Source organism: Paenibacillus sp. EKM10P (assembly GCF_011800655.1).
In the GTDB taxonomy this organism is placed as follows: Bacteria; Bacillota; Bacilli; order Paenibacillales; family Paenibacillaceae; genus Paenibacillus; species Paenibacillus polymyxa.
In genome coordinates this window covers 800,320-857,990 of sequence record NZ_JAALET010000002.1, presented here as the reverse complement: position 1 = coordinate 857,990, position 57,671 = coordinate 800,320, and the positions used below count along the sequence as shown (strand labels likewise).

General features: G+C 45.5%; 53 protein-coding genes, 2 tRNA genes and 1 other annotated feature (1 of these 56 running past the window's edge). Of the genes, 38 read left to right on the top strand and 17 right to left on the bottom strand.

Translation table 11 applies throughout. From position 1 onward, the window contains the following. Together HFE01_RS09395 and HFE01_RS09390 are read right to left on the bottom strand one after the other, a co-directional pair. On the bottom strand, positions 1-1,159 hold the 5' portion of the coding sequence (locus HFE01_RS09395) for an NAD-dependent malic enzyme (protein ID WP_025365228.1). The gene continues 560 nt to the left of window position 1, outside the view; 1,159 of the gene's 1,719 nt are visible here — the first part of the coding sequence; it begins with the start codon at positions 1,157-1,159; its stop codon lies beyond the left edge, outside the window. Between the two features lie 378 nt (positions 1,160-1,537). Next, positions 1,538-2,779: a nitrate/nitrite transporter gene (locus HFE01_RS09390; protein ID WP_044785291.1), complete on the bottom strand. Its 1,242-nt coding sequence runs from the start codon at positions 2,777-2,779 to the stop codon at positions 1,538-1,540. A gap of 434 nt (positions 2,780-3,213) precedes the next feature. On the opposite strand from HFE01_RS09390, the gene nirB (HFE01_RS09385) reads away from it, so the two are divergent. After that, positions 3,214-5,388 carry a nitrite reductase large subunit NirB gene (gene nirB, locus HFE01_RS09385; RefSeq protein ID WP_107733341.1) on the top strand — a complete coding sequence of 725 codons (2,175 nt, stop codon included), beginning with the start codon at positions 3,214-3,216 and terminating at the stop codon, positions 5,386-5,388. A gap of 44 nt (positions 5,389-5,432) precedes the next feature. Then, positions 5,433-7,613 carry an assimilatory nitrate reductase catalytic subunit NasC gene (nasC, locus tag HFE01_RS09380; RefSeq protein WP_107733342.1) on the top strand — a complete coding sequence of 727 codons (2,181 nt, stop codon included), beginning with the start codon at positions 5,433-5,435 and terminating at the stop codon, positions 7,611-7,613. Positions 7,614-7,745: 132 nt separating this feature from the next. On the opposite strand, the gene HFE01_RS09375 is transcribed toward nasC, so the two are convergent. Both HFE01_RS09375 and HFE01_RS09370 read right to left on the bottom strand, forming a co-directional pair. Next, positions 7,746-8,819 (bottom strand): anthranilate phosphoribosyltransferase, encoded by a 1,074-nt coding sequence (locus tag HFE01_RS09375; protein ID WP_107733343.1) that lies wholly within the window; start codon positions 8,817-8,819, stop codon positions 7,746-7,748. 20 nt (positions 8,820-8,839) lie between these two features. After that, positions 8,840-9,442 (bottom strand): ANTAR domain-containing response regulator, encoded by a 603-nt coding sequence (locus HFE01_RS09370; RefSeq protein ID WP_016822405.1) that lies wholly within the window; start codon positions 9,440-9,442, stop codon positions 8,840-8,842. 442 nt (positions 9,443-9,884) lie between these two features. Between HFE01_RS09370 and nirB (HFE01_RS09365) the strand changes: the two genes are divergently transcribed. The 6 genes from nirB (HFE01_RS09365) to HFE01_RS09335 all read left to right on the top strand — a co-directional run bounded on the left by nirB (HFE01_RS09365) (position 9,885) and on the right by HFE01_RS09335 (position 15,864). Beyond that, the gene (gene nirB / locus HFE01_RS09365) at positions 9,885-12,317 is read left to right on the top strand and encodes a nitrite reductase large subunit NirB (protein ID WP_167437953.1); all 2,433 of its coding nucleotides are present in this window, start codon (positions 9,885-9,887) and stop codon (positions 12,315-12,317) included. 12 nt (positions 12,318-12,329) lie between these two features. After that, on the top strand, positions 12,330-12,659 hold the full coding sequence (gene nirD / locus HFE01_RS09360) for a nitrite reductase small subunit NirD (RefSeq protein WP_019687974.1): 330 nt from the start codon (positions 12,330-12,332) through the stop codon (positions 12,657-12,659). Between the two features lie 1,386 nt (positions 12,660-14,045). Next, the gene (locus tag HFE01_RS09350) at positions 14,046-14,588 is read left to right on the top strand and encodes a hypothetical protein (protein WP_025365222.1); all 543 of its coding nucleotides are present in this window, start codon (positions 14,046-14,048) and stop codon (positions 14,586-14,588) included. A 237-nt stretch (positions 14,589-14,825) separates the two neighbouring features. Continuing rightward, entirely contained in the window at positions 14,826-15,350 is a 525-nt protein-coding gene (locus HFE01_RS09345; protein ID WP_017427825.1) for a hypothetical protein, read from the top strand. Positions 15,351-15,418: 68 nt separating this feature from the next. Next, a tRNA-OTHER gene (locus HFE01_RS09340) sits at positions 15,419-15,500 on the top strand. A gap of 82 nt (positions 15,501-15,582) precedes the next feature. Then, positions 15,583-15,864, top strand: a complete 282-nt coding sequence (locus HFE01_RS09335; RefSeq protein ID WP_017427824.1) for a hypothetical protein — start codon at positions 15,583-15,585, stop codon at positions 15,862-15,864. Positions 15,865-15,946: 82 nt separating this feature from the next. Here the strand turns inward: HFE01_RS09335 and HFE01_RS09330 are convergent, their stop codons facing one another. Both HFE01_RS09330 and HFE01_RS27585 read right to left on the bottom strand, forming a co-directional pair. Beyond that, complete coding sequence (locus HFE01_RS09330) at positions 15,947-16,279, bottom strand: hypothetical protein (RefSeq protein ID WP_017427823.1); 333 nt, start codon at positions 16,277-16,279, stop codon at positions 15,947-15,949. A 12-nt stretch (positions 16,280-16,291) separates the two neighbouring features. Then, the gene (locus tag HFE01_RS27585; protein WP_017427822.1) at positions 16,292-16,420 is read right to left on the bottom strand and encodes a hypothetical protein; all 129 of its coding nucleotides are present in this window, start codon (positions 16,418-16,420) and stop codon (positions 16,292-16,294) included. Positions 16,421-16,514: 94 nt separating this feature from the next. Between HFE01_RS27585 and HFE01_RS09325 the strand changes: the two genes are divergently transcribed. The 4 genes from HFE01_RS09325 to HFE01_RS09310 all read left to right on the top strand — a co-directional run bounded on the left by HFE01_RS09325 (position 16,515) and on the right by HFE01_RS09310 (position 17,969). Further along, positions 16,515-16,766, top strand: coding sequence for a hypothetical protein (locus HFE01_RS09325; protein ID WP_107733347.1), 252 nt, complete (start codon positions 16,515-16,517; stop codon positions 16,764-16,766). Between the two features lie 48 nt (positions 16,767-16,814). Next, the gene (locus HFE01_RS09320) at positions 16,815-17,267 is read left to right on the top strand and encodes a hypothetical protein (RefSeq protein ID WP_017427820.1); all 453 of its coding nucleotides are present in this window, start codon (positions 16,815-16,817) and stop codon (positions 17,265-17,267) included. A gap of 41 nt (positions 17,268-17,308) precedes the next feature. Beyond that, positions 17,309-17,527 carry a hypothetical protein gene (locus HFE01_RS09315; RefSeq protein ID WP_017427819.1) on the top strand — a complete coding sequence of 73 codons (219 nt, stop codon included), beginning with the start codon at positions 17,309-17,311 and terminating at the stop codon, positions 17,525-17,527. Positions 17,528-17,819: 292 nt separating this feature from the next. Beyond that, a complete protein-coding gene (locus HFE01_RS09310) occupies positions 17,820-17,969 on the top strand; it encodes a hypothetical protein (protein ID WP_167437954.1) in 150 nt (49 codons plus the stop codon). A gap of 178 nt (positions 17,970-18,147) precedes the next feature. Here the strand turns inward: HFE01_RS09310 and HFE01_RS09305 are convergent. Then, positions 18,148-18,219, bottom strand: a tRNA-Val gene (locus tag HFE01_RS09305). A gap of 140 nt (positions 18,220-18,359) precedes the next feature. Here HFE01_RS09305 and HFE01_RS09300 point away from each other — a divergent pair. Together HFE01_RS09300 and HFE01_RS09295 are read left to right on the top strand one after the other, a co-directional pair. Then, a complete protein-coding gene (locus HFE01_RS09300) occupies positions 18,360-18,803 on the top strand; it encodes a GNAT family N-acetyltransferase (protein WP_017427817.1) in 444 nt (147 codons plus the stop codon). An 86-nt stretch (positions 18,804-18,889) separates the two neighbouring features. Further along, positions 18,890-19,126, top strand: a complete 237-nt coding sequence (locus HFE01_RS09295; protein ID WP_016822393.1) for a DUF3892 domain-containing protein — start codon at positions 18,890-18,892, stop codon at positions 19,124-19,126. A 127-nt stretch (positions 19,127-19,253) separates the two neighbouring features. On the opposite strand, the gene HFE01_RS09290 is transcribed toward HFE01_RS09295, so the two are convergent. Then, positions 19,254-20,012, bottom strand: coding sequence for an MBL fold metallo-hydrolase (locus HFE01_RS09290; protein ID WP_107733348.1), 759 nt, complete (start codon positions 20,010-20,012; stop codon positions 19,254-19,256). A 200-nt stretch (positions 20,013-20,212) separates the two neighbouring features. On the opposite strand from HFE01_RS09290, the gene HFE01_RS09285 reads away from it, so the two are divergent. Both HFE01_RS09285 and HFE01_RS09280 read left to right on the top strand, forming a co-directional pair. Then, complete coding sequence (locus HFE01_RS09285; RefSeq protein WP_013371897.1) at positions 20,213-20,770, top strand: hypothetical protein; 558 nt, start codon at positions 20,213-20,215, stop codon at positions 20,768-20,770. 79 nt (positions 20,771-20,849) lie between these two features. Next, complete coding sequence (locus HFE01_RS09280; protein WP_007431055.1) at positions 20,850-21,155, top strand: DUF1292 domain-containing protein; 306 nt, start codon at positions 20,850-20,852, stop codon at positions 21,153-21,155. Between the two features lie 114 nt (positions 21,156-21,269). Here the strand turns inward: HFE01_RS09280 and HFE01_RS09275 are convergent, their stop codons facing one another. Then, positions 21,270-22,745, bottom strand: a complete 1,476-nt coding sequence (locus HFE01_RS09275) for an aminotransferase class I/II-fold pyridoxal phosphate-dependent enzyme (protein ID WP_016822391.1) — start codon at positions 22,743-22,745, stop codon at positions 21,270-21,272. Between the two features lie 187 nt (positions 22,746-22,932). Between HFE01_RS09275 and HFE01_RS09270 the strand changes: the two genes are divergently transcribed. Continuing rightward, positions 22,933-24,219, top strand: coding sequence for an MFS transporter (locus HFE01_RS09270; RefSeq protein ID WP_107733349.1), 1,287 nt, complete (start codon positions 22,933-22,935; stop codon positions 24,217-24,219). A gap of 43 nt (positions 24,220-24,262) precedes the next feature. Here the strand turns inward: HFE01_RS09270 and HFE01_RS09265 are convergent, their stop codons facing one another. Beyond that, positions 24,263-24,895 (bottom strand): YktB family protein, encoded by a 633-nt coding sequence (locus tag HFE01_RS09265; RefSeq protein WP_016822389.1) that lies wholly within the window; start codon positions 24,893-24,895, stop codon positions 24,263-24,265. 279 nt (positions 24,896-25,174) lie between these two features. Between HFE01_RS09265 and HFE01_RS09255 the strand changes: the two genes are divergently transcribed. After that, positions 25,175-25,774, top strand: a complete 600-nt coding sequence (locus HFE01_RS09255) for a hypothetical protein (RefSeq protein WP_167437955.1) — start codon at positions 25,175-25,177, stop codon at positions 25,772-25,774. A gap of 173 nt (positions 25,775-25,947) precedes the next feature. Further along, the gene (gene gndA, locus HFE01_RS09250; RefSeq protein ID WP_013371891.1) at positions 25,948-27,354 is read left to right on the top strand and encodes an NADP-dependent phosphogluconate dehydrogenase; all 1,407 of its coding nucleotides are present in this window, start codon (positions 25,948-25,950) and stop codon (positions 27,352-27,354) included. 243 nt (positions 27,355-27,597) lie between these two features. Here gndA and HFE01_RS09245 read toward each other — a convergent pair whose 3' ends face one another. Continuing rightward, positions 27,598-27,903, bottom strand: a complete 306-nt coding sequence (locus HFE01_RS09245) for a rhodanese-like domain-containing protein (protein WP_013371889.1) — start codon at positions 27,901-27,903, stop codon at positions 27,598-27,600. 268 nt (positions 27,904-28,171) lie between these two features. Between HFE01_RS09245 and aroA the strand changes: the two genes are divergently transcribed. The 4 genes from aroA to ptsP all read left to right on the top strand — a co-directional run bounded on the left by aroA (position 28,172) and on the right by ptsP (position 33,857). Further along, on the top strand, positions 28,172-29,464 hold the full coding sequence (aroA, locus tag HFE01_RS09240) for a 3-phosphoshikimate 1-carboxyvinyltransferase (RefSeq protein ID WP_107733350.1): 1,293 nt from the start codon (positions 28,172-28,174) through the stop codon (positions 29,462-29,464). A 33-nt stretch (positions 29,465-29,497) separates the two neighbouring features. After that, positions 29,498-29,932, top strand: a complete 435-nt coding sequence (locus HFE01_RS09235; protein WP_107733351.1) for a CoA-binding protein — start codon at positions 29,498-29,500, stop codon at positions 29,930-29,932. 299 nt (positions 29,933-30,231) lie between these two features. Continuing rightward, entirely contained in the window at positions 30,232-32,115 is a 1,884-nt protein-coding gene (locus HFE01_RS09230) for a glucose PTS transporter subunit IIA (protein ID WP_013371886.1), read from the top strand. After that, on the top strand, positions 32,112-33,857 hold the full coding sequence (ptsP, locus tag HFE01_RS09225) for a phosphoenolpyruvate--protein phosphotransferase (protein WP_107733352.1): 1,746 nt from the start codon (positions 32,112-32,114) through the stop codon (positions 33,855-33,857). Before HFE01_RS09230 ends, ptsP begins: the two co-directional genes overlap by 4 nt. Before the next feature lie 139 nt (positions 33,858-33,996). On the opposite strand, the gene HFE01_RS09220 is transcribed toward ptsP, so the two are convergent. Further along, the gene (locus tag HFE01_RS09220) at positions 33,997-34,533 is read right to left on the bottom strand and encodes a type 1 glutamine amidotransferase domain-containing protein (RefSeq protein ID WP_107733353.1); all 537 of its coding nucleotides are present in this window, start codon (positions 34,531-34,533) and stop codon (positions 33,997-33,999) included. 337 nt (positions 34,534-34,870) lie between these two features. On the opposite strand from HFE01_RS09220, the gene HFE01_RS09215 reads away from it, so the two are divergent. The 4 genes from HFE01_RS09215 to HFE01_RS09200 all read left to right on the top strand — a co-directional run bounded on the left by HFE01_RS09215 (position 34,871) and on the right by HFE01_RS09200 (position 37,687). Beyond that, entirely contained in the window at positions 34,871-35,317 is a 447-nt protein-coding gene (locus tag HFE01_RS09215; protein ID WP_016822381.1) for a hypothetical protein, read from the top strand. 101 nt (positions 35,318-35,418) lie between these two features. Further along, positions 35,419-35,760, top strand: coding sequence for a bacillithiol system redox-active protein YtxJ (ytxJ, locus tag HFE01_RS09210; RefSeq protein WP_016822380.1), 342 nt, complete (start codon positions 35,419-35,421; stop codon positions 35,758-35,760). 107 nt (positions 35,761-35,867) lie between these two features. Continuing rightward, positions 35,868-36,875, top strand: a complete 1,008-nt coding sequence (gene ccpA / locus HFE01_RS09205) for a catabolite control protein A (RefSeq protein ID WP_013371881.1) — start codon at positions 35,868-35,870, stop codon at positions 36,873-36,875. 113 nt (positions 36,876-36,988) lie between these two features. Beyond that, positions 36,989-37,687, top strand: coding sequence for a 5'-methylthioadenosine/adenosylhomocysteine nucleosidase (locus HFE01_RS09200; protein ID WP_016822379.1), 699 nt, complete (start codon positions 36,989-36,991; stop codon positions 37,685-37,687). A 13-nt stretch (positions 37,688-37,700) separates the two neighbouring features. Here the strand turns inward: HFE01_RS09200 and HFE01_RS09195 are convergent, their stop codons facing one another. Further along, a complete protein-coding gene (locus tag HFE01_RS09195; protein WP_016822378.1) occupies positions 37,701-38,333 on the bottom strand; it encodes a GNAT family N-acetyltransferase in 633 nt (210 codons plus the stop codon). Between the two features lie 246 nt (positions 38,334-38,579). Here HFE01_RS09195 and acsA point away from each other — a divergent pair, with 246 nt between their 5' ends. Continuing rightward, positions 38,580-40,295 (top strand): acetate--CoA ligase, encoded by a 1,716-nt coding sequence (gene acsA / locus HFE01_RS09190; protein WP_016822377.1) that lies wholly within the window; start codon positions 38,580-38,582, stop codon positions 40,293-40,295. Between the two features lie 123 nt (positions 40,296-40,418). On the opposite strand, the gene HFE01_RS09185 is transcribed toward acsA, so the two are convergent. Further along, on the bottom strand, positions 40,419-43,442 hold the full coding sequence (locus HFE01_RS09185; RefSeq protein WP_107733354.1) for a transglycosylase domain-containing protein: 3,024 nt from the start codon (positions 43,440-43,442) through the stop codon (positions 40,419-40,421). Between the two features lie 135 nt (positions 43,443-43,577). Next, positions 43,578-43,845, top strand: a binding site (T-box leader). A 65-nt stretch (positions 43,846-43,910) separates the two neighbouring features. On the opposite strand from HFE01_RS09185, the gene tyrS reads away from it, so the two are divergent. Then, positions 43,911-45,164 carry a tyrosine--tRNA ligase gene (tyrS, locus tag HFE01_RS09180; protein WP_025365213.1) on the top strand — a complete coding sequence of 418 codons (1,254 nt, stop codon included), beginning with the start codon at positions 43,911-43,913 and terminating at the stop codon, positions 45,162-45,164. A 197-nt stretch (positions 45,165-45,361) separates the two neighbouring features. Further along, positions 45,362-46,228 carry an AraC family transcriptional regulator gene (locus HFE01_RS09175; RefSeq protein WP_025365212.1) on the top strand — a complete coding sequence of 289 codons (867 nt, stop codon included), beginning with the start codon at positions 45,362-45,364 and terminating at the stop codon, positions 46,226-46,228. 77 nt (positions 46,229-46,305) lie between these two features. On the opposite strand, the gene rpsD is transcribed toward HFE01_RS09175, so the two are convergent. Further along, complete coding sequence (rpsD, locus tag HFE01_RS09170) at positions 46,306-46,905, bottom strand: 30S ribosomal protein S4 (RefSeq protein ID WP_016822373.1); 600 nt, start codon at positions 46,903-46,905, stop codon at positions 46,306-46,308. A gap of 436 nt (positions 46,906-47,341) precedes the next feature. Between rpsD and HFE01_RS09165 the strand changes: the two genes are divergently transcribed. The 5 genes from HFE01_RS09165 to HFE01_RS09145 all read left to right on the top strand — a co-directional run bounded on the left by HFE01_RS09165 (position 47,342) and on the right by HFE01_RS09145 (position 52,277). After that, on the top strand, positions 47,342-49,327 hold the full coding sequence (locus HFE01_RS09165) for a sensor domain-containing diguanylate cyclase (RefSeq protein ID WP_107733355.1): 1,986 nt from the start codon (positions 47,342-47,344) through the stop codon (positions 49,325-49,327). A gap of 169 nt (positions 49,328-49,496) precedes the next feature. Beyond that, positions 49,497-50,321 carry a hypothetical protein gene (locus tag HFE01_RS09160; RefSeq protein ID WP_107733616.1) on the top strand — a complete coding sequence of 275 codons (825 nt, stop codon included), beginning with the start codon at positions 49,497-49,499 and terminating at the stop codon, positions 50,319-50,321. A gap of 75 nt (positions 50,322-50,396) precedes the next feature. Further along, entirely contained in the window at positions 50,397-51,512 is a 1,116-nt protein-coding gene (locus HFE01_RS09155; RefSeq protein WP_107733356.1) for an aminopeptidase, read from the top strand. Between the two features lie 91 nt (positions 51,513-51,603). Then, complete coding sequence (locus HFE01_RS09150) at positions 51,604-51,846, top strand: HPr family phosphocarrier protein (RefSeq protein ID WP_013371869.1); 243 nt, start codon at positions 51,604-51,606, stop codon at positions 51,844-51,846. 140 nt (positions 51,847-51,986) lie between these two features. Continuing rightward, positions 51,987-52,277 (top strand): Fpa/YlaN family protein, encoded by a 291-nt coding sequence (locus HFE01_RS09145; protein ID WP_007431028.1) that lies wholly within the window; start codon positions 51,987-51,989, stop codon positions 52,275-52,277. A gap of 228 nt (positions 52,278-52,505) precedes the next feature. Here HFE01_RS09145 and cax read toward each other — a convergent pair whose 3' ends face one another. Further along, positions 52,506-53,576, bottom strand: coding sequence for a calcium/proton exchanger (gene cax, locus HFE01_RS09140; RefSeq protein ID WP_013371868.1), 1,071 nt, complete (start codon positions 53,574-53,576; stop codon positions 52,506-52,508). A gap of 192 nt (positions 53,577-53,768) precedes the next feature. On the opposite strand from cax, the gene HFE01_RS09135 reads away from it, so the two are divergent. Continuing rightward, positions 53,769-54,134 carry an Asp23/Gls24 family envelope stress response protein gene (locus HFE01_RS09135; protein WP_013310912.1) on the top strand — a complete coding sequence of 122 codons (366 nt, stop codon included), beginning with the start codon at positions 53,769-53,771 and terminating at the stop codon, positions 54,132-54,134. A 225-nt stretch (positions 54,135-54,359) separates the two neighbouring features. On the opposite strand, the gene ftsW is transcribed toward HFE01_RS09135, so the two are convergent. Beyond that, on the bottom strand, positions 54,360-55,622 hold the full coding sequence (gene ftsW, locus HFE01_RS09130) for a putative lipid II flippase FtsW (protein WP_016822369.1): 1,263 nt from the start codon (positions 55,620-55,622) through the stop codon (positions 54,360-54,362). Positions 55,623-55,870: 248 nt separating this feature from the next. On the opposite strand from ftsW, the gene HFE01_RS09125 reads away from it, so the two are divergent. Continuing rightward, on the top strand, positions 55,871-57,076 hold the full coding sequence (locus HFE01_RS09125; protein ID WP_107733357.1) for a M20 family metallopeptidase: 1,206 nt from the start codon (positions 55,871-55,873) through the stop codon (positions 57,074-57,076). 84 nt (positions 57,077-57,160) lie between these two features. Beyond that, positions 57,161-57,589: a CBS domain-containing protein gene (locus HFE01_RS09120; RefSeq protein WP_013371865.1), complete on the top strand. Its 429-nt coding sequence runs from the start codon at positions 57,161-57,163 to the stop codon at positions 57,587-57,589. Positions 57,590-57,671: the final 82 nt, after the last annotated feature.

Sequence of the window (57,671 nt, the reverse complement as noted above, 5' to 3'; positions counted from 1 at the left end):
GTTTCACGCGGCGAATAACTTCAAGCAGAGGGATTTTGCCATCTTCAGCATGCTCCCAGTCACGGCATTCGGCAGCATCACGCACATAAGGAACCTGGAATGGCAAAAGTCCTTCCGTTTCATTGGTAAGCAGGCCACGGTAATCATATGCCCAGAAGTTACGTCTTGCTTCAGCTTCTGACAATCCTTCCAGCATCATGGCCGCACTAATTTGGTCTGCATTGCCGATTCCGGCAGCTCCTGGACCAAACACTAGAACCCGATGCTTGCTCAGAGGGATTCCGGACAATTGGACACCAGACATCACACCTGCAAGTGTAACTGCACCGGTACCTTGAATGTCATCATTAAACGTTAAGATATTATTTCCGTACTTATTAATAATATTCCGAGCATTGACGTTACCTAGATCTTCCCAGTGCAGCAGTGCGTTCGGGAAAGAAGAAAGTGCAGCTTGAACATAAGTATCAATAAATTGATCATATTGTTCTCCACGTACACGCTTATGACGATTCCCCATGTATAAAGGATCTTCTAACAGCTTTTCATTGTTTGTACCTGCATCCAGCACAACGGCCAGTACCCGGCTAGGATCAATACCAGCAGCGGCTGTATATACAGCAAGCTTACCAATAGAGATGTTAATACCGCCAACTCCCCAGTCCCCAATTCCCAAAATACTTTCAGAATCTGTGGCTACGATCAGATCGATATCATCAGGACCCAAGTTCAAATTTTTAAAAGCTTCTTTGATGCCAGCAAGATTATCAATAGATAGATACATACCGCCCGGTTTATGATATTCATGACTGTATTCCTGAATAGCCTGACCGACTGTTGGTGTATAGACAATCGGAAGCATCTCGCTCAAGTGCTCGGAAAGCAAACGATAATAAAGGACAGTATTCCGATTAAAAAGATCATTTAATGCAACGTTTTTACGTAAATTATCCGGCTGGCTTTGAAATTGCTCATACACCCGTTGAACTTGTTCCTCAATCGTGAGTATGGTAGGAGGAAGGAGGCCGTCAAGTCCGAGCTGCTGACGTTCTTCCAGTGTAAAAGCCACTCCTTTGTTCAGCAGTGGGTTGGCAAGAAGATCTTTTCCGGTTAATTTGGTTTCGATAGTTCCATCTTCCGTAACATGAAAAGCACGCATTTCCAATTCCTTCTTTCTAAAAAAATACATTCGGTTAATCCTTGAACAATTCGTGAACAAGTATACGCCTTATTTTAAACCAAGTGAACAAGTATGTTGTGTGAAAAATGGTTATATAAGTGTTTACATAAGAAAAAATATGAAAATGAAAGCGGATTTCAATGATTTTCAAATGAAAAATTCATCTAATTTTCATAATATTTTCGGTAAATATTCAATAAATGTGACTTTTTTCATAGCTTTTATAATTTGATTGAATATGTATAGAGGAATAGCTTAACTTCATTTTTTTATAAATGAAGTTAAGCTATTGTTTATTATAAGGGATAATTGAGGCTTAAAATCTAAACGTTTGGTGGCTGTCTATTTAGTGGATAGTCAGATATTTAATTCTCCGATTCGGTTAACGGCTTCATTAGCGCCTGGAGCAGAGCGTTGCATCCAGCTGTTGCGCCATTTCAATTGCATGATAATGACGAGGACAAAAGCACAGAATGTGATCAGACTTAGACAGATGAAGCCAGGCATGTAAGAACCCGTTAATTTGTACAGATGGCCCAGAATAAGAGGAAGACAGTATCCGCCTATGCCACCAGCAGCCCCGACGATGCCGGTCATAAGCCCGATTTCGTTGCCGAATCGCTGCGGCACAAGCTGGAATACGGAGCCGTTGCCAGCCCCAAGGCACATCATGCCTACGAACAGCAGAACTACGACTACGGCAAGTGGTGGCAAAAATGCAATGCTGGCGAGCATCATCCCGGCCCCGGCATACAAATACATTAACATGCGAGAACCACCAATCCGGTCAGACAAAAAGCCGCCTACAGGACGAAAGAAGCTTCCGGCAATCACACAAACGGTTGCAAAATCAGCGGCATGCACCGCAGAGAGGCCGTATTGGGTATTGAAGAAAATGGTCAAATAATTAGAAAGGCCGACGAACCCACCGAACGTCACGCAATAAAAGGCACAGAACACCCAGGCATCCCTCTGTTTGAGCACCGAAGCATATTGCGCCAGACTTTTTGGTACTGGGCGATGAGGGCTGTTGCGGGCAAAAATACTGAACAGAACAAAGACGATGAAAATTGGGATAATGGCCAATCCAAACACGACCTCCCAACTGCCAAAATGTTGGGCAATACGGTTGGCAAACAAAGTTGCGAGGACGGTCCCGCTGTTGCCGGCACCGGCAATTCCCATGGCCAGACCTTGATGCTCTTTGGGGTACCATTGGCCAGCCAACGGTAGTGCAGCTGCAAATGAGGCGCCGGCCACACCCAGAAGCAGGGCGACAGTGTACAACTGCTCCAGCGAATCAACCCACAGCCAGCCGAGCAGGAGAGGAATGATCGTGACAAGCATACCGATCTGTCCCGTGAGCTTCGGACCGATATAATCTGACATGAATCCAAGCACAAGTCGCAACAGAGAGCCGCTGAGTATCGGGAGAGCGACAAGGTTGGCTTTTTGTACAGGGTCCATTGGATAATCATTAGCAATGACAACGACCAACGGTCCAATCATCCCCCATATCATAAAGCTAATATCAAAATACAAAAAAGAGCCAAAAAGGGTGGGCTTGTGTCCGCTGTGCCAGAAACTTTTTTTCTTCATTCTCCATCTCTCCTGTTCTTATTGGGGTTTGTAGAGCTCAGGCCTTAGACTTCAGCCCTCTGCTGAACATAAAAAGCCGCAAATCGTCCCGTCATTGATATTGGGAACGTTTTGCGGCTTCATTGCCGTGTTTGACACACTTCATTGTGCATCGCTTGGGTATGATCACATGGTAGTGATTTTAATTCAAATTATAAAAAGACATTCTACTTGTGTCAATATACATAACATTAAAATTATAATAAATTAAAAAAATAGGTTTGAATACAGGTTTCATGTATTGAATATTGACATCATACTCACAATTCAGTAATCTTAAGTACATATCGGTACAACGATGTGCCGACATTTACGGCAACGGTGCCCTTTTCCATCGAATGGAGAAGGGCTTTTTCTGTCTTATTTTAGGTTCAGAGAATGGGGCTGGATTAATTATGATAAAAAGACTGGTCGTCATCGGTAATGGTATGGCAGGCATCAAATGTGTGGAGGAAATTCTCAGTCTGGAGCCGGAGCGGTTCCAAATCACAATATTTGGTGCAGAGCCACGTCCCGGATACAACCGTGTGCTCCTGTCCAAAATGCTTCAGGAGGAGAGCTCGTTCCAACATATTGTTACCCATAGCTGGGACTGGTACGAAGAAAATGGGGTAAAGTTGCAAGCCGGTGAACGTGTGTGTCGTATTGATGTAGCAACCGGTATGGTGGAAACGGAATCCGGCATTCAAGAGCCCTATGACATTCTCATACTGGCAACTGGCTCTTTGCCTTTCATACCTCCCATTCCCGGAGTCCGAAAAGAGGGAGTAATCGCTTTTCGTGATGTAAATGACTGTGAAACCATGGCCAGATATGCCAAAACGTATCGCAAGGCCACCGTCATCGGAGGAGGGCTATTGGGGCTTGAGGCTGCTCAAGGCTTGCTGAATCTAGGGATGGAAACTGACGTTGTTCATAATGCGCAGTATCTGATGAATCGTCAGCTTGACCGTACTGCGGCTGTGCTTTTACAACGGCGGTTGGAGCAGCAGGGCATGCGGTTTCATTTGGCGAAGGATACGGTCAATATTATAGGTCGCAACCGGGCACAAGGATTGATGTTTGCGGACGGGAACAGATTGGAAACAGACTTGGTCGTGCTGGCGGTTGGTATCCGGCCCAATATCGCTTTGGCTCAGGACAGTGGTCTGACAGTAAACCGTGCCATTGTCGTGGATGATTATATGCGCACGAGTATTCCTGGTATTTACGCAGTTGGCGAATGTGCTGAGCACCGTGGAATTTCATATGGGCTGGTGGCGCCGCTATATGAGCAGGGCAAAGTGCTGGCAAAGGTGATTTGTGGTCGTGAAACGGCTCCTTATGAAGGGACGGTTCCCTATGCCCAGCTCAAGGTTGCGGGAATTCATGTGTTTTCGGCAGGAGACATTCGTGAAGAGGGAAACGAGATTGCGATCATGGAATATAACGGTATGCAGGAGATGTACAAAAAAGTGATGATGCGCGCTGGCGCTATTACTGGAGCGATTTTATTCGGGGATACGGCGGAAAGCACCTCGCTGCTTGGAATGGTACGGCGCGGCGCGCCAACTACAGGGCTTACACCTCAGAATAACAGCAAAAGCAAAGCAGAGGATGCTGCGGAAGCATTGCCCGAAGGAGAGACGGTATGCGCATGTAACGGTGTGAGCAAGGGGGATATCTTGCGAGTGATTGCCACAGATAAGCTGAAAACAGTCGAAGAGGTGAAGAGCCGGACCAAAGCGTCCGGTTCCTGCGGTGGTTGCCGGCCGCTAGTGGCTGCACTGGTCAAAAATGGTTTGTCCCGAGCGACAGCTTCTGGACCTGTGGTTACTCCGACTGCTCAAGAAGTTGTTCCTGTGTGTGGTTGTACGCATTATGATCATGATTCGCTTAAGACAGCGATGGTGGAGGCAGTTTGTCGAACTCTAGAGGAAGTGGTATCTCGTCTCGGTTGGACCAGGCAGCAGGGCTGTGAATTATGTCGTCCTGCTGTACTTTATTATCTGGAATCTCTAGGTTTGCGGAACGGATCTGCAACAAATCAACTGGGAATAGGCGTTGCGCTTCAGCCCACCGTACCATACGAAGGGGAAGCGGGTTCTGTGGGCCTGAGTTTTACAAATTTGGATGTTGAACGTAGGGATTTTGTTGATCCTGCCCCGATCGATCAGGCTTCTGGTGGAGTGATCTGGCTGAGAGAGCGGCTGGCAGCAGTATGGGGCAGTCTTTCATTACCGTCACCAGTTGCGGTTGCTGTTAGTCCGGGTTCAGAGTATCCCGATGGCGTGCTTGTCCATGACATTGGAATCTCCCGATCTCCAGCAGGTTGGGAGGTTTATGCTGGTGGCCATGCAGGACATCCGGTTCGTCAGGGGTTGCTGCTTGGATTGGAGGAGAATCCGGAAGAAGTGGTGCTGATGGTTGTAACCTGCTTGCAAATATACAGGCATAGTGCTAGGTATGGGGAGAAAATGTGGGAATGGATTGAACGGACTGGCGTTCTAGCGCTGCGGGAAAGTGTGCTCGACGTTACTCTGCGAAGTGAGCTGACCGGTAGCCTGCGGTCCACCATGCTGACAGGTTAACGGATTGTGGGAGTTGTAGTGAATGGAGAGGGAAGGTGACTTTTATGTGTCAGTCAGGAGAAAACAAACTGGAAGCCGGTCAATACGTCCTCCCTGTGGTGGAGACACAGTGCCCATTTTGCAGCGTGCAATGTAAGATGACCGTTAGTACGGAAACGGAAGCACTCGCGGGTATCGTTCGAACGGTGTATAAAGCGGAAGGGAAACCTAATGCAGCCTCACAAGGCAGGTTGTGCATCAAGGGAATGAATGCGCATCAGCATGCAACTCATGCAGAAAGGCTGACACAGCCTCTCCTGCGCAAAGAGGGTAGGCTCGTTCCTGTCCCATGGGGAGAGGCGATGGATGCTGTAACCAGCAGTTTCTCTTCGCTACTGTCCAAGCAGGGTCCTGATGGAATCGGCATTTACGGCGGAGGCTCGTTATCGAATGAAACGGCTTATTTACTTGGGAAATTTGCCAGAGTGGCTATAGGTACGCGCTATATTGATTATAACGGGCGCTTCTGCATGTCGGCGGCAGCATCTGCTGGCAGCAAAGTGTTTGGTGTTGACCGCGGACTGACCTGTAGGCTGGCTGATATTCCGTTGGCTCGTTGTATTGTGCTTGCAGGCACGAATATCGCTGAGTGTCAGCCGACGTTAATGCCTTATTTTCACCAAGCGAAGGAAAATGGCGCGTTTATCATCGTAATTGACCCGCGCACGACTCCCACAGCGGCAATAGCCGATCTGCACCTGCAAATCAGACCAGGTACGGATGCTGTGCTGGCCAATGCCATGCTAAAGGTCGTCGTGGATGAGGGATTGATAAATGAAGAATTTATCCGCAAGCGGACCAACGGGTATGACCAGTTGTTGACTCATTTGAATGGGGTGAATCTGAACGAATCGGCTGCGTTGTGCGGAATTGAGGCAGAAATGATCCGGCAGGCAGCACGTGCCTTTGGTGGCGTGGAGACTGGCATCGTTTTTACAGCCAGGGGTGTCGAACAGCAGACAGATGGGCATATGGCGGTGCGTGCATTTCTTAATCTCGTGCTGGCCACCGGAAAGATTGGAAGAGAAGGGTGTGGGTATGGTGCCATCACAGGTCAGGGGAACGGGCAAGGGGGGCGAGAGCACGGTCAAAAGGCTGATCAGCTTCCTGGTTACAGATCGATTGAGAATGAAGCAGACCGAGCCTATGTTGCGTCCGTGTGGAAAGTTGAACCAAGCAGCTTGCCGGGAAAAGGAGTATCGGCCTATGAAATGATGGAGCTTGTGAATCAGGGAGAAATTCAAGCGCTGTTCGTGATGGGCTCTAATCCTGTTGTGTCTAACCCGAATGCACGGTTGGTCGAGGACGCGCTGGAAAAGCTGGATTTGTTGATTGTGGCGGATATGTTTCTCACTGAAACGGCACGAATGGCCGACGTTGTTTTGCCTGTGACGTCTTATTTGGAGAATACGGGAACGATGACTAATCTGGAAGGCCGCGTTTTGCTGCGGGAAGCGGTGCGCCTTGCACCGGGCGAAGCTAGAGATGACTGGAGCATTTTATGCCAAATAGCTGCAAGGTTGAACAAGGGGAGGTACTTCGCATATAAGGATGCAGAGGATATCTTTGAAGAACTGCGTCTCGCTAGCCGAGGGGGGCTTGCTGATTATTACGGGATCACTTATGACAGGCTGCGTCGCGAGGAAGGGGTGTATTGGCCATGCCCATCTATGGATGAAGCTGGTACGGATACGATGTTTCGGGAAAGTTTTGCTCTTTCCGACCGAAGGGCTGTTTTTACAGTGGTTGAAAGCTGTGGAGCAGGAGAGGAAATATCCGAGGAATATCCGCTTACTTTGACGAATGGCCGCGTGCTGGCTCACTATTTGACTGGCGCGCAAACACGCAGAAGTCCTTCGCTGGCCGCGCGTGAGATTGAGAATTATGTAGAAATTCATCCGCGTACTGCGCAGCGCTGGTATATCAGGGACGGGGAGTGGGTGGAAATAACATCCCAGCGCGGCAGCTTCACCGTCCGCAGCCGGATCAGGCCACATATTCGCGAAGACACGCTTTTCGTGCCCATGCATTGGGGCGGGACGCAAAATGTAAATCGGGCGACCCGACCAGACCTTGATCCGTTCTGCCGGATGCCCGGCTTCAAGACGGCAGCTGTATGCATCCGTCCCCTCCGCCTAGCTGTAGCTGCAACCAGTGGACATAACGGGGAGTGGTCACAGTTCTAGAACAGGAAGGTGTGAGTGCATTTTCTTTTTCCTTGCATAAAAGGCCCGCCCCCTTTGCATGAGCATGGGGGCGGACCTTTTTGAGTAGTTCAGTTTATGTCCCGATAAATGCTGGACTGTAGGAGACGAGTTTTATAAATGAAAATGGGGTTCGGATGTGTTGGCACCCGTTTTTATTTCTTTTCTCAACATAGCTTCACGCCAGCGGCAGTACAACTCCCAGGCGTTCCCGTTTTCAAGCAGCGGCTTGCAGGTGTACAAGCCTTCCTCAATGGAGTCGACCCGCCCTGCAATGAACAGTCGTACCGCGCCGTTGAGCAACACTTGATTCGAGAAGGCAGTAGGAGCTGTGCCTTGCAGCACTTCCTCTGATATGCGCAGCTGTTCAGCAGGGGTCCAGCGGTGTTCTGGTACTACCGAATCCAGCCCGTACATTTCGGGATCTATAACCTGGAGGGACACCTTACCATTAGCAAACAGGTAAGTCCGGGTCGGTCGATCGATGAATAGGTCCTCCGATCCTTCGCTCCCCTGGACGATCAAAGCCCTGTGATAACTCAGATTTTGCATGACCTTCGCCGTCTTGTCGAATACGGTGTTGTGGAAAACACCAAATACAATGTACGGGGAGGAACCGTAATCAACCAGTTTCTCGGCTGTGTTCAGTACTGTGCGAAGCCCCAACTCTTCGCGAATAGACCGCAGATCCCGCAGGGGCGTGCACCATTGTTCGGAAACAACGAAAAGCACGCCTGTCTGCTTCGCAGCATGAATGACGGTTTCGTGTGACATGTCCGCAGTCGCTACCCCCATCTCCTGCAACAAAAGTGGGAGTGTAACCCCCCATTTGGGAGGGAGGGGTGCACTCCCATGCATCGTTACAGGTAATCCGTATGAGGCAAGTAGAAAGGCAGTTGCGAAGGTAGCAATAAATGATGACTTCCTACCGTCGTACGGACCGGCGAAATCAATGCCTTCCTGCATGGGAAAACGGTGGGAATATTTGCGACAGACATTAACGAATGCTTCCAGCTCGGCAACACTCTCCATTTTGATGCGTTCCGCGGCAAAGAAGGCACCGATTTGAGCTGGGGTTGCTGACCGGGTCATAATCAGTTCGGCGGCAGCTTCGGCTTCGGCATAGTTCAGATCACGAGCGCCTCTTTTGCCGCGCCCAACTTCTTTTAATATTTCAATGATATTCATGTTCAAGGCCCCTTTCAGATTTATGCTTTTAGCATTTGCTGTGCTTTCACAATGGAGATGGCCACATCAACGATTCGTTTGCGCTCATTCATCGCTTTTTTACGCAGTAGGTCATATGCCTCCGCTTCCGGGATGCCGTTTACTTCGCCAAGTATCCCCTTCGCCATATCAATCCATTTGCGTTCTTCCAGCCGAGCGGTCAGTTGTTTGCGTTCACTTTGCCAATGCTGGCGTTCAAAAAAGCGTTTGGCGCTAAAATGAAGGGCCCAATTCAGCTCATGGGCTGCCATGGAAGGGGTTAGAATACCGTCGACAGTCACGTCTGCTTCACAAGCCTCCGTCGATGACAGCGCTGATGTCGCGCTGCACCACCAGAGCAACGGAATTGCTTTGGTTTGCTCCAACCTGCTACTCCACATACTGATTGTGCCGACAGGTATGTTTAGTACGGCCGCATCTGCATTATGGATGAGCTGTTTGATTTCAGATTCATGGCGGCAGGGCAAAGGCAGGTATCCGTTGGATTCTAAAAGGTGCTCAGGTTCTGCCTGCCATGAGGGAATGGTGTCTGCCTGCTCGGATGCAGGGTCAGCATGTGAGTGAATTACCAACAAGGAACGCAAGCGGGCTCCTCCTCTCTTTAACATGAAGGGTAAATAAGCATAGGATTGTATGTCTTGATAAGAAATGTGACATATAACTTGATGAGATGGGTTTGCTTTTCCATCATAATGAAGTGGAAACGGACTTTTAAACCATTTTGGCGTGTTTTGGACTGAAAATCAATCCTAATTTTGTAGAAGAGTGATATTTTATACGTCATCAATATGTTACTTAGTGATAAAATATTATTTTTACGAGATTTTGCGTAAGGAATATTGACATGTGATTTGAATCGTTATATATTGGCTACAGTACTTTAAATTCATACTCTGATGGATACAACGGCGTATTCGATGAAACGGCAATGGAGCCTGTTTTCACATGTGGAGGGATGTTTTGCATCCCCGTATGTGAAGCAGGCTTTTTATGTTTTAAGGATAGAAATGAAGAGGGAGTGACCTAATGAACTACATCCAAAAATTAGTGCTGGTCGGCAACGGAATGGCGGGGATACGCACTCTCGAACATTTGCTGAAGATCGCACCAGGTGTCTATGAGATTACGGTATTTGGGGCCGAGCCCCATCCAAACTATAATCGGATCATGCTGTCCTCTGTTCTGGCCGGTGGAGCAGGTTTGCAGGATATTATCATCAACGATTGGAATTGGTATGAAGACAATAATATCCGATTGTATACCGATGATCCTGTCACAGCGATCGATACGGAAAAGCGACAGGTGACTTCACGATCCGGTGTATGCGTCTCTTATGATTTACTGTTGTTGGCAACAGGTTCTAAAGCCTTCATTTTGCCGCTTCCAGGAGCCGACAAGGATGGTGTGATTGGGTTCCGGGATATTCGTGACTGCGAGATGATGATGGAGACGGCGAAGACGCACAAAAAAGCGGCCGTTATCGGCGGCGGATTGCTTGGGCTAGAGGCAGCCAGGGGGCTACTCAATTTGGGAATGGACGTTACAGTTATTCATATTAACGGTTATATTATGGATCGGCAGCTGGATGAGGCTGCTTCCCTTATGTTACGGCGCGAGCTGGAGGAACAGGGAATGACTTTTCTGGTCAATAAGCGGACGGCGGCTATCACCGGGCGTCGTCGCGTGGAAGGGCTAAAGTTTGCTGATGGCAGCGAACTGGAAGCGGATTTGATCGTTATGGCGGTAGGTATCAAACCAGACATTGAACTGGCGGTGTCAGCGGGAATCCCCGTAAACCGCGGTGTCATCGTAAATGATCACATGGAAACGAATATTCCTGGCATATATGCCGTTGGAGAATGTGCAGAACACCGGGGAATCACTTACGGTCTGGTTGCCCCATTATATGAGCAGGGGGGCGTCCTGGCTCAGCGACTCGCGGGAATGGAGACTCCTGGCTACAGTGGTTCCGTTACTTCTACAAGATTGAAGGTATCGGGCGTCGATGTATTTTCAGCAGGAAATTACAAGGATGAGTCGGGAACGCGATCACTGCGGTATCAGGATGATATTGATGGCGTCTACAAAAAAATCGTCATTAAGGAAGAAAAACTGATCGGTGCCGTTCTGTTTGGGGATACCTCTGATGGAGCCAAGTTGTTTTCTCTGATTAAAAGTGGGGAGTCGGTGGTTGGTCGAGAGAAAGAGTTGTTACTTGGCTTTAACCCTGGTCAATCAGAAGGTAGTGGCACCATGATGCTGGAGCAGATGCCTGAAGACGAAATTGTATGCGGATGTAATGGTGTATCCAAGGGTGACATTGGAGAGGCGGTTGCGGCTGGCTGTAAGAGTCTTGGGGAAATTAAGGCCTGCACGAAGGCATCGGCATCATGCGGCGGCTGCAAGCCATTAGTGGAGGGGCTCTTACAGCTGTACGCAGGTGCAGAAGCCGGAGAATCGATTAAAGAGGGGATATGTGGCTGTACGACACTTGATCGGGAAGCGATTATTGATGGTATCCGAGAAATGGGGTTGAAGAGCGTCAAAGAAGTGATGAACGTGCTGGGCTGGAACGAACCTGAAGGATGTACCAAATGCCGGCCAGCCCTCAACTATTATCTAGGTATGCTGTGGCCACTGGATTATGAGGATGAGAAGGAATCCAGATTTACGAATGAAAGGTACCATGCCAATATTCAGAAAGATGGCACCTACTCTGTGGTGCCCCGCATTTATGGAGGAGTTACTTCACCTGCCGACCTGAAGAAGATTGCTGCTGTCGCGGAGAAATACAATGTGCCTTTGGTTAAATTTACGGGTGGTCAACGTCTTGACCTGCTTGGTGTAAAAAAAGAAGATCTACCGGGAATCTGGTCCGAATTGGATATGCCATCTGGATATGCATATGGAAAGACATTGCGAACGGTCAAGACGTGTGTCGGTAACACTTTTTGTCGCTTCGGCACACAGGACGCTATGGGCATGGGCATCCGGTTGGAAAAGGCATTCGAACGTCTGAATGCGCCATCCAAAGTCAAACTGGCTGTGTCGGGCTGTCCGCGTAACTGCGCAGAAGCGACGATCAAGGACTTGGGTGTTGTCGCTATTGACGGTGGCTGGGGGATCTACATTGGAGGTAACGGCGGTATTAAAGTGCGGGCAGCAGAACTGCTGTGTACTGTAAAAACCGAGGATGAAGTGATGGAATGGACTGGTGCCTATTTACAGTATTACCGTGAGCAGGCGAATTGGAACGAGCGAACAGCTCATTGGGTAGAACGGGTAGGCGTAGAGTCGATCAAACAGGTATTAGCAAATGCGGAGACGAGGCAGCAACTGGTAAGCAGAATTGAGGAGACGTTAAGCACAACGACTGATCCGTGGCACGAAATCATTCATAACGAAGAGCTGCGCAAAAACTTTGTACAGCTGCCGGAGCTTAAGGCAGTAATAGAATAGGAGGCTGACCAAATGGAGAGCAATACGATAACCAGCAGAATCAGGATAGCAGATCTGAACGAGATTGACCGACGTGGAGCAAGAACAGTTCGCATTCATAATGCAGAGATAGCCGTATTTCGCCTTAGTGACGGCAGCGTGCGTGCGCTTGAGAACCGTTGTCCACACAAAGGGGGACGGCTATCCGAAGGAATGATATGTGGATCGGTGGTCCATTGTCCGCTCCATGATTGGAAAGTCGACCTGTCCACTGGTCAGGTGCAAGAGCCGGATACTGGATGTGTGACCACTTACCCGACGGAGATTGACAGTGAGAGTGGAGCAGTTTACATCGTAATCTAGGGGCATTAGGTTTATTTGCTTGGGGTGCTGGGCTTAGTTGTTCTTCTATATAATAGAAGAGATACGTATTGCCGAACAATTCTCTAGAATTCAATCTTGCTGAAAAAAGAGACATTGCTGCTTAAGCGTGGTGTATATAAAAAGTCAACCTTACTTCTGGTTGGCTTTTTTTTCGCCTAAATCTTGAACGACGGCCAGTTTCTCGTCTCGGCACCAACTTAAAAATCTTTACCATCACTACTCATAATCTGAGTGATTGATATAGTTTTCTTACCGAAATCCACGTCCTTCTACCGAATTCCTAATATCTCCGCACTCCGGTAGTTAGAGTAAGAAGGAGCACAATATAATACATATCGTCTTTTGAAGCTTCTAGGAAGGCGAGTGCCTGTTCCAAGGTCCATACCTGCATTTCCTTTTTTCGAGCTTTAGCCGTTCGACTAACGAAACAGGGTTTTTGCTGATCATTATAAAAGTCTTGAATGTGGCGTGGTGTGATGCTGCTAATGGCAAGGTGTCCAAGTGAGACTAGTGTATGATTATATATTTTCATCTTTGCCATTGCAGCAGCAGATATCCCCAGTTGAAGCCGCAAATCCTCTTTGTTTATATCCCTTTCAATAATAGTATGCTAGCAAACTATTGAATTGAAAAAATATTACGAAAAAATTGATCGTAAAATGAAAATATTTGTGATCTATTAGGTTTCACACACGGTAAATTAGTAACATGGAAAACAAAGAGAGAGCAGCACCCCACACAAACACATGCCTGTTTGACGGTGGTAGGTGTAAAACGAGCGGTACCAGTTATCCTCTTGCTATAAGACCTACAGAGAGCCGCTAGGGTAGGATAAGTGGGCATGTTGCTCTTTCTGTTTTCACTACTCCACTCTTGCTAATGTGCGTCTGACAAGCGCACTCCTCATGACAGTGATCCTAGCCGCTAAAGAGTGGATCAGGAGCGCAACTGGTCGCGTAAGAAAGTACCTAGAAAAAGGCTGCATGCAAGGGTGAAAGTGCCATGTCCACATCTATTATCATAACTGCAGTGGGGTATATCCACGAAGGTTCGATTCCTCTCGCGAAAAAGAATGGGTGGGTGTGTCGGTGGTTCGAATCCGCCAGCGGTTTCATGCAGAATACTTGGTGTGCTACTGGATTCATTTCTGGCTGGTCCCGGTTCAAACCCAGGCTTCTGCTAACATGGAATCAGAACCCATTTTTTTTGTTGAATAATTACAATAAAATACTTATAATGTAAATGTTCATAAATACCTGTTAAAACTTTATCAATCATGAATGCTCTAATAGATTCTATACATAATGATTTGATTGATAAAGTTGTGCAGGTACAAAAAAATTAAAAGAAAGAAGGCATCTGAACATGAAAAACATCAAAAAAGCTTCTGTAGTATCCGTTTTGTCTTTAGCTCTTGCAATTCCATTAACTGCTTCTGCCGCAGTTACTACGGATGTTGCACCAGCTACAACTGACTCAACAGCAGTTTCCCAGTCTGCAAACACATCGACTGATGTGAATACACCAACACAAGGAGATCATGTTATTACTCCTCAACACCAGCAGGATAAATTCGGGAGTACTGTGAAAAGCTTACCTGGCGAAGGTAGTGCGACAGCTCCCTTTAAAGTGACTGGTGGATATGGGTATGTTAAAATTAACTTTAAGAACAATTCTAGTGATCCAGTAAAAATAATTGTGACACATAATGACACTAATAAAAATTATTATGAAGAAGTCTTGAGCGGAAAAAGTTCGGACAGTTGGAAGAGTTATCCCGGAGTTAAGCAAGGTGTGCGATCTGGTGACTATACAGTGACCTTCAGAGGTGGAAAGAATGGAGATGGAACTAAACCAGTAGATGTAACATTTAGTGGTTTTACAACAGATAATACATCTGAACTTTAATAAGCTATAAGGATACACACATAAAATACGTGAGAAGAGCCGTAGCTTCATTGTACGGCTCTATTTTCATACGTGCGTATGCAGAAACCAACTCAACACAAACACAGGGCAAACCGTCATGGTCTGCCCTCTTTGCTTTACCTTAATATGATCTTATTGTAAGAAAAATTAAAAAACATGGAATCTTTTAGTAGACTGAGGTGGTAGTTAAATATACAAATATAGGAGGAATAAGCTTTGAAGAAAAAACATTTTATTGCACCAGCCTTGGCACTAGGACTAATTGGGGGAGCTATTGCCGTACCCAATGCGATTTTTGCAGATTCAAATGCTGTAACTGATTCTACACCAGCTACAACTGGCTCAACAGCAGTTTCCCAATCTGCAAACACATCGACCGATGTGAATACACCAAAAGCGGGAGATCATGTTATTACTCCTCAAGACACAAATAAGGTGCTGAACAAGTCTCTTGCAAACACCGACATGTCAGAGCGTTTCTATGTTGATCCGAAATACGGATATGCTAGAGTGTATGTGCATAATGATGGGAAAGCCCCGATTAATATAACAGTAACTCAGGGGTCAGCTAGTGGTCCGGTTAAAATGAAGGGAAGAATAGAAAAAGGTGAAACATTTGATGAAATCAACTCAAGTGCTTGGACTGTTGGTAGTTTCTATGTAAACCTTACTTCACCAGGCGGTCCTATGGAGGGTGGTATGTCGGTTCGCATAGGTAACACAAGAGAGGAATTGGAATAATAATTTAAATGCAATGAGGAGGTCGGCTATCGTGCCGACCTTTTTAGTTTCTTCAATATCACCATTATGCACGGTTAGCTCAGTGGTAGAGCACAGGCGGGCCCGAGTAAAACAGACCTAAAGGCGTGGGTTCAATTCCCACACCGTGCACCTAATTAAAAGACCTAATGAGAGTGGCGTATATGCGTCGCTCTTTTTGTTTTCACAATAATAGAAAAGGAAGTGTTTTGTAATGAGTACAGAGGCAAGCGCAGTACGTAACGGCGGATTTGGGTATCTTGGTTCGGATAATATCTTTAAGGTGGTAAATACCGAGGCTGAGGCTCGTAAGTATAGCCCCACTGGTAGAGTAGTAAGCTTTGCAGGTCCACACGCATATGGTAACCCTGTAGTCCCTACAGGCACGGGAGAATACGACCAATTGGCTATCAAGCTGCATGTAGATAGTTCATTGACTGAGAGCGAGGGCCTTACGATTCCGGTCCATATAGCCAAGGTAGTCAAAGAGCTGTAATAGTGTTTATCCCCGGATCAACTCCGGGGACTTTAAGCGCCTAAAGAAAATGTGCGGTTCGAGTCCGCAAGGTGCCATTTATTTAAACGAATCTTGTATTTCTGATCAAGAGACTAAATCCTTCATTGATCGGATCTTCATATTCTACAGTTCCAAGTATTTCAAAAGGGACTTTGTAGTCTATCAGTAAATTCTTCGCATGTTCGTTCAACAGAATAAACTGGTAGTATTCGCCGAAACGCGAATCTAAGTCTTTTTTGCCAGGAGTGCTGCTCCGAGTAATTGCAAACATTAAAAGTTCCAGTTCCTGAGTGTACGGATGTGGAGTTTTCAACTCATTATTTGACAACTCCATGAGCTTTGTTTGCAATTCACTGGTAAATTGCTTTGTACCAGTAACGTAGTATGTTGTCATAGTTATTCTCCCTTATGAAAAATAGTAGGATACGGCTGTTAAAAGTGTTAGTGCAATGGCTACCGCAGCAACGTTTTGTAAAAGGGGCTTAACTATTCGTTCATAGACACCGTCCCAGATATCTTCAAGTATATGGAACATAAACACCTCCTTTCGTACTATTACTTTCGGTGCATAAAAAGGAATATCCTTCCTATGTGTTGAATTGTTGTGTCGAAGGAAGGAGGTGTTTGAAGTGCCCAAAGTTTTTGTTCATACTCATGACATGGGGAAAGTCAACTGGGAGAATCAATATTTTCACTTTAGTAGAGTCCCTGTTGAAGGTGAATTCTTCGCATTATCGTCTGATTCACCGTGGTATCAAGTAGAACTGATTGTTCATACTCCCTTTAAAGAAGATCTCGCCGCTGAGATATATGGGATAAAGGTTGAGCACGAGAAAGTGAAGGGGAACAAGCTAAGTTTGCCAGCAAAATTTGAATTTTGAAGATAAGCACCTTAAGTGGTGCTTTTTTAGATGTCTTAGGAGGAAGCAATGGGGATTATACTTGATATTTTAAAAGATGTTGTGATAGCCATTATAACAGGGATCGGTACAGGGTGGGTTATGACAGAATACTATAGAGAGAAGGATAAAAGGACAAGTTGGATAAAACAATTTGAAGAAGAGAAACAGATAATGTCTTACTTTCTAAGGCAAGTATATTTCGAAATAGATTTGTTTAAAGACAACAGTAACTACGATAAAACAAACTTATTGAGAGTTCTTAAGACTGCTCCGAGATTCAGTTCACTTTCTGAGGTTCACAACAAGGAGTTATTTGTTAATGATGTTATAACTTTGAACTTGCTCTTACGTGAATTAGAGGATTATTTAACCGCTTCTGAAACAATAAATTACAATGAATTGGTTCGTCTAAAATCGGAAATATTCAAGGCTCATTTTCAAGTTTTAAAAATACCGAGTTCTAGTTTATATGGTCGCTGAGAGGCAGCTTTTTTTCTTGCCCTTATTCCACCAGGAAGGAGGTGTTAACAATAAAAGAGAGCATATTAATTTACATTGGCCCGCCGATCCCATCGCGCGGATTATTTCAGTTTGGTAGTTTTGTCGGAGACATACCGGAGTTTCTTGAACCGCCCATGCAAGTGGAAGAGATCCGGGAGTTGGTGGTTGATGTGAATAACTTGGTCGAAGCCAAGAAGGAATTGAGCATTATTGGTACTGAAAATAACAAAGTATTTTAGTATCTCTCGAACCCAAACAATATAGAAGCGGAGTTGAGCAGATTGGATTATAAAAGCTTGGTGGATTTGATACGCGTATTGCTTTGGAATTGGACCTTATGAATACTGCTCGTCATTTTCGATTCGCTCTGAAACTCTTTCCGCCATTGTTCTGCGCAGCCTCTCTCCTGAGATCGACCGGAAACGGATACAGGCTGCTGTAGAGGCAGTTCTTGAGAAATACAAGATATATAATAAGTTTGCTTCTATTATGAACCTTCTTGTTGAGAAGGAGTAGAAAAAGAGTGGGAAAATGAACGAAATTAAAGTGACTAATGATTGGGCGCAATACCCTATGACTCTGCGCCCCAAGCATGTTGAGGAAAATAATGAAGATGAGCCCCAAAAAGACCTACGAGTTTCTGACAGGGAAATATATATTAGCAAATTGGTATTTTTTTAACTGGCTTGAAGGTGCTAATTTTGATGTGTTCCAAAACAACGAAAGCAGCGGGTTTTAGCCGCTGCTTTTTCGTATCAAAAAGTGATTCGTATCAAATTCGTATCAGAGCCATATTTCGTATCGGATAAGAGTTTATAAAAATAAGAAAAACCCTTTATAAATCAAGGGGTTTTTGGTATAGGACGGATGGGGATCGAACCCATGACCCTTACCCTGTCAAGATAATGCTCTCCCGCTGAGCTACCGTCCTGTAGTTACTAGATAATATCATGTATTAACCATATATGTAAAGTGAAAAAATAGAAATCCGCCTGTACTTCATGACTATTTATATATATAATTCAAATTTAGTGAGTTTACATTTGAAATTAAGGATAGGAGGAACAGATGATGGCCGCAGAAATTATAACTGTAACAACAGAAGAGCAACTGCAGAAGGCAATATTGATCCGTACCAAAGTGTTTGTCGAAGAGCAGAAGGTTCCTCTGGATCTTGAAATTGATCATTATGACAAGCTGGGAGATACCGCCCATCATTTGCTAATTTGTGAACATGGGGAAATGGTGGCTACTGGTCGGCTGACATATTACGATGAAGAGACAGCTAAAATGCAACGTATTGCCGTTCTCAAGGAGCATCGTGCAGCAGGTTATGGACGTGTATTACTGCTAGCACTGGAGGAACGTGCACGTGAACTTGGGCTGAGATACTCGTTGTTAGATGCTCAATGTCAAGCTGAGAAGTTTTACGAAAAGCTTGGCTATGAAACGATCTCCGATGAACCTTTTGACGATGCGGGAATACCGCATGTACGTATGCGTAAAAAGTTGTAGTCGAGGCACAGGGTGTATACAAAGCTGTACAATGCGCATGCTAGTAAAAGTTCCTCCACTATACTATGGATAAGGAGCGATGCAGCATGGCTAATACAGAACGAGAACAAATTACGGCAGTACGTAAAAACGGGGATGGCGATCTTGCGTCATTTCAGACGTCTACTGGACGGATTTTGGATTATAGCCAAGCGTTGAACGAGATTGAAGCAGGTTCAATTGCAGGCGTCAACGTGTTCAAGGCCAAGGATGGAAGCAAACGAATTCGAGGGGATGCCGATGGAGATCCTTCTAATAACCTAGATCAACTGCCGTTGTTCTGACCTTGACTCGCAACATTAACGTCCAAGCTTATCATTGATACAAAAAATATGCAGCAAGCCGCCTAGCTATCCTTTGTAGGAAAGTCGGGCGGCTTTTTGTTAATTGTTAATACTCCCTTTAGCTCGGTTACTCTGCACGTTCCAATTCTGCTAGCGGATATACTCGTTGCTGCTCCAGAAAGGACATAATCCCTGCCTTATCCCTAAATTGTTCCATATCGTCGCTATAGTGCATCAGATGAATTTGCTCTTGAAGAGGTGTTGGCAAGCTTAGCAGCTCATCTATCGTTGTATGGACTTCTCCGGCACCTTGTAATTGAACCTCATGTAAAATGCTCCGACATCCCCGTTCATGCACCAGATGATGAAGTAAATCGGGATCAAAAACCATGTCCGCACTATAAAAAAGACGATCATTAATGAACAAAGAGTAACTGTTTTTACCAGGAATATGCCGTGTAGGGATCAGCTCTACCTGGATACCCGGTACTAAGGTGGTGGGTACGCCAGGGGTTATGACATTTACCTCGAATACATCCTCAAGCTTGTCAATCATACCTTGCTGTGACATGCCGCCCTTGAGCGTATGCTCCCATAAAGGGTGGATTAATGGTTCGGCGATATAAAGCAGAGGTTTGCGACGATGGAGGATATTCATTTGAAAACCAAATTCCTCTAGGCCTCCGACATGATCTGCGTGAATATGTGTGATTAAAATAGCGTCAATATCAGGCAAAGGGACACCCATCTGGTGCAATGCTAGAGATGCGGTTGTACCGCAATCGATCAGCAGCTTGCCTTCCCCGCTATCCAGCAGCGCGTTGTTGTTGTAATAATGCTTGGCAAAGGCGCTACCTGTACCAAGCATCTGTATCGTTAGGCCCATTATGGATTCACCCTCCAGACGATGTGTTATAAGACACTCTACAATCGTATTTTAACATCTAGGCTGCAGGAACTAAAGATTTGGCTCCTTATGTAAAAACTTTGGACAATTTGTGAAACACAGCGCAACTTGTGCGGCTGAGCTAGGTATAAATGTACGACAGATGGTTTTTAACAGATAACGATGGAGGGATATGTAGTATGAAATGGAGAAAAGTGATGGCCCTAGTGATGGCCTTTTCAATAATGGGAGGGACCGTCATTTCGGCGGAGTCCGCCAAGGACCAAGTGCAGTTGATTATTAACGGAGAAGTGTCAAAAGATGGCGCAGTTGTCATTGATGGGAAAACTTATGTGCCTATCCGTGACTTTAACGGGCTTGTAAATTTTGATCCCTCTGGTGGAAAAGTTGTCTTCGACCAGCCAAACGTGCATATGTTCCTGTTCAAGGGAGATACTGTGTTTGGTAACGTGAATAAAGGTAACAAAGTGAAGTTTAATGTTTTCAGCCAAATTGATACCCTGAAAACAGATATCTCCGGAGTGAAAGTAGCGATTACCGACCCTTCGGGCAATGTAAAGGATATTCAGTCCCAAGATATCAAAGGAGCGCAAAAGGATAACTTCTGGTTCCGTACGAACGACTTTACGTATGATTTCAAAACAGCAGGGAACTATCGAGTCGGTTTCTACATTAAAGAAAGTAAAGACGGTAGTTATACACTGGTATCCGAAAAAGTCATTACAGCGATAAATTAGGCATACCACAAATTGACCTGCACTCTTGATCATGTTACGATACGAGGGAAAATAAAACAATTTGAAGGTAGGTATTTCCATGAGTGATCACAAACATGAACACGGTGAAGCCTGCAACCACGATCATGACCACGAACATGAAGAAATGGTTCTTACGCTAACTGATGAAAATGGCAAAGATGTAGAAATGGTGCTGGTAGAGACCTTTGACGTAGAAGATCACGTGTATGCTCTGTTGCTTGAGCGTGGCAATCCCGAAGCGGATGGTATCATTCTTCGTATGGAAGAAGAAAACGAAGAAATGGTGCTTTACAATATTGAGGACGAAGATGAGTGGAAGCGTGTAGAAGCAGCTTATAGCGAGCTTGTTGCCCAATACGAATAAGATTGGATACAGCAGCTGCTCTTGCTCTTCAAAACACTAGAAAAGCCCCCGAATGGGGGCTTTTTTTGTTGACCATCAACATTTTTTTGCATGCAGATGCTAACAGATCATTGTTTAAGAAATAGCGTCAGTTTCAACGATAACCTTCACCTGATGTACCGTTCGATCCTCAGGTCCTTTAACAGGCAGGCCTACTTCCACATGATCTACAATATAATCAATATTGTCCTGCGAAATAACTTCGCCCGGCAATAGGATTGGGATGCCTGGTGGATATACATAAATGAATTCTGCAATGATACGGCCAGCAGATTCCTTGAAGGGTACGATTTCCGTATCTCCGTAAAAAGCGTCTCTCGGAATGAGGGAGAGCTGCGGTATATCCGGTATCTTTACAACCAGCTCATGCTGCTGACCTGTGGAATAGTGCAGTGAAGCCAGCTCGCGCAAAGCTTTTAATAAAATGTCAATTTCCTCTTTGGTATCACCAGGAGTCACCAAACAGAGAATATTATACATATCGCTAAGCTCAACTTCGATATTGTAGTGATCTCTCAGCCAATTTTCCACATCATATCCGGTAAGGCCTAAATGGCGAATATGAACCGTTACTTTGGTCGGATCATAATCATAGGTAGCTTCCGTGCCAAGAATTTCACTGCCAAAGCAATATAGCCCTTCGATTTTGTTGACCTCTGCGCGGCAATATTCAGCTAATTCCAGAGCACGTTGTGCGATTTCATGGCCGTTAAGGGCCAAATTGCGTCGGGATGTGTCCAACGAAGCCAGCAGAATGTACGAAGTGGACGTCGTTGTCAGCATACTGAAAATAGTTTGTACACGCTGCGGATTAACGAATCCGTTTTTTGTATTTACATTTAGTATCGAGCTTTGAGTCAAAGAACCACCCAGCTTGTGAACGCTTGTAGCTGACATGTCTGCCCCCGCCTCCATGGCGGACATCGGCAAATCAGCATGAAAATGAATCAGTACTCCGTGAGCCTCATCGACCAGGACCGGCACATTATAGCTGTGAGCGAGATCTACAATTTCCTTCAAATCGGCGCACACACCGTAATATGTCGGGTTGATGACAAGGACGCCCTTGGCGTCAGGGTGACGTTCCAATGCCCGGCGTACGGACTTGGTTGTAACCCCGTGGTGAATACCGAGATTCTCATCACTGACCGGAGAAATGAATACCGGCTTCGCACCAGCGAAGATGATGGCAGACATTATGGATTTGTGTATATTTCGGGGTACAATAATTTTATCACCTGGCATACAAATGGACATAATCATGGTGATAATGGCTCCGCTTGTCCCCTGTACACTGTAATAAGTATAATCAGCTCCGAAGGCTTCTGCTGCAAGCTTTTGAGCTTCTTCAATGACGCCTGATGGCTGATGCAGATCGTCCAATGGAGCGATATTGATCATATCTATGGAAAAAGCATTATCCCCCATAAATTCGCGAAATTCCCGATCTGCCCCCACTCCCTTTTTATGACCTGGGATGTGAAATTGAACCGGGTTGCTCTGAGCATGCTTTTTCAAAGCAGTAAAAAGCGGGGTGTTGCTTTGATTCATTAGTGTTGTCACAACCTTTCATGCAGGATTTCGACAATCCTGTGCAATTGATAATAGAACAAAATTGAGTATAGCAGTTTGAAGTAGGAATGCAAGCGATTGAGGGCGCATTTATTTGCGAAAGAGTGGAGTAGGCGGAGAACCCTGAATGTATAGACAAAAAACGAAGGCGGAGGATGTGGGATAGATGAAGCAAATTAGACGAAAAAAAGCTTCGCAGCGGCTGTGGACTCCTTTTTTCGCCAAATTATGGATACTGGTGTTTCTGGTCGAATTTATGAAGGGATCTCTTCTGGTATCGATCCTGCCGGTATATATGGGAGAAACGTTGGGGCTGTCGGCCGGAATTATCGGTTTAGCCTTTTCGCTTCAGTATTTCGGAGACAATGCATTCCGGGCACCGGCGGGCTGGATGGCTGAACGGCTCGGTTACCGTGGCACGATGTCAACCGCGTTGTTGTTTACACTTGTAGCGATCATTATGCTAAGCGCACTGACGGAACCTGTGTGGCTCGTCATCGCGTGTCTGTTACTAGGACTGGGGACATCTCCGCTCTGGCCTTGTGTGATGACTGGTACGACCGAAATGTCCGGACCTAATAACAATAATGGTGCAGCAATGGGAACACTGGAAATTGCGTCCATGGGCGGAACGGGCTTGGGTCCACTCGTTATGAACTTCGCCATATCCCACTACGGACACTCTTACGGTATGGTGTTCATGATTTTGATAGGATGCAGTATTGTATTACTACTGGTTGCTCTTATGCTGCCTGGAACGAACAGGTCTGCTGGCAAAGGTGACCTCGAACAGAGCGCTCTCACATCTTCTGATGGGAAGTCCAAGCAGAAGCGGCAAGTGCTGAGTGGTATCCAGGAGACGATCAGCACGCTCAAAACCAAGCTTAATGTGAATCCGTTAATTTACCCTGCGCTGTTTTTGCAGTCCTTTGTCATCGGCTTGATCAGCCCTGTGCTAACGCTGTACGCGCGGACGGATCTCGGAATTTCACCGAACTTGTATAGCGTGCTTCTGATTGCCGGCGGTGGGGTGACTGTGCTGGCATTAATCCCTTGTGGCAAGCTGGTGGATCGCCTTGGAACCAAGTACTTTTTGCACATCGGATTTTTGCTTGCCGGGACCACGCTATTTTTCTTTTCAACAGTACAGACCATCCCGCTTGTGTTTGTATCCGTAGCAATTATTGGCTTGGGATATGCGCTCATTTTGCCTGCATGGAACACGTTTCTTGCCCAACTGATTCCGGAAAGCGAGCGTGCAACAGTATGGGGCTTTTTTTTAACACTCCAAGGCTCTGGCATGGTTATCGGTCCGCTCGTTTCAGGAGTGCTATGGGACCGCGCTGGACATACAGCTCCATTTATCATCAGTGGGATCGTGATGCTGCTCATGTTTGGCTGCCATCTGGCTTTGGCGCGCAATCCACGGAGAAAAACCGTTGTTAAGGCTTGAACGGTGCTTTTAGAAGTGGATCAGGGCCGCATTTATTCTGAAGCTATTCCTTTGGAAAAGACATCCGGTACAGTGGCAGCAAATGCTCAAAAGTGGAACGCACTGTCTGCAGTAGCGCAGCTCCGTCACTAGCGAGAGGATCATTACGATCAATGCGGAGCCCGCACATGACCTCGGCTTTTTTCACCTGCTGCAGCTTGTTAATGATGGTTTGAAACTCTTCAGTGTCCATTTGTTGCTGTTCTGTACCTTGTGGAGCCATATGATCCATGGACCAGTAAAAGTGACCTGGTATGTTAGATCGCACATCGCTCAGGTTGGTTTCAAGCGCCTGGGCAAATGTGATTTTATTCGGACTTTCATAAATGACTGCGAATATGACGAATATATGGGAAGCGAACATACCTACCTCAAAATGCGGCAACGCCTTATACCCGCGTTTATTTGCCGCCCAGGCTACCCATGTATCGATCGGGGGATTGACCTTGCGTCGTGCATGCTTGGCAACGTGAACGTGCATAGGCTCCCCGCATAAGTCCGTCAGGAAGGGGGCTATCTCCTCACCAATCGCCTCCAACTTGGGCCGAACCTGCTGAATCAGCACCTCCATGCGAGGTTCCAATCCTGGTATCTCAAAAACATCAAAGTCCTTTGCAGTAAATCCACTAAATGTCATTCCTATTCCTCCTGTAACTAGGCTAAGCCATATCGTGTGGCGTATTATGTCCGATTATAGCATAATGTCAGCGGGCTTGACCGTCTTTAGACCAGGCTCGGTACAAGCACATAAGGCAAAAGTAGGATTGTGCGCTGTTACTCATAAAAATAGGTCAAATAACCAAGTACCCTTACATAAAATGAAGTATAAAATAGAGCAAGGGAAGATCAAGCGGGAAAGCCGCAGGCTTGCTGTAGCCGGACTTCTTGAATCGGACTTGAAAAAGGAGGGAATGCCGTGAACAAGGGCTGTGAGGTAGAATATTGCAATCTAGAGCTCCGGTTTAGCCGTCGGCATATCCATAATCTGATCAAGGATTTGATATCGGAAGGGTATTCGCTGTACTGGAGCGAGGATGAGTCGTATCTGGTTTTGTCGGTGAGAACCGGGCGCAAGCTGGTGAAGCTCCGTTTTCAACAATTGCGCACAGGACACTATAAGCTGGCTGGAAATTATGTAATCCGCGATGCCAAGCTGGCTGAGTGGTTGGAGAAGCTAATTGGAAGTACTCGAGGTCATGCCATTGTCAAAAGAGTCAAGGATCATCATATCTTGGTAGAAAATATTTTGTTCGGCGAGGTCATTCGTCTGGTCGAGGTTACTGGCTTTAAGCAGCGTGTTATTTATCAGAAAGGACCCGTGCTGTCCGCTCAGGAAATGGAAGATATGTACGCTTCCAATGAAGGGGAAACCCGGCTGCTGCTGCTCAAAATGGAAGTGGACGATGAATTGGAGAAACTGTTCACAGCCATGACCGAGGAAGATACGATTAAAATCGAGAATTGCCACAAACGCCTGCAAACGCTATCTCACCAACTGCTGATGATGGAAGCGTAGTACATCGGAACACCTCATGCAAATGGGGTGTTTTGATCTGTGATTAGACAGGGGTTCACTTCTGACACTAAAAACGTTAAAATAGAAGTGCACGTGTTCCGATTCACATAAAGTGTAATGCGGTAAAGCGGCGATATAGAATACAAAATATGTTGCAAAGGATGAGGAACCAGATGGCAAAACAGCAAATTGGTGTGATCGGCCTGGCGGTAATGGGTAAAAACTTGGCCCTTAATATTGAGAGCAGAGGCTTCACCGTTTCGGTTTTTAACCGCTCTCCAGAAAAAACGCACGATCTTATCAAAGAAGCAGAAGGTAAGAAACTGACGGGTACTTTCTCCATTGAAGAATTTGTGAACTCACTGGAATCACCCCGTAAAATCCTGATCATGGTTCAAGCTGGTAAAGCTACAGATGCCACGATTGAACAGCTTGTGCCTCATCTGGACAAGGGCGACATTATTATAGACGGAGGCAATGCCTACTTCCCTGATACACAGCGCCGCAGCAAGGAGCTGGAGGAAAAAGGACTTCGCTTTATTGGTACAGGCGTATCCGGTGGTGAAGAAGGTGCCTTGAATGGTCCTGCCATTATGCCGGGTGGACAAGAAAGTGCCTACAAACTCGTAGAGCCGATTCTGACTGCAATCTCTGCAAAAGTGGACGGCGACCCATGCTGTACATATATCGGTCCCGACGGTGCTGGTCACTATGTAAAAATGGTGCATAATGGTATCGAGTACGGCGACATGCAATTGATTGGTGAAGCATATCACTTGCTGAAATCAGTCCTGAATGTGAGTGCGGAAGAACTTCATGAAATCTTTACAGAATGGAATAAAGGTGAACTGGACAGCTATCTGATCGAAATTACAGCTGACATCTTCTCCCAGTATGATGCTGAAACAGGCAAGCCTATGGTAGATGTGATCTTGGATGCTGCAGGTCAAAAAGGTACTGGTAAATGGACAAGCCAAAGCGCGCTGGATCTGGGTGTGCCATTGTCCATGATTACCGAGTCCGTATTCTCCCGTTTCTTGTCTGCTATGAAAGATGAGCGTATTGCGGCAAGCAAAGTGCTGAGCGGTCCTAAAGCTGAATCCTTCAGCGGCGACAAAAAAGAATTTATCGAAAGCGTACGTAAAGCCCTGTTCGCAAGTAAAATTGTGTCTTATGCTCAAGGTTTCGCTCAAATGCGTGCAGCTTCCGATGAATATGATTGGGATTTGAAATACGGAAAAATTGCAATGATCTTCCGCGGTGGTTGCATTATCCGTTCGCAATTCCTGCAAAACATCAAGGATGCGTATGACCGTGATCCTGCTCTGAAAAACCTATTGCTGGACTCTTATTTCAAAAATGTAGTAGAAACGTATCAAGATGCATGGCGTCAAGTGATTTCCGTGGCTGTATCTCAAGGTATTCCAGTGCCTGGCTTCTCCAGCGCGCTTGCTTACTATGACAGCTATCGCACGGAGCGTTTGCCAGCAAACCTGCTGCAAGCGCAACGTGACTACTTTGGTGCACACACGTTCAAGCGCGTGGACAAAGAAGGCGTATTCCATCATCAATGGTTCTAATGAACTGACGAATGTAAGAATGCAGTATGTAACACAACGGAAGCTTTTTTGCCCGCTGGGTAGAAAAAGCTTCCGTTTTTGATTTGGTATTTTAGATACAATGTTGAATTCGCTAAAGGATTGTGTAATCTTTTGACGCTATGGTATGATAGAAGTATGATATTTTAATGCTTTACCGCGTCTAAGCTTTGAGTTTAAATAAAAGAGACGGAAGATTCCCGTCTCTTTTATAGACTAGCTGTTTTACTGCTCCTGTGACCATTGCAGCATGCCACCAGTCATATTGGTGCAACCCTCGTAACCTAACTGCTGCAAATATTCGCAGGCACGTTCACTGCGATAACCGCTCCGGCAAATAAAGATGATTTCACCGGTGCGTTCAATTTCCTCAAGGCGGCCCGGAATCTGTCCGAGCGGAATGTGCTTGGCACCTTCAATCATACCTTCCGCTACTTCTTCCGCTTCACGGACGTCGATCAATTGCAATTGCTCTCCTGCTTGCAGGCGTGCGCGAAGCTCAGAAGGTTCAATCAGAGCGATTTGCGTCATGGCTGGACCTCTTTTCTAATGTAAATGGGTACTATTTGTATTGTTGACGTGTGAGAAACGTCACACTCTCTATGTATGATAGCGAAGCGATCTCTAAGCTGTCAATTAGCCTAAATCTAAAAATCAAATAAAGATTGGTCAACCAGGTTGCTAAACCTCGACAGACCTAGATGAATATTCCTTATTTTTTAGGTGGAGAAATGAACGTTACAACTTGTATAATTAACGTAAACTAGGATGGTTTGAATCGAAAAGGAGCATGTATAATATGGATGTTATCGTTAGACCTACCCCTTCCCTGCAAGGAGAGATTGGGGCTTTGTCCTCCAAAAACTACACTACTCGTTATCTGCTTACAGCTGCACTTGCTGATGGGCAAAGTACTATTTACTATCCAGCTCATAGTGAAGACAGTGATGCTATGCGTCGTTGTATCACCGATCTGGGAGCAGTGCTGGAAGAGGATGATGAAAAAATCGTGATTACAGGTTTTGGTAGCCATCCTCAAGCTGTGAAGGAACTGAACGTGGGCAATGCAGGAGCGGTGCTCCGTTTTTTGATGGGAATTGTGTCCCTATGTCCGGATGTTACATTTGTGAATACATATCCCGACTCCTTGGGGAAAAGACCCCATGATGATCTAATTGATGCACTGGGCCAACTGGGGGTTAGAGTAGATCATCGTGAAGGCAAGTTGCCAATACGTATTCAGGGTGGTCAGGCGAAGGGCGGTAAAATCCAAGTGTCCGGTTCGGTTAGCTCACAGTATTTAAGCGCTCTGTTGTTCCTTACACCTCTACTGGAGGAAGATAGTGAAATTGAAGTGCTGCATGATTTGAAATCCAAAGTGGTCATTGGGCAGACGCTGGAGGTATTGCAAGAGGCTGGTATTACCATTCATGCAAGTGATGACTACATGTCTTTCCGCGTACCGGGTCGGCAATCCTATCAGCCACGTACGTATACTGTACAGGGGGATTATCCAGGGAGTGCTGCGGTGCTGGCGGCGGCTGCAGTAACGAATTCCGATGTAACCATCCATCGTCTTAAAGAACAGAGCAAACAGGGAGAACGTGCTATTGTAGACGTGCTGCGTATGATGGAAGTGCCACTGACACATGAGAACGATACCGTTGTCGTAAAGGGGAACGGTCGATTGAAAGCCATCGAGTTTGACGGTGATGCTGCGACAGACGCTGTGCTTGCCATGGTAGCTGCGGCTGTATTTGCCGAAGGTACGTCCCGTTTCTATAACGTGGAAAATTTACGGTATAAGGAATGTGACCGTATTACCGATTATTTGAATGAATTGAGCAAGGCTGGAGCTCGGGTAGAAGAACGTCAAGCGGAAATCATTGTGCATGGTAGACCGGAGGGTGTCGAAGGTGGTGTGGAAATCAACGCGCATTTTGATCACCGTGTCATTATGGCATTGACGGTTGTAGGTTTGCGTGCGCAGAAGCCGCTAGTGATCAAGGATGCGCATCATGTCGCCAAATCGTATCCACAGTATTTCGACCATCTGACGACGCTTGGTGCTTCTGTAGAATGGGTAAAATAAAGGTAAGTTAAGATGCAGACAGGAGGAGAAAAAATGGCTTTTGAAAATCCGTCCAGAGAAGAGATTAAGAATATTTTGGAACAAGTAGGCAATATTGCGGTTGTTGGTTTGTCTGATAAATCAGACCGCACCTCTTACATGGTTTCTTATGCTATGCAACAGCGGGGATACCGGATTATTCCGGTAAATCCTGCGGCCGCAGGACAAACGATTCTTGGAGAGACTTGCTATGCCAGTCTTGCTGAAGTACCAGAGCCCGTTGAATTGGTTAATGTATTCCGGCGTAGCGAATACTGCGCAGAGGTTGCGCGTGAAGCAACTGCTATTGGAGCTAAGATATTGTGGCTGCAACAGGGAATTATAAGCCAGGAAGCCGCTGACATTGCGCAGGAGCATGGAATGACGGTTATTATGGATCGTTGCATTAAGGTGGAGGATTCAGTGACCCAAGCTGTACGTAAAGGATAATCACATCGCTGAATCATGCTATATGAGCATGAAAAAAACCTTCTTCCCTTATTTCATAGGGTTGAAGGTTTTTGGTGTGAAATCAGAACTATGATACAGTATATTATACTTTCAGGAATCCATATAATGTATGTATGCTTGGAATATGATAGGGTCTAGTTAAATTCATAGGGTTATCGCTGAGTAATAAGTTATATGACCTGTAAAAGCGTAAATAAATATTTTTGGCTGACGGAACCATTGCTTTGACAAAAGTATTTATTCGGCTTACCATCAGGGATAGAAGGGAGAGGAATGCCATGAATTGGCTCGGATCCTTACAACAGCTTGGTCGTGCTGTCATGCTCCCGACGATGGTGCTACCAGCAGCTGCAATATTGCTAAGTCTCGGCAGCCTTCCTTGGGCCACGTGGGGATTTCCTATGGTGTCTGATATGGCAAATGCGGCGGGACACGGGATTTTTTATTTTTTGCCGTATTTGTTTGCGGTGGGTGTTGCACTGGGTATGTCGAATCAAGCAGGTCAGGCGGGACTGGCTGCATTGGCTGGTATGGCTATATATGATCAGGTCACATTGAGATTTGGAAACGGACTCATTCAGCCAGCGACGCTCATTGGTATCATTTTGGGGATTATTTCAGGGTTGGCTTATAATCGCTTCAAAAGTATTAAGTTGCCCGAAGTGCTTCAGTTTTTTGGGGGAACCCGATTTGTTCTGCTGCTTATTGGCCTGTTCTCTGCTGTATTTGCAGGTCTTATGTTGATTATTGCTCCGCTGATCCAGCGAGGCCTGGAATTTATAGTAGGCCTGGAATCGAGCTTGGGCGGTTTTGGACTGCTTATTTACGGTATTCTATACCGATTATTGGCAGCTTTTGGTCTTCATCATCTGCTTAATAATATATTTTGGTTTCAACTGGGTACATATAAAACGCCGTCTGGCAACGTTGTGCAGGGGGATTTGCCCCGTTTTTTTGCTGGCGATCCGACAGCGGGCTATTTCATGTCCGGGTTGTTTCCCATTATGATGTTTGCGATCCCTGCGATTGCGTTAGCGATCATTCAGGAAGCTCGTGAAGATTTGAAGCCAAAGGTGCAGAAAACGTTTCTGACGGCTGCATTGGTATGCTTTTTTACCGGAGTGTCGGAACAGATTGAGTTTGCCTTTTTGTTTGCTGCTCCTTATTTGTTCCTCGTTCATGCGGTTATGTCCGGTCTGGCCATGTGGCTTACCTTTGAGTTGGACATTCATCATGGCTTTTCATATTCGGCGGGCTTTATAGATTATGTCCTTAACTTCCATCTGTCACATAACGCCTGGTTACTAATTCCAGTTGGAGTGGCATATGGACTTGTGTATTATGTACTATTTCGATGGGCGATCCGTCGGTTCCGTATTCCAACCCCTGGTCGCGAGGAAGGCTCAGTTCTGGAGGATTGGGCCGGTAATATTCCTTACAGTGCTCCGCTTATTTTGGAAGCACTCGGTGGGAAGGAGAATATTGTGCAGGTAGAGGCCTGCATTACCCGTTTACGGCTGACCGTTCACAATGACAGGCTGATTGATACCGGAGCAATGAAGGCTTTGGGATCAGCCGGGCTTATTAATCTGGGCGGGGGTAATTTACAAGTCGTATTTGGAACATATTCAGAACTGATCCGTGAGGAAATTGCGAAGTTGATGGAACGTGATCTTCCTCAAATTTTGTTCAATGCTCCTGTACATGGAAAAATGCTACCGATTCATGAAGTGCCTGACAAAATTTTTGCAACGAAGCTGGTTGGGGACGGTGTTGCTTTTGTTCCTGAACGCGGTGAACTTGTGTCTCCGGTGTATGGTACTGTGATGCATTTGTATCCGACCATGCACGCTTTAGGCATCTCCACACGAGAAGGACTTGAGGTTCTGCTTCACATCGGGATTGATACTTCACAGCTAAAAGGGAATTTTACTGCTATGGTAGAAGCAGGCGATACGGTGGAACCGGGGCAATTGCTGATCAAATTTGATTTGCAGGCGCTACGAGAGCAAGCTCCATCGCTGGTGACTCCTATGGTCATCACGAATCCGGATCGCGTCAAGTCGTGGAGCTTTGCTCCGTTTAAAACAGTGAAAAAAGGTCAGGCCTCGGTAATGTCCGTTGTGCTGCATGACAGGAATGTTGGAGGGGTAGAAACATGATAGAAGGCATCGGCGCCGCAGCAGGTGTGGCCATCGGGAAGGCATTTGTCCTGCCGAGCTGGGAATGGGATTTACCAGATCAAAAAATGGATACGGTAGATCTAGCGAAGGAATTTGAACGATTGTATGAAGGGATACGTACATCCAAAAGTGAAATCCAGTTTATTAAGGATGAGTTTCGAGAGATGGTGGGACCGGAGGAATCCAGCATTTTTGATGCTCATCTTGCGATATTGGAAGATCCGGAATTCATGAATGAAATTAGCGGAATTATTCAGCGTCAGTATAAGGCGGCCGAGGTGGCTGTGAAGGAAGCTATTGATCATTTTGTGACCATGTTTGATTTGCTGGATGATGAATATATGAAGGAGCGGGCAATCGACATTAAGGATGTGGGGAACCGACTGCTCAAGCATTTGCTGGGCGCACCGGAAGTGACTCTTCCCAACGACACACAGCCCTATATTCTGGTAGCCAAGGAGCTTTCGCCATCCCAATCGGCACACCTGAATCCCAGCTACGTGTTGGGGATTGTGACTATGAATGGTGGTAAAACATCGCATTCCGCGATTATGGCCCGTGCGCTTGGTATCCCACTCGTTTCAGGATTGGAGAGCAATTTGAATTTGCCCGTTCAAACCGGAGATATGATGGTTGTGGACGGAGACCTGGGCAGGGTGTATGTAAATCCGGAAAAATCAGTAACAGACCACTATATCGTTTTGCGTGCCGAGCAGCGACGCAGAAAAGAGCAGCTTCAGGTACTCGCTTCGGTAGAAGCTGTGACCAAGGATGGAACCACGCTGAGGCTGGCGGCCAATATTAGCTCCGTTAAAGAGCTGGAGGCCGCTTTGAAGCATGGAGCCCAGGGTGTGGGGCTGTTCCGCACGGAATTTTTATATATGGATCGCAAATCTGCTCCTGATGAAGAGGAACAGTATGAAGTATATCGGCTAATAGCGGAAAAGGCAGGCAATCACTCCGTAGTCATCCGTACATTGGATATCGGCGGCGACAAGCCGTTGGATTATCTTGAACTCCCAGAGGAAGAAAATCCTTTTCTAGGTTATCGTGCTATACGGATTAGTTTGGATTGGAAGGAAATGTTTAAAACTCAATTGACTGCAATTTTGCGAGCCAGTGCAACGGGGAATATCAAGGTCATGTACCCGATGATCTCATCTGTGGAGGAAGTCCGTCAGGCAGATGTTCTTTTAAAGGAGGCTATGGCGGATCTGGATGCAAGAGGGCTTGCCTATAATCCCAAAATACAGCGAGGAATTATGATTGAGGTTCCGGCTGCGGCGATGATCGCGGATCTATTAGCAGCTGAAACCGATTTTTTTAGTATCGGAACAAATGATCTAGTTCAGTATGTGCTGGCTGTGGACCGTATGAATGAGCAGATTGCGCATATGTACCATCCATACCACCCGGCTGTACTTCGAATGCTGCGCATGACTGCACAGGCGGCACATCAAGCCGGAATTGATGTGAGTGTCTGCGGTGAGATGGCTGGAGATGAACGATCCGTTCCACTTTGGCTGGAACTAGGAATACATCAGCTCAGTATGTCCCCCCAATCTTTATTGCGGGTCAAGCATCGTGTGCTGAATACGACCGCATCTGAGGCGATGACAGTTGCTCGTGCTTGCTTTGGCATGTCTACTGGTGCAGCGATCGAAGACAAGCTGACTGCAGCTAATATCAGCTGCACCCCGGCCGGACCTGGGCGGCAGTAATGCTTTAAAATCTGAAAGCTTAGCTTGGCTCGTACAAAAAAGCACCTTCAAAACCATGAATAAAGTGGTTTTGAAGGTGCTTTTTCGATATAGCTATAGATAAGGGTTACTCAAGTCCTGAATGTGCGGACTGGATATCTTATTTCTGAGCGCTATTAGCTAATACATCGCAGAACGCTTTTCCGTAAGGGGGAAGATCAGGCGGTCGACGAGCGGATACAATATGTCCGTCTGTCACCACAGCTTCATCCTTCCAGATGGCTCCTGCATTTTCCATATCATCACGAATACCTGGTGTGGAGGTGACCGTAACACCATCCAATATTTTTGCAGAAATCAGTACCCAGCCTGCATGGCAGATTTGTCCGATGGGTTTATGTGCGGCATGAAATTCCTGTACGAGTTGAATGACCTTGGGATAGCGGCGCAGTTTATCGGGCGCCCATCCGCCAGGAACGAGAATTCCGTCATAATCGCTGCTATTCAGTTCTGCAAAGGCATATTCTGCTTCAGCAGGTACGCCGTATTTTCCAATATACTTTTTACCCTTTTCAGCACCGGCTAAATGTACTTCCGCGCCTTCTTCACGAACGCGATACACCGGGTACCATAATTCCAGATCCTCGAATTCCTCATCTACCAGGGCAATTACCTTTTTTCCGGTAAGTCTTGACATCCAACCATCCTTTCGTGCGTCACATGATGACACCTTTGTTTTGTAATCTGTACTTTTACATCTTAAGAAAAAGTACGCCCGAAGTCCATTCCTCCGCAGATTCTCGGGTTAGGAGTCGCTCTTTAACAACAATCGTCGTCATTTTTTGCCCCCCAAAGCTTTGGTAATTTGTTCATTGCTGCAATCTGTGGAAGGATTTGAGGCCACAAAGTCGAAATAAAAAAAGGTATGATAGATTTTATTGAGTTAACAAATATTTTATAGACTAGTAAATAGATATATCTGGATTCTGATGAGATCCTCATATAAGTTTGATCCTACGTAATGAGGTGGTAAAATGCATAAGCAATGCCAATGTGGTGAACCGATGGGGCTGGAATTGCGAAAGGTAATATATGCGAGTAAGGTTGAAATTTTGCATGTCCCTGTATTCTCATGTCCGTCATGCTTTTCCAGTGAGGTTTTGCAGCATGTGACGAAGGACATTAAGGAACTATTACAAAGTCTAGGGAGCAAACCTGCACCCCGGCGAATATCTTTTGCACGCAACAATGAACTGGCAGAAATTATTCGTAAGCTTGTACTGGAGGAAGCGGATAATCCCAATGTGGATTGGCAATCCGCTTTGGAGGAGCGAATGGAGCTTCGAATTAATCTCTTACTGGATCTTTATCGCTATGCGAGAAGCCTAGGAGATGAAGATTGGATGAATGATGTAGAGAAAAGATTGGTTCAATTATCCGGTTTTACCAGTAAATCGGTGTTTACGAATACGAAAAACTAAAAAATATGAAAATTTTCATGGTCACCATTGGATTTTACATGTTCTTTTTGTTACGATGAGAATAGGCCATACGACAAGACACAGAAAGGAATGTATATCCAATGGCGACGATGACGAAAATGACTACTATTCAACAATTAAATACGGCTCTGGAAGCGTCATCAGACAAGCCGTTACTCCTCTTTAAGCACAGTACACGTTGTCCGATAAGTGCAGGTGCATATCAGGAAGTGGAGTCTTATTTGGAAGGTGCTCCCGACGAAAATATTGAATACGGTATCATTTATGTAGTAGAAGATCGGCCGGTGTCCAATGCGGCTGCGGACAAGCTTCAGGTGAAACATGAATCGCCGCAGGCCATTTTAATCAAGGACGGGGAGGCTGTCTGGCATACATCCCATTCGAATATTACAGCCCGTGCGCTTCACGATCATCTCACATAGATAGAATGAGTGCTGTCGTTGCATAAAGTAGTATTTTGTCGTATCATGGTTCTAATTAGTTGATCTAGGATTCGGTTGAAAATTTATTGGCAATGGAGAGAAGGAATGTGACGGTAACGATCTATGATGTAGCTCGCGAAGCTGGTGTCTCAATGGCCACGGTGTCCCGCGTAGTTAACAATAATCCTAATGTAAAACCTCAGACCCGCAAGAAGGTGTACGAAGCGATTGAACAATTGGGATATCGCCCGAATGCGGTAGCTAGAGGTCTGGCCAGCAAGAAGACAACGACTGTTGGCGTGGTTATTCCGGATATATCGAACTCAATTTTTGCAGAAATTGCACGCGGTATTGAGGATATTGCAAATATGTATCACTATAACATCATTTTATGTAATGCCGACAAACGTAAAGAAAAAGAGATCCGTGTTATCAACACATTACTTGAAAAGCAAGTGGATGGACTGCTGTTCATGGGCGGCACAGTAACGGACGAGCATATTCAGGCCTTCCATACAGCTGCAGTTCCTATTGTTCTATGTGCAACGAGTGATGAAAAAGGTAGCTATCCTTCAGTAGATATTGACCATGAAGCCGCTGCTTTTGATGCAGTTAACACGTTGATCCGCCATGGACACCGTCAAATCGCAATGATCAGTGGTACGCTTCAAGACCCTGCAAACGGCTATGCACGTTTCCAAGGTTACAAGAGAGCATTGGAAACAGCTGGAATTGATTATCAGGAGGATCTCGTGAGAATCGGGAACTACCGCTATGAATCCGGTGTTGAAGCCATGAAATACTTCCTCGGTCTGAAGAAGAAACCAAGTGCTATTTTTGCCGCTACGGATGAAATGGCAATTGGTGCGATTCATAGTATTCAGGATGAGGGATTGAAAGTCCCTGATGATTTTTCGGTAATCAGTGTTGACAACATTCGTATGGCCTCCATGGTTCGTCCTCAGCTGACAACCGTCGCACAACCAATGTACGATTTGGGTGCGGTAGCCATGCGTTTGCTGACCAAGCTGATGAAGAAGGAAAACGTGGAGAACTCTCGCGTTATTTTGCCGCACGAGACTATTTTGCGGTTATCAGTTAATTATTTAGACTAGGCACAGTGCCGAATAGGATACACCTTCGATGAAAGCTCCTTTGACGGAGCTTTTTTCGTAGATACATAGCTTCTTGTGACATCATCATCAAACTAAGAAACGAGGGATGCGTAATGAGCCGACTTTATGGATTAATGGGTGCGATGGATGAAGAAATTGAATTGCTGCTCTCGGCGATGACCGAGGCAAGCAAGACGACCAAGACGGGAATCACATACACTACCGGAATGATTCACGGGCAAAGGGTAGTCGTCTGCAAGTCCGGTGTAGGCAAAGTCAATGCTGCGGTAACAACACAAATCTTGATTGATCATTTTGGCGTCGAACAAATTATATTCACGGGAGTGGCAGGGGCGGTACACCCGGATTTAAACATTGGAGACATTGTCATCTCATCAACATGTATGCAGCATGACATGGATGTAACGCCTTTGGGTTATGCCAGAGGGGTCATTCCTTATCAGGACACCTCAGAGTTCGCGGCCGATCCCGAGCTTGTCCGTCTGGCTGAACAAGCCTGCAAATCGTTTGGCGATCGATACATTGTCGGGAAAGTACTTTCCGGCGATCAATTTGTCGCAAATCGTGAGATAGTGACAGCATTGCATCAAGAAATGGACGGTGCTTGTACCGAGATGGAAGGCGCCGCAGTGGCTCAGACAGCTCATATGAACGCTGTGCCTTATGTTGTCCTACGATCTATGTCAGATAAGGCTGATGGATCGGCTCACGTGAATTATGCTGAGTTTACGGTAGAAGCCTCACATCGTTCGCACCGTATTGTGGAGTTCATGCTCAAGCATTTGGGATAAGAGTGTAATATTTTTAATACATGAATCTTCGAACAAACCGGATACGGTCAAACTGTTCTCGTGATTCGAGGGGCACATCATCTCCCATTCGTACCATCAGACAGTTCGCAGGGTGTGAGCATATTTCAGGATCATCCGTGGCGTACCATACCATATTTACGGTTTTCATCAGACGTTCCATCATGCGGCGGTATTCCCATACGGAAAGACCGCTGCCTTTTAAATCCCAGTGCCAGTAATATTCGGTTGTAAAAATAATATAGGATTCGAGCTGTCCGTCTTCAAAGGCAATCCGAATCATTCGGCTACCCAGGCCCAGTCCGCGATAGTCATCGGCTACCTCGACAGCTCCGAGTTCCAGTAAATCCTTCATGCCAGCTTCCGACCAGCGTTCCATCTCGTCTGGATAGTGAAAAGTGACATATCCCAGAAGGGTTTCTCCATCATGGGCAATGATGATTCTGCCTTCAGGCAGTTCTGAAATTTCCACCAGCGCGTCGAATTGCTCCTTTGGTTTACGAAAGGCGTCCAGTTGCGTATGCATTTGAAATGAACGCAATCGATCAGCGGATACCGGTCCTTCTACATGGATGGTTTGTCCGTTATGATCCAGTGTGTCCAAGTGGTACAATTTTAAATGCTGCATGGGTGCGACCTCCTTGTTTGCCATCAGTACCTCTTCATATCCCCTACTTATAACAAAAAAACAAATAAATGAAAAGGATGGTCGTCACATCCTCACCTATGATATACTGATTTAGACACGAATTGTTCACAATTAAATGCTTTAAATCAAACCACAAATCAAAAGACTTGATTTGCATCATTAATTTTGTAAGCGCTATTTTGTTCTGTGTAATTCTCATTATTCCATTGTGAGGAGGCTGAACGCATGAAGATTGAAGAACTCCAGGCTGTAGTTCCCACATCCAACATGGGCCCTTATGAACAAGCTTACAACAACTTTCAGTGGGAAGATGTAGAACGTCATTTTACGTGGTATGAAACAGGCAAAGTGAATATGGCACATGAGGCGATTGATCGACATGTAGAGGAAGGCCGGGGAGAGAAAGCAGCACTTTTGTATTGCGACGCAAACCGTCATGAAACCTACACTTTTTCTCAGCTCCGTGCCAGCTCCAACAGGTTCGGAAATGTGCTGCGCAAATACGGTATTGGTAAAGGGGAGCGGGTGTTTATATTCATGCCCCGTTCACCTGAACTGGTCATTAGCATGCTTGGGGTTTTAAAGGTAGGGGCTGTTGTCGGTCCACTATTTGAGGCGTTTATGGAAACGGCGGTTAAAGATCGCTTGGAGGATAGCGGGGCGGTGGCACTAGTAACCACACCTGCGCTTCTTTCACGGGTGAAACGTGAGGAGCTTCCTGCGTTGCGTCATATTTTTGTGGTTGGTGATATGGACGAACGGGAGCAGGGAATTATTGATTTCGAAACGGAAATGCTCACGTCCTCAGAAGATCTTGAGCCCGAATGGCTGGGGCGTGAAGATGGATTAATTATTCACTATACGTCAGGCTCAACGGGCAAGCCCAAAGGCGTGTATCATGTGCAAAATGCAATGATTCAGCATTACTATACGGGGAAAGTGGTACTGGATCTGCGGGAAGATGATGTGTATTGGTGTACTGCGGACCCTGGTTGGGTTACGGGAACATCATATGGTATTTTTGCTCCTTGGCTAAATGGAGCCACGAATGTCATCCGTGGAGGACGTTTCAGCCCAGAGGATTGGTACCGTACGATTGAACGTCACGAAGTGACTATTTGGTATAGTGCTCCTACGGCGTTTCGGATGTTGATGAGCGCAGGGGAGCAGGTAGTTGCCAATTATGATCTAAGCAGCTTGCGGCATGTATTATCCGTTGGGGAGCCACTGAATCCCGAGGTAGTGAGATGGGGTTGGCAAGTATACACACAGCGTATTCATGATACTTGGTGGATGACGGAAACAGGAGGACAGTTGATCTGTAATTACCCAGAGCTGCCGATTAAGCCGGGTTCGATGGGAAAGCCACTTCCAGGTATTCAGGCTGCTATTTTGGACGACAGAGGCCAGGTGTTGCCTCCTAATAGGATGGGACATTTGGCGATTCGTACACCATGGCCATCCATGATGAGCCGCATATGGAACAATCCCAATAAGTTTCAGGAATATTTCCGCTTTTCCGGTTGGTATGTATCCGGTGATTCAGCTTACATGGATGAGGACGGATATTTCTGGTTTCAGGGAAGAATTGATGATGTTATTAACTCCTCTGGAGAGCGCATCGGTCCTTTTGAGGTGGAGAGCAAGCTTCTGGAGCATCCTGCCGTAGCGGAAGCAGGAGTCATTGGCAAACCAGATACTGTACGAGGAGAGATCATTAAAGCTTTTGTCGCCCTGCGTGATGGCTATACCGCGTCGGAAGCGTTACAACAGGACATTTACCGCTTCGTCAAGGAAGGGCTGTCTGCTCATGCTGCTCCGCGTGAAATTGAATTTAAGGAAAGGTTACCCAAAACCCGTTCCGGCAAAATTATGAGACGTGTGCTGAAAGCTTGGGAGCTTAACCTTCCTACAGGTGACTTGTCTACTATTGAGGATTGAATTGATGCATGTTTGCACCAAAAAGGGAGTCTCCATAGCTATTATAGCTATGGAGACTCCCTTTTTTATTAGGGTGAACTCATGCATCTCACCCAAACTATCGCTTCTTGTTTTTGTTTTGAACTATGGACGAACGGCTCCAGAAGGAGCTGATTCCCCCATGGTATTCATGGAAGTAACACGGAACCAGCCTTTGGGCTTGCGGCCTGGTTTATACTCAAAGCTGGTGTTTGCGGTAGAGCCTATGTTTTTAAAAGGCTCCGCACCGCTTTCACTGTAATATACGTTATAGGCTGTTATAGCGTCCGCAGGCTTTCCTGCACTCCATTGGAGGACTACGGACGTGCCTGCAGCTTTAGCTTGGGGCTGCCCAGGAGCAGTAGGAACTTCTGTAGGCTGTGCACCTGTTCCATCTCCCTCGCCCGGAATATCTGGTGACTCAGAATCTGCAGGTGGCACTACAGGCGCTGCACTTGCTTGGGTACTTGGCCCAGATTCATGTCCTCCCACATCAACGGCGGTCACATAGTAACTTGCGCTGCTTCCACCAGGGCTATCAGAGAATACCTTGGAGCCATCAGCCATGACAACCTTACCAAGCCGTTGGAAGCTTCCTCCATCTGTAGAACGATATAGACGGTAACCTACAACATCACTGTTTCCGCTTGGGCTAAAGCTAATTATGGCTTTGCCATCACTATAGCTTACGCTGACGCTAGATGGAGCGTTAGGAGCTGCCCCATCGTCCTTGCGTGGATCAATCTGAGTAGGTGCTTCTTTATCTGCATCTTGAGGCAGATAGTAGGACAACGAATTATGCCGTCTCATCACTCTAAAGGCTTGCTGAAGCTCTTTAATCAATTCTGAGATTGGCTTTTCCCGTTTTCTAACGGTCCGTTCATACAACATATCATCTGGCGTACCATCACGTGGAATGTAATTTACACCCTGATAGGTAATGTATTTCGCACGGGTAACACCATTTTCACTGTTTTTGGGTAAATATTTACTGTTATAAATATCTGAACCATAGGCGGACGCTGTCCGGCTTACAATACCGTCAGGTCTCTTGAAACTGTCCGTTTGGAATAACTGAGAATCTTTAGCCGTTACTTCATTCATGATTAGAGCCCATAGACGACGAGCCCGCTCTTTTTGTGCTTTCGTTTCAAGCTTATTGACAGGTTGCTTGTAACCAACCCACACTCCCAGCGTCACGTCAGGCGTAAAACCCTCAAACCACACATCGGTGTAGGATTGCGTAGTACCTGTCTTGCCGGCGATCGGAATCTTGCCGGATTGATTAAAGTTACGCTTCACCAGTCTGCCTGTGCCTTCCGATACGGCTGTACGTAACATATCTGTCATCAGGTAGGCGGTTTGTGGTGTGAAGGCCTGTACAGGATTAGGCTGATGCTTGTATACAATATTGCCTTGCGAATCCACGATCTTTTCGATCATGTAGGCATCATTAAACACACCGCCATTTGGGATGGCTCCATATGCATTGGTTAGTTCCTCAACGGTTACCCCGTGGGCCAAGCCGCCGAGTACACCAGTTTGGGCGTTGTTATCACTTGGCTCCAAGGTGGTAATACCCAGTTTTTTAGCAAAAGCCCAAGCCTTATTGATCCCTACCTTTTCGTTAAACAGCTTGAGTGCTATCGTATTTAGCGATTGATTCAGTGCATAACGCGCTGTGACTAATCCTTGGTAGCGGTTGTTGGCATTTTTCGGGATGTGATATCCATTACTGCCATCTTTCAAAATAATAGGAGCATCATCCACAATCGTGCCAGGCTGTACAAGACCGCTGTCCAAAGCAGGCAGATAAGCAGCAATCGGTTTCATGGCTGAACCCGGCTGGCGTACCATCTGGGTAGCATAGTTCATTTGCTCTTTTTGGAAGTCCCGACCTTCCATCATACCGAGAATGGCGCCGGTTTTATGCTGAATCAGAATGGCCGCCGCTTGCTCGTCACCCTTGGTTTTACTTGTAGCAGAGAAGTTGTCCTTATTTTCTGCAATTTGACGCATGGATTTGTACACGCTCTTATCAATGGTGGTATATACCATATAACCGCCTGTACGAAGCTGCTGTTCAGCTTCTTTGAGCATGTCGTTATCATCCTTGGTTTTGGTATCTGCACTGGCATTAGCTGCTTGACTCGGATTGGTGACAGACATGAGTGCCTGAGCAGCTTGCCGCTCTGTTTCCATCATAAGATATGGATAGGTGTTATAAGCCTTAACAGTGCGTGGTGCTAGAGATTTTTTGATATCAAAAGCCATCGCTTCATCATATTGTGCTGTATTGATTTTGTTCTCCTCCAGCATTCGGCTGAGCACCAGGTGCTGGCGGTTAATCGCTCTTTTAAAGCCGGCTTCATTAAACTCACCTTTACCGTTGTAAGCAGAATAAGAAGAAGGGAGTTGCGGCAGACCTGCCAGATAGGCAGCTTGGGCTACATTAAGCTTGCCCAAATCATTTTCATTAAAAATACCTTTGGCTGCTGCTTTAATACCAAAGACGTTGTAACCGCTTGATCCGTTACCGAAAGGTACCTTATTGAGATAGGCTGTAATTATTTGTTGCTTGCTCAGGAAGCGCTCAAGGCGCAGAGATAGCAAAATTTCTTTGACCTTGCGGTCATCCGTACGATCAAGATTTAAAAAGACACGACGTGCAAGCTGCTGGGTAAGCGTACTCCCTCCAGTTTGTACGGATTCATGTAGTGCCTTTTGCTTCACAGCACGCAGCGTTCCCGACAAATCGACACCTTTATGCTCGTAAAAATGATTATCTTCAATGGCAATAACTGCGTCAATGACGAGTTGAGGAATCTCCTTAAACGTAACAGGTCTTCGATCTTCCTCGGTCCGAAGCTGCCCGATGGGAGAGCCATCATTGAAATAAGCGAAGCCTGTAATTGCATTCTTATCCACTTCCTGTAGAATCGTAGATCTGGAACGCACGGGCTCGTTTTTTACAATAGAAGCAACATAGCCAGCGGCGGTTCCCCCTGCGAATAGTGCCCCCATAAAACCGATGATGACGACCCACTTTATGACACGGCCGAGCCTTCGCATGGTTCTCCGTAAGCGGGAAGGCTTAGGCTCTGATACATTGTTTTTTTCTTCAACCATTAAGTCTTCCTCCTTTATAACAGCCATTATTATAGCATAAAATTACAAAATGAACCCATATGCTAAAAAGCCTGTCTTTTGGTGTCGTTGACTACATAAAAACAGTGTGTTATAAATAGGTCAAAGTAAATATCGTGAAAAGCGGAGAAAGACTTCAGTAGAAGGCGGAATCACGTTGTGCAGAGAGCCGATGGGTGGTGTGAATCGGTAGCGTCCCTCCTTTGAATTACCGTCTGGAGCTGTCTGGATGAATGGAAAGTTTTTGCAGGTTTGCGAAGCTCACCATAGTAATCCGGTACCGGGTGTAAACCCGTTATAGGAATGAAGTGAAAGAAACGTTGTTTTTTTGCATACGTTTCTTTAATTAGGGTGGTAACGCGAGCAGCTCCTTCTCGTCCCTTGGGATGAAAGGGGCTTTTTGGTTTGTTTAAATAGTAATTATTGGATGGAAAATAGGAGGGATTCAGGATGAAGTGGGAAGAATTGAAGCCTGAGCAACAGGCAGAGGTAGAACGACAACTAGAAGTAATACGTCGTGGAGTAGCGGAAATTGTACCTGAGGATGAGCTGAAGCGTAAGGTTATTAAATCGGTTGTTAGCGGCGAGCCCCTCAAAATTAAGCTGGGTCTAGATCCGTCTGCGCCTGATATTCACATCGGACATACGGTTGTTATGCACAAACTGCGCCAGTTCCAGGAATTAGGGCATCAAGTGCAACTGATTATCGGAGATTTTACAGGCAGAATTGGTGATCCGACAGGTAAATCGGAGACCCGCAAGCAACTGACTGAGGAAGATGTACAGCGTAATGCACAAACATACAAGGAACAAATTTTTAAGATTCTCGATCCTGAAAAGACAAAGGTATACTACAATTCCGAATGGTTAGGACCGATGTCTTTTGCGGATGTGGTAACTCTGTCTGCCAAAGTAACGGTTGCCCGTATGTTGGAGCGGGATGATTTTACAAAAAGGTACCAAAACGGCTTGCCGATCAGCATCCATGAGTTCTTTTACCCGCTGATGCAGGGCATGGACTCTGTGGCTCTCCAAAGCGATATAGAATTGGGAGGAACAGACCAAAAGTTTAATCTGCTGATGGGCAGAACCCTGCAAAAGGAATACGGAGTAGAACCGCAGGCAACCATTACATTGCCACTGCTTGAGGGGCTTGATGGCGTTCAGAAGATGAGCAAAAGTTTGGGGAACTACATTGGTGTGGATGAGGAGCCAAACGAAATTTATGGTAAATCGATGTCCGTTCCTGATGAGTTGATGCTGAAATATTTTGAGCTTGCAACGGATATTACCAATGAGGAGCTGGCAGAGCTGGCGAAAGGTGTTAAGGAGGGTTCGGTGCATCCACGTGATGCCAAAATGAAACTGGCCGGAACATTAGTTCGCATGTACCACGATGAAGAGGCGGCAGAAGCGGCCAAGCAGCATTTTGTGACTGTATTCCAACAACGCGCGCTTCCTGATGACATTGAAGAATTCACCTTAACAGCAGATCAGTTAGAAGAAGGTGGCATTCGTGTGATCCAGTTGCTGACTCATCTAGGCTTTGCAGCATCTAACGGTGAGGCCAAGCGTAGTATTCAGCAGGGGTCGGTCAAAATTAATGAAGAGAAGTGGACTGATGTGAACGAAGCATACAAGCCGCAGGAAGGCGACATTGTACAGGTAGGTAAACGGAAATTTGCTAAAATCAAGCTTGGATAATTAAAATACATTTAAAAGCAGCGTTGAGATTGATCTCGTATCTCAGTGCTGCTTTTTTTTATTTCTATCAAGCGAAAAGCCGTGGTAAACTTAGCACAAATAATCAAACAAATAGATACAGAGTTTTACATAATGAATACGTGGGTTGCCCAATGTGGGTGAAGTCTAGATAAATAACAAGTGTGGGGAAGGATTATATGGACTACTTTAAACGAATTCAGTGTGCGATTGAGTTTATTGAATTGAATCTCCGGGAAGATTTAAAAATTGCCGAGATTGCTTCACAGGCATACTTTTCAGCTTTTCATTTCCAGCGGGTTTTTCAGGCCATTTCGGGTTTTACAGTTCAACAATATATAAGAAGGAGAAGATTGTCCGAGGCGGCAAAACGGCTAAAGCAATCCAACCAAAAGGTATTGGACATAGCTATTGAGTATCAGTACAACTCGCAAGAAGCTTTTACTCGCGCTTTTGAAAAAAGTTTTGGGATCACCCCTGGGAAATATCGTAACTGTGATATTGAGCTTTCTGATCAAAGTAAAATCAATTTTCTGGATTACAAAAAAAACGCAACGGAGGAATTAGAGGTGAACAAGCCTGTGATACTGCAACTCGAAACGACCAAAATTGTAGGATATGAATATAAAACAAATCTCAATAATGAGCAGCATTATAAAGAAATCCCAGGATTTTATGAACACTTTGGCGCACATGAATATTTTATGTGTATTCCAAATAAAATCGCACCGGGAATGTCATATGGGATTGCCTGTCGATTTGAAGACAACGGTGCATTTTCATTTGTGGTGGGTGAGGCCGTTGAAGAAGAATCAAAAGAACTGGCTGAGGGTTTCATATATATGGAGATTCCAGCAGGCAAGTATGCTGAGTTTGACGCTTCAGGTTCAAATGGACGAGTTCAGAGTATACGAGATTTTATCTACGGCACATGGCTTCCTAATTCTAATTTTGAACGGAGGGAGGGACCTGATTTTGAAATTACGGACGTGATGAATTCCTATCCTGATCATTTGAATATGAAAGTGTACATCCCTATTGAATAAAACTCTCAGGCTTAATGCGTGGGGAATATAAAAAGCACCCGAATGAATTCGGGTGCTTTTTGGTGCTAATGCAAGGATTAGCGGTTGTAGAATTCGACGATTTGTTTTTCATCGATATCTTGGGACAATTCAGCACGCTCAGGCAAACGAATGTATTTACCTTCCAGAGCTGCGTCATTGTACTCCAGGTAAGCTGCCAAGTGGTTACGGTTTTCCAAAGCTTCTTTGATGGAAGACAGGGAACGACTTCTTTCACGAAGACCGATCACGTCGCCAAGGCTTACTTGGTAAGAAGCGATGTCAACTTTTTTGCCGTTCACAGTAACGTGACCATGAGCTACCAATTGACGTGCGCCTGCACGGGAATTAGCAAAGCCAAGACGGAATACAAGGTTGTCCAGGCGGCTTTCCAGCAAGAACATGAAGTTCTCACCAGCGATACCGTGCATGTGTTGAGCTTTGTTGAACAGGGTACGGAATTGTTTTTCACCCAAACCGTACATGTGGCGCAGCTTTTGCTTTTCTTGAAGCTGCATACCGTAGTTACTGATTTTTCTCCGTTGGTTTGCACCATGTTGTCCCGGAGGGAAAGGGCGTTTCAATTCTTTACCTGTGCCGCTCAGGGAAATACCGAGACGACGGCTCAATTTAAATTTAGGACCAGTGTAACGTGCCATTATAGAGTTAACTCCTTCATAATTAAAATTTGAGTTGGGGCTCTCTTTGCGCTCCAATTTGTTCGGCGCTACCTAGTAAGGTGAGACGCACTACTGACAGAAAAGTTCAGCCGCTGTCCTGTCAGCAACAAATAAGATGAGGGTGACACAAACTGTTACGCCCAAAATTTAAGATCCGCACAGTAGATAGTTCTGCCGTACAGTCTTTTTCAATAATATATATTATATGGTATAGTGGGTCAATGTCAAGAAGAGAAAAAGAATGAAAACGTCAAAATTTGTCGATAGGGCTTTAGAACTAAAAAAGTGGGACGAATTTCTGAAAAATGGATGCAAATTTCTAAAGTTGAGAGTAAAATAGATCATATTATGAGCTATAGTGGTGTATAGCCGCTGTCTTGGTACAGCTAATTTTGCTGTGAAGGAGCGCCTTAATATGTCGGAATTTTCAACAACGGATCAGCAAACGCTTGACGGTAAAACAGTGCAGGCTAGCGGTGCTCCGCTGTTTGATGATAAAGGATATACGTCTTTTGCCTGGCTCCAGAACATGGATATGACACCCTATGATTACCCCTATATTAATCAGCTTCTCGTCCAAGGATATCGGAATTGGTTACAGCAGAGCAATGGTATATCCTGGATCAGTGAAGAGTATACTGCTGTCTTTAATTTTACAGGTGTTCGGGTTGCTGGTAGGGAAGAGGATGATGACGAGGATTTAGAGTTGGTCGAGCGTTGTTGCATATCTAGAGAGATGGAAGTGAGCCAGCGTAAACTTCGAGATGGGAGCCTTGCATTTGTATACATGGTCCCCATATTATGCCGCAATTACAAGAGAGAGCCTTTCGCCGCTCTTCGTTTTACACGGCCTGCTCAACATTCTGTCTCGAATCAGGACGCATTGTTAGTGGCTTCTTTGCATTTTAGATCCTGCTTTTACTCGAAGTTTGAGTATATATTTATGGAAGATATCCTAGGGATGCAGAATCGGAGCGAACGTGAGGGCAGACGCCGCTCTATTTTATTTCAGATTGTAAAGCGGATGCATGACAAGATTGATGTGGAAGGCGTGCTGGATGAAGTATTTGGAAGTATCGCCTATTTGTTTCCCCATGTGGATATCACGTTGTATATGAGTCAGGATCGGCACAGTCGAAATCCTCAGGTCAAGCCTTTGTTGCTGCATGAACGGGACGAGGATGTATGTGTCCGTGCATTTATGAAAGGGCAAATGGCTGTGAATGAGCCTTCCGGTCCACAAGATGAAATAACTGAAATCGGTATCCCGTTACGTGGTAAGCAGGGCGTATATGGTGTTTTCCATATGATTCTTCCGGCAGGTGCGGATAGTATGGAAAAAGTGGACGTAGAGCTGATTGCGATGATGGCAGATACAGCTGGCACCGCATTTGAAAATGCGAAGCTGCTGGAGCAATCGAATGTACTTATCCATGAATTGCGGCTCATTAATGAGTTGGTTCAACGCTTGAATCAGAGCCTGAAATTAAATGAAATATTTGAGTTTGCCGTGCAGGAGTTATTAAAAATGTTCATGGCCGACTTTTGTTGTATTGTGCAGCTGGATCAGGATGGAAGTTGCTTTAGGGTGATGTCAAGCAATGTGGAAAGTTTAAAGCTGGAGAGTTACCCTCGTGAAGGCGGATTTGCTGGACTGATATGCAAAACAGGAGAGCCTGTGATTGTGTCTGACTATAGGAAGGATGGAAAGATATCCTCTCGGTTTATGGATGCGACGGACTCTCAGTCTTTGATGGCTGTGCCTATGAAGAACAGGGGGACTCCTAGAGGGGTTATATTATTATCGAGCAAGCTTCCACACTTTTTTTCTTACGATAATTACAAGATGCTGCAAATGCTGGCTCCTCATATCGGACTGGCCGTAACTAATGCTATGCTGCATGCCGAGGTGCGGCGTCTCGCTAATATGGACATGCTAACAGGTTTATATGTGCGTCATTATGTAGACCGAATCATTCAGGAGCATCAGGAAAAAGATTTCTGTGGCTCTCTTATTTTGGTCGATATTGACCAATTCAAGCAGGTGAATGATACGTATGGCCACCAGACGGGGGACGAAATTCTGAAAAGCGTCAGCAATATTGTTCGCTCGGCGACCCGTGATGAGGATGTATGTGCCAGATGGGGCGGAGAGGAGCTTGCCATTTATTTGCCGCAGCTGGGGGTGCAGCAGGCACTGGGGTATGCAGAAAAAATACGTAGCCGTGTACAATATGAAACTAATCCTCAGGTGACTGTTTCTTGCGGGATTGCTGAATGGAACTGGCTGGACGAGCAGATCAGTATCGAATCTTTATTTTATAGGGCTGATATGGCCTTGTATGAAGCAAAAAATGAAGGCCGTAATCGTATAGTTATTGATCATATAGGCGATGTGTAGAGAATATTCCTTAGGGAATGTTCTCTTTTTGTTTTGCATAACCGTTTGTAGACAGGTAATCCTAAGCGTAGCTATAACATGGATGTTCTAAAACAGAATTTTTATCATGATTTATAGTCATGTTTAGGATAGGATGGATGATGGTATGCATTGGAGAAAGCAATGGGTAATGCAGGGCTGTGTGTTTCTAATTATATGTGTGTTAAGCGGTTGTGTACTGGATCGACAATATACTCCTGAGCAGATTTTTAGAAGAGCTGTTGCAGGAATGGCTGGCAGAGAGAGGATAACATTTAGCGGACAGACTGGAATCAGAACTGACGGCGGTCTGCCTACGGCTAAACAGTTTGAATATCGCGGGAAGCTAAGAAATCACGATGAATTAATCATGCACTGGGGATCTACAGAGGCTTTCCGTAAGCAAGGCGACTATGTAGCACTAAAAGAAGATAAGTCCGAGCCTGGTGTTACACATGAACGATTTTTTCGTCAAAATGGGAAATGGATTACGCTGACAGCTGGGGATACTTCTATGGTTCAAAATGGCATGTTAAATCGCTTCAATCCGATTCAGGAGCTAGAGGAATTAAATACACTGAATAAGAGCATTCGTATGGAAAAGGGAGCTGCCCGGGGAACTTGGGTGGTGAGGATTGAACCAGAACCTGCCTCGGCAAAGCGTTGGTTAAAAGAACGTTTAATGGAAGAGATGAATACGTTAAATCCTCAAATCAGGATATTAAAAACACAGCATACAGAAACGAACCAAGAGCTGCAACAAAAGCTGAGCCAAGTATGGAAGCAGAGTTGTGAGGATATGAACAACCAACTGGAGCATTCCAGTGTGCAGACTGTGTACCATTTAACTATAGATCGCCAAACGGGTTTACCCTTAAAGCTATCATCGGAATGCCGAATTTCCCGACAGGTTGCGAATGAAGAGCAGCATCAGGAGGCTCTGATCACCCGAGTTGTTTTTGAGGACTACAAGTAACGGAGCGGGCATGATACAATGGAATTTGAATTAACCGTTGTTCAAAAAGAGTGAATAAAGAAGGAGAGACACTACATGAAAGATCCTAGAATACTTAAGCTGGCGGAAAATCTGGTAGGTTACTCTGTTGAAGTGCAGCCTGGAGAAAATGTATTGATCGAAATGATTGGTACAGAGCGTGACTTGCTTAACGCCATCATTCATGAAGTTGGTAAAAAGGGTGGAAATGTTTTTGTTCAGCTTACAGATCGTAAGGTGCAGAGCGCTATGCTTCGCAATGCGACAAAGGAAATGCTGGAAGCTTGGGCTGAAATTGACCTCAACCGGATGAAACAAATGGACTGTTACATCGGAATTCGTGCAGGCGAAAATGTAAATGATCTGTCAGATGTACCGGAAGATAAAATGAAAATGTATAATTCAATTTATCAGCATGCGGTACATAGCGAACAACGAGTGAAACACACAAAATGGGTAGTGCTGCGTTATCCGAATGACAGCATGGCTCAATTGGCCAATATCAGCACCGAAGCATTCGAAGATTTTTATTTCGATGTATGTAACCTGGATTACGCAAAAATGGACAAGGCTCAAGATGCATTGGCAGACTTGATGAATCGGACAGACAAAGTACGGATCAGCGGTCCAGGTACTGACCTGAGCTTCTCTATCAAGCAAATCGGAGCCATTAAGTGTTCGGGTCAATGCAATATTCCGGATGGCGAAGTATACAGCGCGCCTGTACGTGATTCAGTTAACGGAACTATTAGCTATAATGCACAAACCCTGTATAATGGAATTACCTTTGAGAATGTTAAATTCCGTTTTGAAAATGGTAAAATCGTGGAAGCGACAAGCAACGATACAAAGCGGTTAAATGATATTCTCGATTCCGATGAGGGAGCACGCTATATTGGCGAGTTTGCCATCGGGTTTAACCCACACATTTTACACCCAATGAAGGATATTCTGTTTGACGAGAAGATTGCAGGCAGCTTGCACTTTACACCAGGTCAAGCTTATGAAACGGCGGATAACGGTAACCGTTCTTCGATTCATTGGGATTTGGTATTGATTCAACGTCCAGAATATGGTGGCGGTGAAATTTATTTTGATGATGTTCTAATCCGTAAGGATGGCATTTTTGTGCTGCCTGAGCTGGAGCCTTTAAATCCTGAAAATTTGAAATAACGATATCTGTTCTTGCTGAGAAAGCGATTTCAATGTATCATAATGAATGAGCATTGATACATGACAATCCAGTAAAGCGAGGGATCTTACTATGTCCAACAATAATGCGGCGGTTGTTGAAATTGCACAGACAGCGAGCAAATTCACTTCTTCCATCGTCCTTCATTCCGAAAATAAGTATATTGATGTGAAAAGTATACTGGGCTTGTTTACGACGTTGGTCAGCAGTCACAGTTATGAGCTGCATGTTCACGGGCCTGACGCCGAGGAAGCCAAAAAAGCGATTATTGAGGTGTTCCAGAAGCACGGGCTGCACATTTCAGTAGCCACCTAACTTATTGAGGAAGCAAAAGCATCCCTACCTGTAACTGTAGGGATGCTTTTTTTGTCAGGTTCTTGTATTAGCCTGCAATTTGGTCTAATATTAAGGTTAGGACGTCTTGTGCGACATTGAGACATAGGGGGGAAGAATCCATGACTTCATCTGATTTGCAGGAACAATTGAATATCAAGGCCATTAATCTGCTTCAGGAAGATGCAGATAAAATAAAGAAGCTTATTGAAGTACAGATGGAGAATCTGGCAACCCGTTATTGCCCTCTCTATGAGGAAGTGCTGGATACTCAGATGTACGGATTTTCCAAGGAAGTGGATTTTGCGGTTCGCGCCGGACTTCTTCCGGAAATGGTAGGTAAACAGCTGGTCAGTGAGCTGGAACGCAATCTGGCTATTCTATATGAGGCCATGAATAATAAGGCTAATTAGAAAGACGGTTGAATTGATGAGAGCATGCGAAGTTTGAGAGCATGCTTTTTTTGATGCCATTTTTTAAAAAGGGGACGAGAGGTTGCTTATAGCATTCACCTTTGCCCTTGAATTTTTACAGTTTAAGGGGTTATATCGTCTTAAAAATTCAAGGGCATTAGTGATCAGAAGAATAAATGAAACGCGAAGAAGTCACTACAATGTAATCTACATTTTAAACTTTGGAAGCTACACCAGGAAGAAGGATACACCCAACAATACATACACTACCAGCAGCATGAGTCCCTCATACCAGTTGGTTGAGCCGTCCTGAGTGATGGATTTGGCGATAAATACAGCGACGGCAATGGCTACCAATTCAATGGTGGTGAAAACGATATTCATCGTGTTCCCCATAAAGTAACTGACAAAAATCAGCACAGGGGCAACGAATAGGGCAATTTGCAAACTGCTGCCGACAGCAATTTCAACAGATGCACCGATTTTGTTCTTCATGGCTAGTAAAATGGCAGCGCTATGTTCGGCCGCATTACCAATAATAGCGACAAGAAATGCACCCACAAACAATTCGCTGAGTCCAAATTGAGTCGTAAATACTTCCAGTGTACCTACCAGCCATTCGCTGACAAAAGCGACCATAACGGTAGCGAGTACCAAATAGGCAATGGATTTATTTCTAGACCATACAGGGGCATGCTCATGCGGCAATTCTTCATCTTTTTGTTCGGTCACGTCAGCTAAATAGTCCTTATGCGTAATCATAGAAAAAATAAGCCACGCAATATACGCGACAATGAGCGTGCCTGCAACAATGAGACTGAGTGTATCTGACTCGCTATCCGTGATCACATGTGTGTTCAGAAAGACAGCTGGAACGAACAAGGCAATAACAGCCACAATCATCAGGGAGCCACTTAATCCAGCCAGCGATATATTGAAATTTTGCACTTTATATTTCAATCCGCCAGCGAACAGACTCGCTCCGAGCACCAGCAGCAGATTGCCGATGATCGAACCCGTAAGACTGGCCTTTACCATATCGTAAAGACCTTCTTTGACGAGAAAAATGGCGATGATCAGCTCGGCTGCGTTACCAAAGGTGGCATTTAAGAATCCACCTAAACGTTGACCAGCATAATGAGCAACACTTTCAGTCGCCCTACCGAGAAAACCGGCTACGAATACAACAGAAATCGCACAAATGACAAATTGGGCTATGGCATTCCAATGTGTGTAATGAGCGACTGCACTAAGAGCAAATGTCGCTATAAGCAAAGCGGGAGATAACCATTTTTTCAATGAAGAGCACCTCGATATCAATAGATGTGTACAAGTTTGGTGAATACTGTCACTTGTATGGATTTTTCTAAATTAATATACCCAAAATGATATAGGTTGTAAACGAACGATGTTTTTATACGTAAGGTTTGCATTTGGAGTGGCTGAGGCTTTACAATACAAATAAAGGATGGATGAAGGGGGACATAGGTCATGGCAGAGCAAATTCAACAACTGGAAGCAGGAAACATCAAGATTTCCAACGATGTCGTAGGAAAAATTGCCGGGATGGCCGCATTAGAGACACCAGGCATTGCTGCAATGTCAGGCGGCTTATCGGAAGGCTGGGCCAAAAGGCTGAGCGGTAAAAATGTGCAAAAGGGCGTATCAGTGGAGGTTGGACAACTGGAAGCTGCCATTGATCTACGTATTATCGTGCTCTACGAAACACCTATTCATGAGGTGTCCCGAATTCTTCAGCAAAATGTGCGAGAAGCCGTCGAAAGCATGACGGGGTTGCGGGTCGTGGAAGTGAACGTAAAAGTGGAAGGTGTCGCGTTCAAGGACGACGCAGTGTAATAGAACCACTGCATGCTAATGGACATTTTTTCACCAATGGTATAGATGCCGGGAATTCCGTGCGATAATCCGCATAAGACACGAAAACTGGTGGTTATAAAACGCCAGTTTTCGTTTTGTGAATCTGCTGGTTAACATTTTGCAGACGGACCTGTAGTTATATACATATACAAAAAAAGAACTTCCAATGCCACCGTGATTAGTGGTCATATGGAAGTTCTTTTTTTAGCGGTAACGGTTGGTTCTACGAGTTTGAAAGCGAGTGGGAACTTCATTACGAACAGTCACCCCTGTGGTGCGTTCTTGCACTGCTTGTTTGGTGTTCTCACGAGAAATACTGAGCATGATGCCCATAGAAAACATCATGACAAGCAGGGAGGAACCACCAAAGCTAATAAACGGAAGAGTTACGCCAGTGATTGGAATCGTTTGGGTTACCCCGCCGATATTAATGAAGGCCTGAATGGCGATCAAACCCATGATGCCAGTGCCCACCAACGTTCCGAACGGATCATGGCAACGCAGAGCAATGATCATGCCTCGCCAAATGAAATACAAATATAGCATTAGGAAAATGGCTGTTCCGATAAATCCGAATTCTTCACCAATAACTGAAAAGATAAAATCATTAAACGAATTGGGCAGATAATGAAGCTTGATAATGCCTTTACCAAATCCCGATCCGTTTAAGCCGCCTTCGCCAATTGCTTGGAGGGACTGCACCAGATTGTATCCTGTGCCTTGTCTATACTTCTCGGGATTAAGAAAGGCTTGAAAGCGTCCGATTTTATAATCTTGCTTGGCAGCAGTAGCTTGTCCATTTGCGCTGTCGGAATCTCCTCCAAACAACGATCCAATACCAAATACGATGGAAGCGCCTAGCACGAGCAGGATGATTGATGCTGTAATGTGTTTGACGCTGGCCCCCCCGGCATAAATAATCAGGCCGCTGGTGGCTACCAAAATAAAGCAGGAGCCTAAATCCGGTTGAAGCATGATGAGTCCTGCGACAGAGCCTACAATGACAGTTACAGGTATGTAGCCAGTCCGCAAATCTCTAAATCGATCTCCTTTTTTGACAATCAGTGCGGATAAGTAAAGGATGATGGATATCTTTGCGAGTTCTGTTGGCTGGAAGCCAATACTACCAAATCTGAGCCAGCTTTTTGCACCATTCAGAGAGCCTGTAAAAAGTACGATGATTAGCAGTAATATGGTTATGAAAAATAAAGGTACAAAAAGTTTTTTATATTTTTCCATCTTAATATTCATAGCTACCAACATAATAAAAAGTCCAAGTATAGCAAATGCGGACTGGCGCTTTACAAAATATAAAGAGTCAAAATTGTATTCTTTATTCAGCAGAGCTACGCTGGAGCTGGAGCTAAATACCATGATTACACCGAATCCAACCAGCAACAAAGTGAGGATCAGCAATTGGAAATCCGGTGTCCCTCTTCTTCGAGTCTCCGGCTTCGTATTTCTCATATCAGCTTCCCCCGGTATTCGCCGCAAGGTATATTCCTCGCAGACGTTTATCATTTTATCGTTTATCCATTTTATCATAGTATGTTTGATAGGCTTCTGCAACCATCTGGAGCAACAGATATCACAACAATTCCATATCTGCTACAATAGGATAAAAATAAAGACTTGAGAGAAACGGCGCGTATGGGGTAAAGCTGCATGATTTATCGGAAGCTGTCCCGATGTTTTAAAAGGAGAGGTGGAACATAATGACACAACAGGCGATGGACCAAACCTGGTTTAATCAATTACAACAAAACATGGTGGAGTGGCGTAGACATTTACATAAGAATCCCGAAATTTCTTTTCAGGAAAGTAAAACTGCCGCTTTTGTAGCGGATAAGCTAGAGAGCTGGGGATTAGATGTTCGCCGACAGGTAGGGGGACACGGTGTTGTAGGTACCATTCGTGGTGCCAAACCTGGACCTGTGGTTATGTTACGCGCCGATATGGACGCTCTTCCTATTCAGGATGAAAAGGAATGTGAATATCGCTCCAGTGTGGATGGGGCCATGCATGCTTGCGGACATGACGGACATACGTCTGTTTTGCTTGGGACAGCATACTATTACAGTCTGAACCGTGATGAGCTGGAGGGAGAAATCCGGTTTTTGTTCCAGCCTGCGGAGGAATTGCTGCCTGGGGGTGCGGTTAATGTCATCAAAGATGGCGTACTGGAAGGTGTGGATGTTATTTATGGCATCCATTTATGGACACCCTTCTCGGTCGGGACCGCTGCGAGTTGTGCAGGGCCGTTGATGGCGGCTGCCGACGATTTTTATATTGAAATTGCAGGTAAGGGTGGGCATGGCGGTATGCCCCAGTCCACTAATGATAGTGTGGTGGCAGGCTCAGCTCTTGTTATGCAACTGCAGAGTATCGTAAGCCGTTCAGTCGACCCGTTAAAGCCTGCTGTGTTGACGGTGGGAACCATCCAAGGGGGCTCTGCGCAAAATATAATTGCAGAAACCTGCCGCTTGAGTGGAACCATTCGTACGTTTGATGAGCAGACCCGGACGGTCATGAAAGAGCGATTGCATGAGGTAACTGAGCTTACAGCAGCAACATACGGGACATCAGCAAAAATTCGTTACATTATGGGATACCCGCCAGTTGTTAATGATGCCCAGGAAGCATCCCGCTTTTTTAAGGAAGCAAAGCCTGTGTTCGGCAAGGGGAATGTACAGGAAGCGCCAAAGTTGATGCCTGCCGAAGATTTTGCGTATTATTTGGAACGTGTGCCAGGTTGTTTTATGTTCGTCGGGGCGGGTAATCCGACCAAAGGAGCAATTTATCCGCATCACCATCCAAAATTTGATTTTGATGAGGATGCCATGATCAACGCAGTTCGTCTGTTTATTGCCATGTCTACCGGATATGTTGCTGGACGAAAAGAAGGGGCAATTAACGGCTAATACGAGCTAAATTGGGAAGGGTCCAATCTGGAGTATGAGCTGAATGAAATGGGGTACCCTACTCTTGAAAAGGAGGGAGTACCCATGAAAAAGGTTCAGGAAGTTATGACTAAAAAATGTGTAACGGTTACCCCGCAGGACAATATTTACGAAATAGCGGTCAAAATGAAAGACAATGATACTGGTTTTATCCCAGTTGTGGAAAGCGAAGGCAGTGATAAGTTGATCGGTGTGGTAACAGACCGTGACCTTGTGATTCGCGGCTACGCAGCTAAAAATTCTGGTTCTGGTTCGGTGGATACGGTAATGACAACAGGTATTCGTACAGCCAGTGCTGACATGTCAGTGGACCAAGCAGCTGAACTGATGGCAGAACAGCAAATCCGTCGTTTGCCCGTGACGGAAGGAGACCGTCTGATCGGGATTGTTTCGATTGGGGATTTAGCGGTTCGTAATATTTTTGCAGACAACGCTGGAGAGGCGCTTAGCCAAATTTCCGAGCAGGTTCACTAGAAGGATAATATAGCAGGTATCAGTTTGGGACGGTCATTATCCCGAGCTTCTGATCAGGAGTTCAACCCGAGTGTGGGTTGGA

Coding starts and splice junctions, on each gene's coding strand:
- HFE01_RS09390 (WP_044785291.1), bottom strand. CDS start 2,779: ATGAAGAAAAAAAGTTTCTGGCACAGCGGACACAAGCCCACCCTTTTT.
- nirB (WP_107733341.1), top strand. CDS start 3,214: ATGATAAAAAGACTGGTCGTCATCGGTAATGGTATGGCAGGCATCAAA.
- nasC (WP_107733342.1), top strand. CDS start 5,433: ATGTGTCAGTCAGGAGAAAACAAACTGGAAGCCGGTCAATACGTCCTC.
- HFE01_RS09375 (WP_107733343.1), bottom strand. CDS start 8,819: ATGAATATCATTGAAATATTAAAAGAAGTTGGGCGCGGCAAAAGAGGC.
- nirB (WP_167437953.1), top strand. CDS start 9,885: ATGAACTACATCCAAAAATTAGTGCTGGTCGGCAACGGAATGGCGGGG.
- nirD (WP_019687974.1), top strand. CDS start 12,330: ATGGAGAGCAATACGATAACCAGCAGAATCAGGATAGCAGATCTGAAC.
- HFE01_RS09350 (WP_025365222.1), top strand. CDS start 14,046: ATGAAAAACATCAAAAAAGCTTCTGTAGTATCCGTTTTGTCTTTAGCT.
- HFE01_RS09335 (WP_017427824.1), top strand. CDS start 15,583: ATGAGTACAGAGGCAAGCGCAGTACGTAACGGCGGATTTGGGTATCTT.
- HFE01_RS09330 (WP_017427823.1), bottom strand. CDS start 16,279: ATGACAACATACTACGTTACTGGTACAAAGCAATTTACCAGTGAATTG.
- HFE01_RS27585 (WP_017427822.1), bottom strand. CDS start 16,420: ATGTTCCATATACTTGAAGATATCTGGGACGGTGTCTATGAACGAATA.
- HFE01_RS09320 (WP_017427820.1), top strand. CDS start 16,815: ATGGGGATTATACTTGATATTTTAAAAGATGTTGTGATAGCCATTATA.
- HFE01_RS09310 (WP_167437954.1), top strand. CDS start 17,820: ATGAACGAAATTAAAGTGACTAATGATTGGGCGCAATACCCTATGACT.
- HFE01_RS09300 (WP_017427817.1), top strand. CDS start 18,360: ATGGCCGCAGAAATTATAACTGTAACAACAGAAGAGCAACTGCAGAAG.
- HFE01_RS09295 (WP_016822393.1), top strand. CDS start 18,890: ATGGCTAATACAGAACGAGAACAAATTACGGCAGTACGTAAAAACGGG.
- HFE01_RS09290 (WP_107733348.1), bottom strand. CDS start 20,012: ATGGGCCTAACGATACAGATGCTTGGTACAGGTAGCGCCTTTGCCAAG.
- HFE01_RS09285 (WP_013371897.1), top strand. CDS start 20,213: ATGAAATGGAGAAAAGTGATGGCCCTAGTGATGGCCTTTTCAATAATG.
- HFE01_RS09280 (WP_007431055.1), top strand. CDS start 20,850: ATGAGTGATCACAAACATGAACACGGTGAAGCCTGCAACCACGATCAT.
- HFE01_RS09275 (WP_016822391.1), bottom strand. CDS start 22,745: ATGAATCAAAGCAACACCCCGCTTTTTACTGCTTTGAAAAAGCATGCT.
- HFE01_RS09270 (WP_107733349.1), top strand. CDS start 22,933: ATGAAGCAAATTAGACGAAAAAAAGCTTCGCAGCGGCTGTGGACTCCT.
- HFE01_RS09265 (WP_016822389.1), bottom strand. CDS start 24,895: ATGACATTTAGTGGATTTACTGCAAAGGACTTTGATGTTTTTGAGATA.
- gndA (WP_013371891.1), top strand. CDS start 25,948: ATGGCAAAACAGCAAATTGGTGTGATCGGCCTGGCGGTAATGGGTAAA.
- HFE01_RS09245 (WP_013371889.1), bottom strand. CDS start 27,903: ATGACGCAAATCGCTCTGATTGAACCTTCTGAGCTTCGCGCACGCCTG.
- aroA (WP_107733350.1), top strand. CDS start 28,172: ATGGATGTTATCGTTAGACCTACCCCTTCCCTGCAAGGAGAGATTGGG.
- HFE01_RS09235 (WP_107733351.1), top strand. CDS start 29,498: ATGGCTTTTGAAAATCCGTCCAGAGAAGAGATTAAGAATATTTTGGAA.
- HFE01_RS09230 (WP_013371886.1), top strand. CDS start 30,232: ATGAATTGGCTCGGATCCTTACAACAGCTTGGTCGTGCTGTCATGCTC.
- ptsP (WP_107733352.1), top strand. CDS start 32,112: ATGATAGAAGGCATCGGCGCCGCAGCAGGTGTGGCCATCGGGAAGGCA.
- HFE01_RS09220 (WP_107733353.1), bottom strand. CDS start 34,533: ATGTCAAGACTTACCGGAAAAAAGGTAATTGCCCTGGTAGATGAGGAA.
- HFE01_RS09215 (WP_016822381.1), top strand. CDS start 34,871: ATGCATAAGCAATGCCAATGTGGTGAACCGATGGGGCTGGAATTGCGA.
- ytxJ (WP_016822380.1), top strand. CDS start 35,419: ATGGCGACGATGACGAAAATGACTACTATTCAACAATTAAATACGGCT.
- HFE01_RS09200 (WP_016822379.1), top strand. CDS start 36,989: ATGAGCCGACTTTATGGATTAATGGGTGCGATGGATGAAGAAATTGAA.
- HFE01_RS09195 (WP_016822378.1), bottom strand. CDS start 38,333: ATGCAGCATTTAAAATTGTACCACTTGGACACACTGGATCATAACGGA.
- acsA (WP_016822377.1), top strand. CDS start 38,580: ATGAAGATTGAAGAACTCCAGGCTGTAGTTCCCACATCCAACATGGGC.
- HFE01_RS09185 (WP_107733354.1), bottom strand. CDS start 43,442: ATGGTTGAAGAAAAAAACAATGTATCAGAGCCTAAGCCTTCCCGCTTA.
- tyrS (WP_025365213.1), top strand. CDS start 43,911: ATGAAGTGGGAAGAATTGAAGCCTGAGCAACAGGCAGAGGTAGAACGA.
- HFE01_RS09175 (WP_025365212.1), top strand. CDS start 45,362: ATGGACTACTTTAAACGAATTCAGTGTGCGATTGAGTTTATTGAATTG.
- rpsD (WP_016822373.1), bottom strand. CDS start 46,905: ATGGCACGTTACACTGGTCCTAAATTTAAATTGAGCCGTCGTCTCGGT.
- HFE01_RS09165 (WP_107733355.1), top strand. CDS start 47,342: ATGTCGGAATTTTCAACAACGGATCAGCAAACGCTTGACGGTAAAACA.
- HFE01_RS09160 (WP_107733616.1), top strand. CDS start 49,497: ATGCAGGGCTGTGTGTTTCTAATTATATGTGTGTTAAGCGGTTGTGTA.
- HFE01_RS09155 (WP_107733356.1), top strand. CDS start 50,397: ATGAAAGATCCTAGAATACTTAAGCTGGCGGAAAATCTGGTAGGTTAC.
- HFE01_RS09150 (WP_013371869.1), top strand. CDS start 51,604: ATGTCCAACAATAATGCGGCGGTTGTTGAAATTGCACAGACAGCGAGC.
- HFE01_RS09145 (WP_007431028.1), top strand. CDS start 51,987: ATGACTTCATCTGATTTGCAGGAACAATTGAATATCAAGGCCATTAAT.
- HFE01_RS09135 (WP_013310912.1), top strand. CDS start 53,769: ATGGCAGAGCAAATTCAACAACTGGAAGCAGGAAACATCAAGATTTCC.
- ftsW (WP_016822369.1), bottom strand. CDS start 55,622: ATGAGAAATACGAAGCCGGAGACTCGAAGAAGAGGGACACCGGATTTC.
- HFE01_RS09125 (WP_107733357.1), top strand. CDS start 55,871: ATGACACAACAGGCGATGGACCAAACCTGGTTTAATCAATTACAACAA.
- HFE01_RS09120 (WP_013371865.1), top strand. CDS start 57,161: ATGAAAAAGGTTCAGGAAGTTATGACTAAAAAATGTGTAACGGTTACC.